At 75.2% G+C, this 54,891-nt stretch carries 53 protein-coding genes (1 of these 53 only partly in view); 24 read left to right on the top strand and 29 right to left on the bottom strand.

Annotated elements, in window-relative coordinates; all coding sequences use genetic code 11:
- A protein-coding gene (gene hpnD, locus ACIOFR_RS20835) for a presqualene diphosphate synthase HpnD (protein WP_400999324.1) crosses the window boundary here: on the bottom strand, positions 1-850 show its 5' portion. Its footprint begins 8 nt before the window's first position; the window shows 850 of its 858 coding nt (coding positions 1-850); the start codon lies at positions 848-850; the stop codon falls past the left edge of the window.
- A gap of 393 nt (positions 851-1,243) precedes the next feature.
- The gene (locus ACIOFR_RS20830; protein ID WP_400999322.1) at positions 1,244-1,447 is read right to left on the bottom strand and encodes a cold-shock protein; all 204 of its coding nucleotides are present in this window, start codon (positions 1,445-1,447) and stop codon (positions 1,244-1,246) included.
- 267 nt (positions 1,448-1,714) lie between these two features.
- Here ACIOFR_RS20830 and ACIOFR_RS20825 point away from each other — a divergent pair, with 267 nt between their 5' ends.
- A complete protein-coding gene (locus ACIOFR_RS20825; RefSeq protein ID WP_400999320.1) occupies positions 1,715-2,410 on the top strand; it encodes an SDR family NAD(P)-dependent oxidoreductase in 696 nt (231 codons plus the stop codon).
- Positions 2,411-2,524: 114 nt separating this feature from the next.
- On the opposite strand, the gene ACIOFR_RS20820 is transcribed toward ACIOFR_RS20825, so the two are convergent.
- The 3 genes from ACIOFR_RS20820 to ACIOFR_RS20810 form a co-directional block, all read right to left on the bottom strand.
- Positions 2,525-3,022 carry a peptidylprolyl isomerase gene (locus ACIOFR_RS20820; protein WP_400999318.1) on the bottom strand — a complete coding sequence of 166 codons (498 nt, stop codon included), beginning with the start codon at positions 3,020-3,022 and terminating at the stop codon, positions 2,525-2,527.
- Between the two features lie 78 nt (positions 3,023-3,100).
- Positions 3,101-3,688: a LuxR C-terminal-related transcriptional regulator gene (locus ACIOFR_RS20815; protein WP_400999520.1), complete on the bottom strand. Its 588-nt coding sequence runs from the start codon at positions 3,686-3,688 to the stop codon at positions 3,101-3,103.
- Between the two features lie 56 nt (positions 3,689-3,744).
- Positions 3,745-4,986 (bottom strand): sensor histidine kinase, encoded by a 1,242-nt coding sequence (locus ACIOFR_RS20810; protein WP_400999316.1) that lies wholly within the window; start codon positions 4,984-4,986, stop codon positions 3,745-3,747.
- Between the two features lie 110 nt (positions 4,987-5,096).
- Between ACIOFR_RS20810 and ACIOFR_RS20805 the strand changes: the two genes are divergently transcribed.
- The 3 genes from ACIOFR_RS20805 (at position 5,097) to ACIOFR_RS20795 (ending at position 8,909) form a co-directional block, all read left to right on the top strand.
- Positions 5,097-5,858 (top strand): ABC transporter ATP-binding protein, encoded by a 762-nt coding sequence (locus ACIOFR_RS20805; RefSeq protein ID WP_400999314.1) that lies wholly within the window; start codon positions 5,097-5,099, stop codon positions 5,856-5,858.
- A complete protein-coding gene (locus ACIOFR_RS20800) occupies positions 5,858-8,347 on the top strand; it encodes an FtsX-like permease family protein (protein WP_400999312.1) in 2,490 nt (829 codons plus the stop codon). Before ACIOFR_RS20805 ends, ACIOFR_RS20800 begins: the two co-directional genes overlap by 1 nt.
- Before the next feature lie 109 nt (positions 8,348-8,456).
- Positions 8,457-8,909 carry a hypothetical protein gene (locus ACIOFR_RS20795; protein ID WP_400999310.1) on the top strand — a complete coding sequence of 151 codons (453 nt, stop codon included), beginning with the start codon at positions 8,457-8,459 and terminating at the stop codon, positions 8,907-8,909.
- Positions 8,910-9,039: 130 nt separating this feature from the next.
- Here the strand turns inward: ACIOFR_RS20795 and ACIOFR_RS20790 are convergent, their stop codons facing one another.
- Positions 9,040-10,458: an amidohydrolase family protein gene (locus ACIOFR_RS20790; RefSeq protein WP_400999308.1), complete on the bottom strand. Its 1,419-nt coding sequence runs from the start codon at positions 10,456-10,458 to the stop codon at positions 9,040-9,042.
- 171 nt (positions 10,459-10,629) lie between these two features.
- Between ACIOFR_RS20790 and ACIOFR_RS20785 the strand changes: the two genes are divergently transcribed.
- Positions 10,630-11,502, top strand: coding sequence for a helix-turn-helix domain-containing protein (locus ACIOFR_RS20785; protein WP_400999306.1), 873 nt, complete (start codon positions 10,630-10,632; stop codon positions 11,500-11,502).
- A 187-nt stretch (positions 11,503-11,689) separates the two neighbouring features.
- Here ACIOFR_RS20785 and ACIOFR_RS20780 read toward each other — a convergent pair whose 3' ends face one another.
- From ACIOFR_RS20780 to ACIOFR_RS20770, 3 genes are all read right to left on the bottom strand, one after another.
- Positions 11,690-12,997, bottom strand: a complete 1,308-nt coding sequence (locus ACIOFR_RS20780; RefSeq protein ID WP_400999304.1) for a nucleotidyl transferase AbiEii/AbiGii toxin family protein — start codon at positions 12,995-12,997, stop codon at positions 11,690-11,692.
- On the bottom strand, positions 12,994-13,824 hold the full coding sequence (locus tag ACIOFR_RS20775) for a hypothetical protein (RefSeq protein ID WP_400999302.1): 831 nt from the start codon (positions 13,822-13,824) through the stop codon (positions 12,994-12,996). The genes ACIOFR_RS20780 and ACIOFR_RS20775 overlap by 4 nt, the downstream gene beginning before the upstream one ends.
- Before the next feature lie 61 nt (positions 13,825-13,885).
- Positions 13,886-15,115 carry an aromatic acid exporter family protein gene (locus tag ACIOFR_RS20770; protein ID WP_400999300.1) on the bottom strand — a complete coding sequence of 410 codons (1,230 nt, stop codon included), beginning with the start codon at positions 15,113-15,115 and terminating at the stop codon, positions 13,886-13,888.
- A 323-nt stretch (positions 15,116-15,438) separates the two neighbouring features.
- Here ACIOFR_RS20770 and ACIOFR_RS20765 point away from each other — a divergent pair, with 323 nt between their 5' ends.
- From ACIOFR_RS20765 to ACIOFR_RS20755, 3 genes are all read left to right on the top strand, one after another.
- Complete coding sequence (locus ACIOFR_RS20765; protein WP_400999298.1) at positions 15,439-15,693, top strand: hypothetical protein; 255 nt, start codon at positions 15,439-15,441, stop codon at positions 15,691-15,693.
- A 96-nt stretch (positions 15,694-15,789) separates the two neighbouring features.
- Positions 15,790-16,278 carry a GNAT family N-acetyltransferase gene (locus ACIOFR_RS20760; RefSeq protein ID WP_400999518.1) on the top strand — a complete coding sequence of 163 codons (489 nt, stop codon included), beginning with the start codon at positions 15,790-15,792 and terminating at the stop codon, positions 16,276-16,278.
- Positions 16,279-16,287: 9 nt separating this feature from the next.
- Positions 16,288-17,136, top strand: a complete 849-nt coding sequence (locus ACIOFR_RS20755) for a helix-turn-helix domain-containing protein (protein WP_400999296.1) — start codon at positions 16,288-16,290, stop codon at positions 17,134-17,136.
- A 10-nt stretch (positions 17,137-17,146) separates the two neighbouring features.
- Here ACIOFR_RS20755 and ACIOFR_RS20750 read toward each other — a convergent pair whose 3' ends face one another.
- On the bottom strand, positions 17,147-17,515 hold the full coding sequence (locus tag ACIOFR_RS20750; protein WP_400999294.1) for a nuclear transport factor 2 family protein: 369 nt from the start codon (positions 17,513-17,515) through the stop codon (positions 17,147-17,149).
- A gap of 140 nt (positions 17,516-17,655) precedes the next feature.
- Complete coding sequence (locus ACIOFR_RS20745; RefSeq protein WP_400999292.1) at positions 17,656-19,212, bottom strand: N,N-dimethylformamidase beta subunit family domain-containing protein; 1,557 nt, start codon at positions 19,210-19,212, stop codon at positions 17,656-17,658.
- A gap of 301 nt (positions 19,213-19,513) precedes the next feature.
- Here ACIOFR_RS20745 and ACIOFR_RS20740 point away from each other — a divergent pair, with 301 nt between their 5' ends.
- The 3 genes from ACIOFR_RS20740 to ACIOFR_RS20730 all read left to right on the top strand — a co-directional run bounded on the left by ACIOFR_RS20740 (position 19,514) and on the right by ACIOFR_RS20730 (position 21,919).
- Positions 19,514-19,915: a YciI family protein gene (locus ACIOFR_RS20740; protein ID WP_400999290.1), complete on the top strand. Its 402-nt coding sequence runs from the start codon at positions 19,514-19,516 to the stop codon at positions 19,913-19,915.
- Positions 19,916-19,939: 24 nt separating this feature from the next.
- Positions 19,940-21,184: an RNA polymerase sigma factor gene (locus ACIOFR_RS20735; RefSeq protein ID WP_400999288.1), complete on the top strand. Its 1,245-nt coding sequence runs from the start codon at positions 19,940-19,942 to the stop codon at positions 21,182-21,184.
- Positions 21,185-21,379: 195 nt separating this feature from the next.
- The gene (locus ACIOFR_RS20730; protein WP_400999286.1) at positions 21,380-21,919 is read left to right on the top strand and encodes a tyrosine protein phosphatase; all 540 of its coding nucleotides are present in this window, start codon (positions 21,380-21,382) and stop codon (positions 21,917-21,919) included.
- On the opposite strand, the gene ACIOFR_RS20725 is transcribed toward ACIOFR_RS20730, so the two are convergent.
- Positions 21,901-22,545, bottom strand: coding sequence for a GAP family protein (locus ACIOFR_RS20725; RefSeq protein WP_400999284.1), 645 nt, complete (start codon positions 22,543-22,545; stop codon positions 21,901-21,903). The two genes, ACIOFR_RS20730 and ACIOFR_RS20725, sit on opposite strands and share 19 nt — an antisense overlap.
- 290 nt (positions 22,546-22,835) lie before the next feature.
- Here ACIOFR_RS20725 and ACIOFR_RS20720 point away from each other — a divergent pair, with 290 nt between their 5' ends.
- On the top strand, positions 22,836-23,915 hold the full coding sequence (locus ACIOFR_RS20720; RefSeq protein WP_400999282.1) for a monodechloroaminopyrrolnitrin synthase PrnB family protein: 1,080 nt from the start codon (positions 22,836-22,838) through the stop codon (positions 23,913-23,915).
- Here ACIOFR_RS20720 and ACIOFR_RS20715 read toward each other — a convergent pair.
- A complete protein-coding gene (locus tag ACIOFR_RS20715) occupies positions 23,851-24,660 on the bottom strand; it encodes a class I SAM-dependent methyltransferase (protein ID WP_400999280.1) in 810 nt (269 codons plus the stop codon). The genes ACIOFR_RS20720 and ACIOFR_RS20715 overlap by 65 nt on opposite strands.
- Before the next feature lie 134 nt (positions 24,661-24,794).
- Here ACIOFR_RS20715 and ACIOFR_RS20710 point away from each other — a divergent pair, with 134 nt between their 5' ends.
- The gene (locus ACIOFR_RS20710; RefSeq protein WP_400999278.1) at positions 24,795-25,166 is read left to right on the top strand and encodes a VOC family protein; all 372 of its coding nucleotides are present in this window, start codon (positions 24,795-24,797) and stop codon (positions 25,164-25,166) included.
- A 93-nt stretch (positions 25,167-25,259) separates the two neighbouring features.
- On the opposite strand, the gene ACIOFR_RS20705 is transcribed toward ACIOFR_RS20710, so the two are convergent.
- Positions 25,260-26,351, bottom strand: coding sequence for a glycoside hydrolase family 19 protein (locus ACIOFR_RS20705; protein ID WP_400999276.1), 1,092 nt, complete (start codon positions 26,349-26,351; stop codon positions 25,260-25,262).
- A 304-nt stretch (positions 26,352-26,655) separates the two neighbouring features.
- Between ACIOFR_RS20705 and ACIOFR_RS20700 the strand changes: the two genes are divergently transcribed.
- Entirely contained in the window at positions 26,656-27,144 is a 489-nt protein-coding gene (locus ACIOFR_RS20700) for a GNAT family N-acetyltransferase (protein WP_400999274.1), read from the top strand.
- On the opposite strand, the gene ACIOFR_RS20695 is transcribed toward ACIOFR_RS20700, so the two are convergent.
- Positions 27,125-28,318, bottom strand: coding sequence for a low temperature requirement protein A (locus ACIOFR_RS20695; protein ID WP_400999272.1), 1,194 nt, complete (start codon positions 28,316-28,318; stop codon positions 27,125-27,127). The genes ACIOFR_RS20700 and ACIOFR_RS20695 overlap by 20 nt on opposite strands.
- 163 nt (positions 28,319-28,481) lie before the next feature.
- Between ACIOFR_RS20695 and ACIOFR_RS20690 the strand changes: the two genes are divergently transcribed.
- Both ACIOFR_RS20690 and ACIOFR_RS20685 read left to right on the top strand, forming a co-directional pair.
- Positions 28,482-28,859 (top strand): S26 family signal peptidase, encoded by a 378-nt coding sequence (locus ACIOFR_RS20690; protein WP_400999270.1) that lies wholly within the window; start codon positions 28,482-28,484, stop codon positions 28,857-28,859.
- A 269-nt stretch (positions 28,860-29,128) separates the two neighbouring features.
- Positions 29,129-30,643 carry a SulP family inorganic anion transporter gene (locus ACIOFR_RS20685; protein WP_400999268.1) on the top strand — a complete coding sequence of 505 codons (1,515 nt, stop codon included), beginning with the start codon at positions 29,129-29,131 and terminating at the stop codon, positions 30,641-30,643.
- A gap of 69 nt (positions 30,644-30,712) precedes the next feature.
- Here ACIOFR_RS20685 and ACIOFR_RS20680 read toward each other — a convergent pair whose 3' ends face one another.
- Both ACIOFR_RS20680 and ACIOFR_RS20675 read right to left on the bottom strand, forming a co-directional pair.
- A complete protein-coding gene (locus ACIOFR_RS20680) occupies positions 30,713-32,104 on the bottom strand; it encodes an NAD(P)/FAD-dependent oxidoreductase (RefSeq protein ID WP_400999266.1) in 1,392 nt (463 codons plus the stop codon).
- 152 nt (positions 32,105-32,256) lie between these two features.
- Entirely contained in the window at positions 32,257-32,598 is a 342-nt protein-coding gene (locus ACIOFR_RS20675; protein WP_400999265.1) for a hypothetical protein, read from the bottom strand.
- A 218-nt stretch (positions 32,599-32,816) separates the two neighbouring features.
- Here ACIOFR_RS20675 and ACIOFR_RS20670 point away from each other — a divergent pair, with 218 nt between their 5' ends.
- Positions 32,817-34,010 carry an ROK family transcriptional regulator gene (locus tag ACIOFR_RS20670; protein WP_400999263.1) on the top strand — a complete coding sequence of 398 codons (1,194 nt, stop codon included), beginning with the start codon at positions 32,817-32,819 and terminating at the stop codon, positions 34,008-34,010.
- Positions 34,011-34,025: 15 nt separating this feature from the next.
- On the opposite strand, the gene ACIOFR_RS20665 is transcribed toward ACIOFR_RS20670, so the two are convergent.
- From ACIOFR_RS20665 to ACIOFR_RS20640, 6 genes are all read right to left on the bottom strand, one after another.
- A complete protein-coding gene (locus ACIOFR_RS20665) occupies positions 34,026-34,850 on the bottom strand; it encodes a helical backbone metal receptor (protein ID WP_400999261.1) in 825 nt (274 codons plus the stop codon).
- Between the two features lie 135 nt (positions 34,851-34,985).
- Positions 34,986-35,921, bottom strand: a complete 936-nt coding sequence (locus tag ACIOFR_RS20660) for a carbohydrate ABC transporter permease (RefSeq protein ID WP_400999259.1) — start codon at positions 35,919-35,921, stop codon at positions 34,986-34,988.
- A complete protein-coding gene (locus tag ACIOFR_RS20655; RefSeq protein WP_400999257.1) occupies positions 35,918-37,261 on the bottom strand; it encodes a carbohydrate ABC transporter permease in 1,344 nt (447 codons plus the stop codon). The genes ACIOFR_RS20660 and ACIOFR_RS20655 overlap by 4 nt, the downstream gene beginning before the upstream one ends.
- A gap of 8 nt (positions 37,262-37,269) precedes the next feature.
- Positions 37,270-38,598: an ABC transporter substrate-binding protein gene (locus ACIOFR_RS20650; RefSeq protein WP_400999255.1), complete on the bottom strand. Its 1,329-nt coding sequence runs from the start codon at positions 38,596-38,598 to the stop codon at positions 37,270-37,272.
- Between the two features lie 103 nt (positions 38,599-38,701).
- On the bottom strand, positions 38,702-40,426 hold the full coding sequence (locus ACIOFR_RS20645) for a glycoside hydrolase family 13 protein (RefSeq protein WP_400999253.1): 1,725 nt from the start codon (positions 40,424-40,426) through the stop codon (positions 38,702-38,704).
- A gap of 300 nt (positions 40,427-40,726) precedes the next feature.
- Positions 40,727-42,034 (bottom strand): ABC transporter substrate-binding protein, encoded by a 1,308-nt coding sequence (locus ACIOFR_RS20640; RefSeq protein ID WP_400999251.1) that lies wholly within the window; start codon positions 42,032-42,034, stop codon positions 40,727-40,729.
- A 137-nt stretch (positions 42,035-42,171) separates the two neighbouring features.
- Here ACIOFR_RS20640 and ACIOFR_RS20635 point away from each other — a divergent pair, with 137 nt between their 5' ends.
- The 5 genes from ACIOFR_RS20635 to ACIOFR_RS20615 all read left to right on the top strand — a co-directional run bounded on the left by ACIOFR_RS20635 (position 42,172) and on the right by ACIOFR_RS20615 (position 47,366).
- Positions 42,172-42,675, top strand: a complete 504-nt coding sequence (locus tag ACIOFR_RS20635) for a PadR family transcriptional regulator (RefSeq protein ID WP_400999250.1) — start codon at positions 42,172-42,174, stop codon at positions 42,673-42,675.
- A 47-nt stretch (positions 42,676-42,722) separates the two neighbouring features.
- On the top strand, positions 42,723-43,493 hold the full coding sequence (locus ACIOFR_RS20630; protein WP_400999516.1) for an ABC transporter ATP-binding protein: 771 nt from the start codon (positions 42,723-42,725) through the stop codon (positions 43,491-43,493).
- 4 nt (positions 43,494-43,497) lie between these two features.
- The gene (locus tag ACIOFR_RS20625; protein ID WP_400999248.1) at positions 43,498-45,930 is read left to right on the top strand and encodes an FtsX-like permease family protein; all 2,433 of its coding nucleotides are present in this window, start codon (positions 43,498-43,500) and stop codon (positions 45,928-45,930) included.
- Between the two features lie 321 nt (positions 45,931-46,251).
- Complete coding sequence (locus ACIOFR_RS20620; RefSeq protein ID WP_400999246.1) at positions 46,252-46,428, top strand: hypothetical protein; 177 nt, start codon at positions 46,252-46,254, stop codon at positions 46,426-46,428.
- 149 nt (positions 46,429-46,577) lie between these two features.
- Positions 46,578-47,366 (top strand): putative protein N(5)-glutamine methyltransferase, encoded by a 789-nt coding sequence (locus tag ACIOFR_RS20615; RefSeq protein WP_400999244.1) that lies wholly within the window; start codon positions 46,578-46,580, stop codon positions 47,364-47,366.
- A gap of 63 nt (positions 47,367-47,429) precedes the next feature.
- On the opposite strand, the gene ACIOFR_RS20610 is transcribed toward ACIOFR_RS20615, so the two are convergent.
- Both ACIOFR_RS20610 and ACIOFR_RS20605 read right to left on the bottom strand, forming a co-directional pair.
- Positions 47,430-48,668: an SLC13 family permease gene (locus tag ACIOFR_RS20610; RefSeq protein ID WP_400999242.1), complete on the bottom strand. Its 1,239-nt coding sequence runs from the start codon at positions 48,666-48,668 to the stop codon at positions 47,430-47,432.
- Entirely contained in the window at positions 48,653-49,882 is a 1,230-nt protein-coding gene (locus tag ACIOFR_RS20605) for a CaiB/BaiF CoA transferase family protein (RefSeq protein WP_400999240.1), read from the bottom strand. The genes ACIOFR_RS20610 and ACIOFR_RS20605 overlap by 16 nt, the downstream gene beginning before the upstream one ends.
- A gap of 199 nt (positions 49,883-50,081) precedes the next feature.
- On the opposite strand from ACIOFR_RS20605, the gene ACIOFR_RS20600 reads away from it, so the two are divergent.
- Positions 50,082-50,657: a MaoC family dehydratase gene (locus tag ACIOFR_RS20600; protein WP_400999238.1), complete on the top strand. Its 576-nt coding sequence runs from the start codon at positions 50,082-50,084 to the stop codon at positions 50,655-50,657.
- Between the two features lie 83 nt (positions 50,658-50,740).
- Here the strand turns inward: ACIOFR_RS20600 and ACIOFR_RS20595 are convergent, their stop codons facing one another.
- The 4 genes from ACIOFR_RS20595 to ACIOFR_RS20580 form a co-directional block, all read right to left on the bottom strand.
- Complete coding sequence (locus ACIOFR_RS20595) at positions 50,741-51,577, bottom strand: HpcH/HpaI aldolase/citrate lyase family protein (RefSeq protein WP_400999236.1); 837 nt, start codon at positions 51,575-51,577, stop codon at positions 50,741-50,743.
- The gene (locus ACIOFR_RS20590) at positions 51,577-52,032 is read right to left on the bottom strand and encodes an ATP-binding protein (protein WP_400999234.1); all 456 of its coding nucleotides are present in this window, start codon (positions 52,030-52,032) and stop codon (positions 51,577-51,579) included. The genes ACIOFR_RS20595 and ACIOFR_RS20590 overlap by 1 nt, the downstream gene beginning before the upstream one ends.
- Before the next feature lie 105 nt (positions 52,033-52,137).
- A complete protein-coding gene (locus tag ACIOFR_RS20585; RefSeq protein ID WP_400999232.1) occupies positions 52,138-53,031 on the bottom strand; it encodes a LysR family transcriptional regulator in 894 nt (297 codons plus the stop codon).
- 65 nt (positions 53,032-53,096) lie between these two features.
- Complete coding sequence (locus tag ACIOFR_RS20580; RefSeq protein WP_400999230.1) at positions 53,097-54,050, bottom strand: helix-turn-helix transcriptional regulator; 954 nt, start codon at positions 54,048-54,050, stop codon at positions 53,097-53,099.
- A gap of 134 nt (positions 54,051-54,184) precedes the next feature.
- Between ACIOFR_RS20580 and ACIOFR_RS20575 the strand changes: the two genes are divergently transcribed.
- Complete coding sequence (locus ACIOFR_RS20575; RefSeq protein ID WP_400999228.1) at positions 54,185-54,781, top strand: YbhB/YbcL family Raf kinase inhibitor-like protein; 597 nt, start codon at positions 54,185-54,187, stop codon at positions 54,779-54,781.
- Positions 54,782-54,891 lie beyond the last annotated feature (110 nt).

Here is a 54,891-nt window from a genome sequence, read left to right as displayed (position 1 = left end):
GTCCGCCGGCCAGGCCGGAGAGCGCGACGTACGCCTTCTCCCAGCCCGGCAGCGCGAGCCGGCCGTGCAGCACCTCCTCCGGTCGGGCGGCGATCCGTCCGAGCAGGCGGTGGTAAATGCCCGCCATCGCGGCCGTGCAGGCCCGGCTGCGGCGGTCGAGCATCGGCAGCAGGCGCAGGCCCTCCTCGAACGCCTCCCGGGCGCGCTCGACCTGGTGCGCCATCAGGCCCGCGAAGTCCGCGCCCGGCGGCAGGTCGGGTGTGGCGAAGCCCTGTTGGCAGCCGAACCGGGCCAGGTCCTCGGTGGGCAGGTAGGTCCGCCCGTTCAGGGCGTCCTCGCGCAGGTCGCGCAGGATGTTGGTGAGCTGCAGCGCCCGCCCGAGCGTGTCGGCGTACGCCGCGCCGAGCTCGTCGTCCGCGCAGCCGTACACGCCGAGCGAGAGCCGGCCGATCGAACCGGCCACGCACCGGCAGTAGACCTTGAGCTCCTCGTACGTGCGGTACTCGACGCCCCGGACGTCCATCTCCACCCCGTCGATCAGCTCGTCGAAGCCGCCGAGCGGGACGGGGAAGCGTCGGGCCGTGTCGGCGAGTGCGACCTTGACCGGGTCGGTGTCGTCCTCGGACACCTCCCCGGACCTGATCTCGTCCACGAGCCGCCGGGTCCGCAGCAGTTGCTCGGCCTTGCGGTCGGCCGGGAGGTCACCGTCCCCGATGTCGTCGATCCGGCGGGCCAGTGCGTAGAGCGCGGACATCGCCAGCCGCTTGGGTTCCGGCAGCAGCCGGATCCCGTAGCTGAAGTTGCGGGCCTGCAGGGCGGTGACCGCCTCGCAGTACCGGTAGGCCGCCATGGCCTGCGCCGTCGGCGGTACCGCCGCCGGGGCCGACGCCGAAACCGCTTCCACTGCCGATGTCGCCACTGGGGCGTTCACCTTCCCTCCGCGAGGCTGTCCGCCGCCCGGCCGTGGGCGGCGGGGGTCCGGCCGGCGTCCGGGTGAGCCCGCGCCGTGACGCCGTGAGCGACCGCCGCAGGGCGGCCCCTCCCCACCCTCTCCCGGGCCGCCTCCCCCGCCCGGCGGTACCGGCCGGTCGTGCGCTCGCGCCCGCCCCCGGGTGCCCGTCCGCACACGCGGGCCGCCCCGCGGCGCGTCCTGCCCGAACGCCGCGAGCCCGGCACGGGCGAACGCCGGTGTGCGTTCGGCCGCGCCGGGCTCGGGCCCGGGTACCGCGGTGTCAGGCCGGTGTCAGGCCGGGACGATGTTCTCCGCCTGCAGGCCCTTCTGGCCCTGGGTGACGTCGAAGGACACCTTCTGGCCCTCGATGAGCTCCCGGAAGCCCGAGGAGGCGATGTTCGAGTAGTGGGCGAAGACGTCCGGGCCGCCACCGTCCTGCTCGATGAAGCCGAAGCCCTTCTCCGCGTTGAACCACTTCACAGTTCCAGTAGCCACAGGTCTCTCTTCTCCGAAGTCGTGCCAGGCCCCACACCGTGCGAGCCCTCCGCAGGTGATCGCCCGGCCCGGGTCGACACCTCGTCGGGCGCGGCCCGGAGCCTTCGCTGCGTGGTCACCACATTACCGACAGCTTCCGGGGAGGCCGACCACCGCCGGACCCTCGGCGCGGCTGCGCGGCGGCGCGGCGCGCACCGGGGCTGCGGTGGGGCGCCGTCGCGCCCGGCGGTAGCGTTCGGGACATCCCCTGCTGCGAGGAGCCCGGCCATGGACACCGACGCCCCCGTCTCCCTGGTGACGGGAGCCAACCGCGGCATCGGACGGGAGACGGCGCGGCAGCTGGCCGCGCTCGGTCACACCGTGCTGCTCTGCGCCCGCCGGCCCGAGGACGCCGAACGGGTGGCCGCGGAGCTGGGCGGGACGGTCCGTCCGCACCGCCTCGACGTCACCTCGCAGGCGGAGGCCGACGCGCTGGCGAGGCACGTGGAGGCCCGCTACGGCCGGCTGGACGTTCTGGTCAACAACGCGGCGACCAACTACGACCCCGGGGAGCGGGCCGTGGACGTGGACCTGGACGACGTCCGCCGCACGCTGGAGACCAACCTGATCGGCGCCTGGCGGGTCGCCGGGGCCTTCGTACCGCTGCTGCGGCGCTCGGCGCACGGCCGGATCGTCAACGTGTCCAGCGAGTCGGGGTCGCTGACCCGGATGGGGGCGGGTGAGCCCGCGTACGGGGTCTCCAAGGCGGCCCTCAACGCCCTCACCCGCAAGCTCGCCGCCGAGCTGCGCGCGGACGGGGTGCTGGTGAACGCGGTCTGCCCGGGCTGGGTGGCCACCGACATGGGAGGCCCGGGCGGCGGTCCCGTCGAGGAGGGGGCGGCCGGAGTGCTCTGGGCGGCGACCCTGCCGGACGGCGGCCCGACCGGCGGTTTCTTCCGCCACGGGCGCCCGCTCGCCTGGTGACCGGCCGCTGGACGACGGGGCTTCCGGCCGCCGGCCGAGGCGCGCCGGCCGTGCCCGAGCAGGAGCTCGGCACGGCGGCGCCGCAACGGCCGGCGGCTGCCGTTCGTGCGGGGATCAGGCCTCGACGACGCCGGACTTCGCGATGGTGATCTTCGCCTTGGTGCGGCCGCTGGAGGAGCCCAGGCCCTCGATCTGCTTCACCAGCTCCATGCCCTCGACGACCTCGCCGAAGACGACGTGCTTGCCGTCGAGCCAGCTGGTGACGATCGTGGTGATGAAGAACTGCGAACCGTTGGTGTTGCGGCCCGCGTTCGCCATCGAGAGCTGGCCCGGCTTGGTGTGCTTGAGCTGGAAGTTCTCGTCGGCGAACTTCTCGCCGTAGATGCTCTTGCCGCCGGTGCCGTCACCGCGGGTGAAGTCACCGCCCTGCAGCATGAAGTCCGGGATCACCCGGTGGAAGCTGGAGCCCTCGTAGCCGAAGCCGTGCTGGCCGGTCGCGAGCTCGCGGAAGTTCTGGGCGGTCTTGGGCACTACGTCGTCGAACAGGGTGAAGACGATCCGACCGGCCGGAGCGCCGTCGATGGTGATGTCGAAGAACACGTCATTACTCATGCCACCCATCCTTCCACGCCGCGGATACCTCCCCGTGCACCGGCCACCCGGAGGCCCGGATCCGGCGCCCGGGCCCGCTCAGCCCCGCAGGTACGCCAGCACCGCCAGCACCCGGCGGTGGTCCTGGTCGGCCGGCGGCAGGTCGAGCTTGGCGAGGATGTTGCCGATGTGCTTGGCGACGGCGGCCTCGCCGACCACCAGGGTGCGGGCGACGGCCGCGTTGGAGCGGCCCTCGGCCATCAGCGCCAGCACCTCGCGCTCGCGGGCGGTCAGCCGCTGGAGCGGGTCCCGGCGGTGGCTGATCAACTGTCGGACCACCTCGGGGTCGATCACCGTGCCGCCGGCGGCCACCCGCTCGACCGCGCCGACGAACTCGGCCACCTCCCCGACCCGGTCCTTGAGCAGGTAGCCCACCCCCGCGCCGTGCCCGGAGTCGAGCAGTTCGGCGGCGTAGGCCCGTCCGACGAACTGGCTCAGCACCAGCACCGCGAGCGACGGCCGCTCGGCCCGCAGGGCGACCGCAGCACGCAGCCCCTCGTCGCTGAAGCCGGGCGGCATCCGGACGTCGGTGACCACGATGTCGGGTTCGTGCTCGGCGACGGCGGCGGCCATCGCGTCCGCGTCGCCGACCGCGGCGACCACCGTGTGGCCGAACCGTTCGAGCATGCCGACCAGTCCGCCGCGCAGCAGGGCCGCGTCCTCGGCGACCACGACTCGTACGCCTACCCGATCGGGCACGGGATCTCCACGGTGATCACGGTCGGCCCGCCGGCCGGGCTCGACACGGCCAGTGTGCCGTCCGCCGCGGCGGCCCGGTCGGCCAGCCCCGCCAACCCGCTGCCGTCGCGGGCCGCGGCGCCGCCGACACCGTCGTCGCGGACCTCCACCACCAGCCGGTCCGCCAGCAGCCGGCCGCGGACCTCCGCCCGGCTCGCCCGGCTGTGCTTGGCGACGTTGGCGAGCGCCTCGGCCAGCACGAAGTACGCGGTGGCCTCCACCGGCGCGGGCAGCCGGGCGGGCAGCGCCACGTCGACGGTCACCGGCACCGGCGACCGGTCGGCCACGTCGGCGGCCGCCGCGGCCAGGCCACGGTCGGTGAGCACCTGCGGGTGGACGCCGCGGATCAGTTCGCGCAGCTCGGCGAGGGCCAGCCGGGCCTGCTCGCGGGCCCCGTCCACGCCGGCCGCCGCGGGCGAGCCGTCCGGCAGGTCCAGCCGGGCCATGCCGAGCGCGATGGTGAGGGCCACCAGCCGCTGCTGGGCGCCGTCGTGCAGGTCCCGTTCGATCCGGCGGCGCTCCACCTCGAAGGCGTCCACCAGCCGCGCCCGCGAGCGCGACACCTCCCCCAACCGGGCGCCGAGCTCGGCGTCGCGGGGGGCCAGCAGCGTCCGGGTGAGGACGGCCCGGGCGCCGGCCCAGACCGTCACCGGGTAGGCCGCGACCAGCAGCAGCACGGGCGCCGCCGCCGTCAGGAACACGATGCCGAACCACGGGATCGAGCGGTCGACGACGATCGACGTCACCGAGACGACCGGCAGGAACAGCGACAGGACCAGCACCCCGAAGTCGATCCACCACAGGGCCAGCACCGACACCGCGACGTAGCCGAGCTCCCGCCAGGTCTGCTGCTCGCGCAGCCGGGTCGCCAGCCACTCGCGCCGGCCCAGCCGCTCCGGCGGACGGTGCGGGTCGGGCGCCGGGTCCAGGTCGACCAGGCGCAGCCGCAGCCGTTCGAACCGGGCGACCACCACCCCCGACAGCGCGAGGGCCAGCAGCAGGACGAAACCGACGAGGGCCGGGGCGAGCAGCGTCCCGCCGACCGACAGGACGAGGACGACGGCGCCGGTGGCGGCGCCCAGCAGGACGCCGGAGACCAGGTACCCGAGGGAGCGCCACGGCCAGGAGGTGGTCAGGAAGCCGACCGGGTGGTGGGTGATGGCCTGCCAGGCGGTCCGTGGTGTCACGGGCCCGACTGTACCGACGCCGCACGGCCGGGTCGGTAGTGCTGGGTCTACCCCCGGAACTCCACCGCGGGCCACTGCCCCGGGGCAGGGCGGGCGGCTTGGCTGGAGACATGACGATCAATGAGACCCGGGCCGCCGGGACGGGGACGGCCGACGCCGTCCGGCTGCGGTCGGTGCGCAGGGTGTACGGGGCGGGCGAGGGCGCGGTGACGGCGCTGGACGGGGTGACGCTCGGCTTCCCGGCCGGCGTCTTCTCCGCGGTGATGGGACCGTCCGGCTCGGGGAAGTCCACGCTGCTGCACTGCGCCGCGGGTCTGGAGCGGCCGACCGCCGGGACGGTCACGGTGGCGGACACCGAGCTGGGGGCGCTCGACGAGCGCGCGCTGACGCTGCTGCGCCGCGACCGGATCGGGTTCGTCTTCCAGTCGTTCAACCTGGTGCCGGCGCTGACCGCCGAACAGAACGTGGCGCTCCCGCTGCGGCTGGCCGGTCTGCGCCCGGACCGGGACCGGGTGCGGCAGGGCCTGGCGGAGGTCGGGCTCGCGGACCGGGCGGGGCACCGGCCGAGCGAGCTGTCGGGCGGTCAGCAGCAGCGGGTGGCGATCGCCCGGGCCCTGGTGACCGGGCCCGCCGTGCTCTTCGCGGACGAGCCGACCGGCGCGCTGGACAGCGCCGCCTCCCGCGAGGTGCTGGCCCTGCTCCGCCGCGCCGTGGACCGGCACGGCCGGACCGTGGTCATGGTGACCCACGATCCGGTGGCGGCCGGGTACGCGGACCGGGTCGTGTTCCTGCGCGACGGCCGGGTGGCCGAGGTCGCCGAGTACCTCGACGCCCGCGGCGTCGCGGAGCGCCTCGCCCGGCTGGAGGGCTGATGATGCTGCCCCTGGCCGCGGTCCGGCACCGCTGGACCGCCTTCGCCGGCACGTTCGTCACGCTCGCCCTCGGTGTCGCGCTGATCACCGGCACGCTGCTGGTGTACCTGTCCGCGGTGCCGGCGGTCCCGGAGCGCTACGCCGGGGCCGCCGTGTACGTCCGGAACGAGGGGGTGCCCTGGTCGCCGGAGGCCGTCCGGGACCTGACCGAGCGGCTCGGCGCGGTGCCGGGCGTGGCCGGGGTCGTCCCCGAGCGGTCGTTCTACGCCCAGCTGGTGCCGGACGGGCGGCCGGTCGGCCGGCCCGACGTCCGGGACCCGCAGGGGCACGGCTGGTCGGCCGCGGCGCTGGCGCCGTACCCGGTGCGCACCGGACGGGCGCCGGCCACGGACGGGGAGGTGGTCGTCCCGCACGCGCTGGGGACGGCGGCCGGCACCCCCGTGGTGCTGCTGACCGCGGCCGGGCCGGCCCGCTACACGGTGACCGGCACGGTCGACGGGCCCGGCCTGTTCGTCGCCGACGCCGTCGCCGAACGGCTGGCCGGTGGTGTCCGGCTGATCGGTGTGCGTACGGCACCGGGCGCCGACCCGGACGCGGTCGGCGCGGCGGTTCGCGAGGCAGTCCGCGCGGCGGTCGGCGGGTCGGGGCGGGTGCTCGCCGGGGCGGTGCGCGGTCTGCTGGAGGAGCGGAGCGCGGGCAGCACCCGGCAGATCGGCGCCCAGGTGCTGGCCACCATGGTCGCGGTGGCGGTCTTCTCGTCGGTGTTCGTGGTCGCCTCGACGTGCGCGTTCGCGGCCAACCAGCGGCGCCGGGAGTTCGGCCTGCTGCGCGCGGTCGGCGCGACGCCGGGTCAGATCCGCCGGTCGGTGCTCCGCGAGGCGCTGGCCGTCGGGGTCGCGGGCGGCGTCGTGGGTGTGCTGGTGGGCTGCGCGGCGGCGCCGGTGCTCGGTGGTGTCCTGGTCGACGCGGGCTTCGAACCGCCGGGGTTCACCGTGCGGTCGACGCCCTGGCCGCCGGCCGCGGCGTTCCTGGTCGGGCTGCTGGTCGCGGTGGCGGGCGCCGCGTCCGCGTCCCGGCGGGCGGGCGCGGTCGGCCCGATGGAGGCGCTGCGGGAGGCGTCCGTCGACCGCCGGCCGATGACCCCCGCCCGCTGGGCCTTCGGCGGCCTGTCCGGGGCGCTCGGGGTGCTGCTGACGGTGGCGACGGCCGCCGCCGACGGCGAGGACCTGATCACCACCTCGATGCTCGCCGCGATGGCGCTGATCGTCGCACTGGCACTGCTCGCACCGGTGGTGGTGCCGGCGGTCCTCCGGGCCGTGACCCGACCGCTGGAGCGGCTGTCCGGCGCGACCGGTGTGCTGGCCCGGGAGAGCGCCCTGAACGCCGCCCGCCGTACGGCGTCGGTCGCGGCCCCGGTGATCGCCACCGTCGGCTTCGGCACCCTGATCCTCGGCCAGGTGGCGACCGTGACCGACGCCTACGGCAGCCGGGGCACGGACGCCGTGCGGCACGAGGTGGTGGTGCGCCCGGACGGCACGCCCGGGCTCTGCGACGCCGCCCTCGACGCGCTGCCCGCCGGGCACACCCTCGCCTGGACCCCGACCACGGTCTTCGTCGGCGGCACCGAGCAGCTCGCCGCCGGCGTGACGCCGTCGGGCTTCCGGACGGCGGTGCCGGCCGGGGCGGCGGTCGAGTTCGGAGCCCCCGGCACGGTGGTCGTCGGCCGTCCGCCGGCCGGGTCGGGTGTCCCCGGGTCCGCGCCCGGCGGCGACGGGTCGGCCGGCGGCCCGGCGGACGGCGGGCCCGGAGGGACCGGCGGGGCGCCGCGGGTGGGCGACACGGTGCAGGTCACCTTCGCCGACGGGCGGACGGCGGGCCAGCGCGTCGTCGCGGTGGTGGACACGGCCGACCTGCCCGCGCTGATCCTGCCCCGGGCGACCGTCCGCGAGCACGACCCGGCCGCGCTGACCGAACTGGCGTACGTCGACGGCGTGCCGCCCGCCGACCTGCGCGCCGCCCTGGCCGGGCTCGGGGCCACGGCGGTGGCCGGCACGGAGTACCGCTCCGACGCCGCGGCCCGGGACGACGCCCTGGTCCGGACGTTCGTGCTGATCCTGGTCGGGATGTCCGTCGGGTACACCGGCCTGGCGATCGCCAACACCCTGGTGATGGCGACCGCCGGGCGGCGCCGCGACTTCGCCGTGCTGCGGCTGTCCGGCGGCACGACCGGGCAGGTGCTGCGGGTGGTCGGCGTCGAGGCGGCGCTGGTGGTCGGCGTCGGCGCGGCACTCGGCCTGTTGGTCGCGCTCGGCGCGCTGGCGGGGGTGAGCGCCGGGGTGAGCGCCTCCCTCGGGCGGGCCGTCCCGCTGCTGCTCCCCTGGGGGACCGTCCTCGGGCTGGTCGCCGCCTGCCTCGGACTGGCCGTGGCGGCAGCCCTGCTGACGGCCCGTCCGGGGCTGCGCGAGGCCGCCTCGGGGGCTCGCGGCTGAGCCTGTCCGGCCGATCGTCGCGTCAGGCGGGGGCGCTGCCCGACCGTCGCACCGACTAGCAGCCCATCCGGTTGCACCGGGCCGGTGATCGACGGCGATACTCCGGGGCATGAGCAGAATCGCCGAGGTCATCGTGCTGGCCCGGGACGCGGACGATGTGATGGAGCCGCTGACGCGGCCCGACCCCACTCGTACCTGGGTGGGCTGCTTCGCCGAGATGCGCCCGGGCGGTGACTGGGGTTTCGGCTGGGGCGCGGAGTTCGAACACATGAGCTGGAGATCCGGGCTGTTGAAGCACCTGGAGTCCTTGCCGTGGCCCCGTCCGGAGACGGTACAGGTGCTGATCCACGACGAGGAGGACGACTGCTTCGGCCTCTGGATGATCCACGACGGCAGGCTGGTGGAAGTACCCCTCGCCCGCACCCGACGGGCTTGGTGGTCCGGACCTCCGGACGAGGGGTACGCGCCCGACCCCGGCATCCTGAGCCGGACGGACCACGGGCCCGTCGACTGGCCGGAGGAGATCGAGGGCGGCGACCGGTCCCGGCCCCCGGCCTGGTGACGTGGTCGGGTGCGGAGCCGGCCGACCGGGGCGGTAGGAGTCCTGGCTCCGCGTCCGACAGAGCGCCGCGTTCCTCCCGCCCCGTGCCCGAGGTGACGAGCAGCTCAAGCGGCAGTCGTACGGACAGGGCTCAGGCGGCCCGGAGCGGCCGGGCGGCGCGGGCGGCCTCCAGGACGTGGTCGCGGGAGGCCGCGGCCCGGGCGCGGAGGGCGGGCAGGTCCACGTCGAGGACCTGGCCCGCCCACTTGCGGACCTGGCCGGCGACCAGCACGGTGTCGATGTTGCGGGCGTCCGAGCCCAGCACGACGGTGCCCACCGCGTCGTTGAGCGGCAGGTTGTTGATCTCCTCGGCGGTGATCATCAGCAGGTCCGCCTGCTTGCCCGGCGTCAGCGAACCGGTCACCCCCGCCAGGCCGTTGGTGCGGGCGCCCTGGAGCGTGGCGAAGTCGAGCACGTCGGCCGTACCGATCCGGACCGGCTCCCGGCCGGTGCCGTACCCGGCGTTGACGGCGCGCATCCGCTGGACGGTGAGCAGCGCCCGCATCTGGGTGAACATGTCGCAGGACAGCGCCACCTCGACGTCGATGCTCAGCCCCGGCCGGACCCCGACCGAGAGCGCCTCGTCCACGGCGGGGACGGCGGTCTCCAGGCCGATCTGGGCGTCCGAGGTGGGCGCCAGGGCCACCGTGGTCCCGCTGTCACCGATCGCCCGCCAGGCGTCCGGGGTCAGCCCGGTGGCGTGGATCAGGGTGAGGTCCGGGCCCAGCAGACCCTGCCGCTCCCAGTCCAGCACCGCCGCCGACGAGGACGCGCCGAACACCGCGTCCACGCTGACCCCGACGCCCAGTTCGGCCGCGGTGCGGGCGGCCGCCGGACCGAAGGCCAGCCCCGGCCCGGCGATCTCGCCGGTGGCGAGGGTGGCCAGCCGGAAGGTGATCAGCTCGCTGCCGTACTGCTCCACCAGCCGGCCCAGGTCCGCCGGCCACTGGTGGTCCCAGTCCCCGAAGTGCGGGCCCATCGCGGCGTGCACCCCGCGGATGCCGGTGTCCACCAGGGCCCGGACGGCGGCGTCGGAGTGGGCGGCCGTCCGGGAGTTGTGCGAGAAGTCCAGCATCGTGGTGATACCGGCGTCGACGGCCCCGAGCGCGGCCAGCCGGGTGCCGACGTACATGTCCTCGGGCCGGTAGACGGGGGCGTAGCCGGCCAGCGTGGCGGCCACGTAGCCGCCCAGGTCGTCCACGTCGGGCATGATCCGGCGCAACTGGCCCTGCCAGGCGTGGCGGTGGGTGTCGACGAAGCCCGGGGTGAGGATCGTCCCGGTGGCGTCGACGACGACGGCGTCCGTCGCCGCGCCCTGGGCCCGCAGGTCCGGGCCGACGGCGACAACGGTGCTGCCCCGCACCAGCAGGTCGCCGGTGGGGAGGGTGCCGAGCCCGGGATCCATGGTGACGACGGTGGCGCCGGTGAACAGGATCCGGCGGTCGGGGTCGGCGGCGGAGCGGCGCAGCCGGTCGAGGAGGGCGGCACGCGGGGTGTCGGTCGGGTTCACGGGGTGTCCTCGCTGGAAGGGGGGTGGGTCGGGGTGCGCGGCCTCGGTGCGCCGCCCCGCCGGCCAGCCTGGTGCGGCGCCCGGAACCGGACCAGGCCGCGCCGTGCCCTGGTGCGGCGCACCCATGCTGAGCGATACGTTCTCCGGCCGGACGGCCGTAGCCTCGTGGCCATGGACACCGACCAGGCGCCGCGCCGCGCCAACCCGATCGGGGAGTACCTGCGCGCCCGCCGCGAGCTGATCACTCCCGAGCAGGCCGGCCTCCTGCCCGGTGCGCGCCGCCGGGTGCCGGGGCTCCGGCGCGAGGAGGTCGCGCTGCTCGCCGGGGTGAGCGCCGACTACTACATGCGGCTGGAGCAGGGCCGGGAACGCAACCCCTCGCAGCAGATCGTCGACGCCCTGGCCCGCGCCCTGCAGTTGGACGAGGACGGCGTGCGGCACCTGTCCCGGATCGCCCGGCCCACCGCGGGTCGCAGCCACCGGCACCGCCCCGAACGGCTGCCGCCCGCACTGCACCGGCTGCTCGACACCTGGGCGGACACGCCCGCCCTCGTGCTGGGCCGGACCCTGGACGTGCTGGCCCTCAACCCGCTCGCGGGCGCCCTGTACGGCGGCTTCACGCGGGTGGACAACCTGGTGCGGATGACCTTCCTCGACCCGGCCGCCCACTCCTTCCACCGGGACTGGCCGCGCGCGGCACGGGCCTCGGTCGCGGCGCTGCGGCACGCGGCCGGCCGCGACCAGGACCACCCCGGCCTCGCCGCACTGGTCGGCGAACTCTCGCTCGCCTCACCCGAGTTCGCCACGCTCTGGGCGGACCACGACGTCCGGCGCAAGACCGCCGAGTCCAAGCTCTTCCACCACCCGCAGGTCGGCGACCTCGACCTGGACTACGAGACCTTCCGGGTCAACAGCGCCCCCGGCCTGCAACTCGTCGTCTACCAGGCCGAACCCGGCAGCCCCTCGGCGGACGGCCTCGCCCTCCTCTCCTCCCTCGCGGCCCACCCCGTGTCGGAGCCGAGTGGCACCGCGCACCCGCGCTGATTCCCGGACACGCCCGGCGCACCGGTCCGCCCCGCGCTGGTCCGCCCCGCGGCGGTCGGAGCCCGGCGCGCTCGGCCCGGCCGGAGTTCGAGCACCAGCACGTCGTGCGGCATCGCCCCGTCCCAGGGCGCGGCGGCCCCCACCCGGCGGTAGCCCGGGCCGGCTGTTTCCGGGCGGGGCGGCCGGCTCAGGCCCGTGTGCGGGCCTCGGCGAGGTCGGTGGCCGCCTGGCGGAGGCGCTGGAGGCGGTACTCCGAGTCGGCGAACCGGTCGGCGAGCAGGTGGTGGGCCCGGTCGAGGTCGCCGTCCAGGAGCTCGGCCAGGGCCACCAGCCAGGCGGCGTCCTCGGGGTAGCGGGCGGCCAGGTGCTGCTGGACCTGCGCCATTCCGGACTCGGCGAGCACCGGGCGCAGTTCGTCGGTCAGCGGGGCGAGCCAGTGCGCGCGCAGGGTGTAGCCGTCGCGGTCGGCGAAGGTCGGGGCGAGTGCGGCGGCCAGCCGGCCCGGGAGCTCCGGGCAGGCGGGCTCCAGCGCGGGGTGGTCCTTGCGGAACTCGTCCCGGTCGACCTCGATCCCGGCGAGGGCCTGCGGCAGGACGGGACGGGCGTCCCAGCCCTCTCCCGCCAGCCGGAAGACCTCCCGCAGCAGGTCGTAGGAGAGTCCGGTGGACTCCGCCAGCAGGACGGCGTCGTAGAGGTCCTTGCCCTGCGGATGGTTGTCCGACACCAGCCAGAGGATCTTCCAGGCGAGCGAGAGTTCGCGGCTCGCGACGGACAACGGGCCGTCGACGCCGGGGAGTTCGGCGGTCTCGGGAGGGGCCGGGAGGTGCTCGGTGAAGACGAAGTCGAGCTGGACGGTGCCGCCGGGCAGGCCGGGGGCGCTCCAGGGCAGCACCAGGCGGCGGCCGGGCACCCGGCTGTACGTCCAGATCTCGTCGGAGGCGGCCTGGTCCGCGTGCAGCCGGACGCGGCCGGAGAGCCGCTCCGCCCCCGCCGCGACGGCGTCGATCATCAGCTGGGTGCGGTCGTCCTCCAGCTCCCAGTCCTCGGGGCGGACCACGAAGTCGAGGTCGCCCGGCTCCCGGGCGGCCTCGCCGTACCAGGCCTTCAGCAGGACGCTGCCGCGCAGCACCAGGTGCGCCGCCCAGGGGGACCCGGCGACGGCGGAGAGCACGGTGTCGAGTGCCTCGCGGCGGGCCAGCAGCCAGCGTTCGGCGACCTGCGGGTCGGCGAAGGCGGGCTCGCTGGGCCGCAGCGCCCGGGAGTAGCCGGCCAGGGCCGGGTCGAAGACGGGCTGCTGGGTGACCGCGTCGTCGTCGATCGGGCGGATGGCGCGCGGCAGGTCGAGCAGTTCGCGGACCTCCTCGGTGGGGGGCCGGCGGGGCAGGACGACCTCCTCCCAGGGCCCGTAGTCGAGTCCGTCCCAGTCGGCGGCCGCGCTCCCGGCGGCTCCTGGGGTTCCGGTGCGGTCGGACGGGTCGGTCCGGTCGTCGGTCATCGGTGGGTTCCCTCCCGGTGGTGGTGAACGGTGCCGGGTGCGGCGGCCGGTGCGGCCTCCTCGATCCACCCGGCGTCGAGCGTCTCGTCGCTGTCCAGTGCCACGAACTCCCGCTCGGCCGAGGCGATCCGGCGGCCGTCGGCGGTCAGGTCCGCGAGCAGGGCGTCCAGCCGGTGGCCGGCCGTGGCGAGGCCGACCAGGCGGCAGCGCTGCGTGACGAACCGTTCGCGCAGGCCGTCGGGCCGCACCCGGCGGGCGTTGCGGGACAGGTGGGCGCCGTGCCGGACGGCCAGCTCCGCCAGGCCCGCGGTCCGCTCCGAGGGGCCCAGCAGCAGCTTGACGTGGTGTTCGAAGTACCGCTCCGGGCCGAGCCGCACGGCGTCGGCGTCCGTCTGCGGGACGCCTTCGGCCCAGGGGACCGCCTCGATCTTCACCCGCAGGACGGTGAACCCGGCGCCCGCCATCCGCCGCGCGGTGCCGCGGGTGGCGGCGGCCACCTCGCCGTAGGTGCCGGAGCGGCGGAGGGTGAGCATCGGCTGGGAGACGGCCGCGGTGCCGCGGTCCAGCAGGATGTGCGTGTACTTGACGCCCTGCTCGGCGGCCCAGCCGGCGAGCGCGTCGGCGTCGTCGGCCCCGACGGTCAGGTGGACCTCGAAGTCGCCGCGGAGCGCCGGGCCGCGGTCACCGTCGAGGCCGTGGCCGTGGTCCACGCCCCGGTCGACGCCCCGGTCGACGCCCCGGTCGACGGACGGGTCGGCGGACGGCCCGGCGTCGGCGGAGCCGTGGTCGGCGGAGCGGCGGAGCAGGTCAGGACGGGTGGCGAGCATGCGTGCATGATGCCGGTCGCCACCGACAACCGGTCCCCCACCCCCTCCTCGGCCCCCGGGTTCAGGCCTCCCGGCGACGGCGCAGGCCCTCGCCGCGCAGCGCCCCGCGCAGCTGGCCCAGCTTGGTGAAGCGTTCGCGGTTGGCCGCCGAGGCCCGGTCGAGCTCCTCCATCAGCCGCCTGGTCCGGTGCTCCAGGTCGAGTTCGTCGAGGATCCGGTCGACCTCGGCGAGCAGGGACCCGTGCAGCTGCCAGGCCTTCGGGTGCTCCTGCACGCCGCGCAGCAGCATCTGGGCGACGTTCTCCCGGCTGGCCCACGCGGCGGAGAGTTCGGCGGCCAGCCGGGCCTCGGCCTCCTCGGCGTTGCGGCTGACCTGACTCGCCACCAGGACGGAGAAGCTGACCAGGGCGCCGCCGATGTGGGCCAGGAGTTCTTCCAGTGCCAGTGCGACGTCGGGCGGGAACAGGGCCTCCTCGCCGTCCCGGCGTTTGGCCAGGTCGGTCAGCGAGCGGGCCAGCACCCGGACGACCACGACGCAGATCTCCAGGGTGTCCAGTCCGGTCCGCAGGACGATTCTGGAGAGCAGCCCCTCGCTGATCCTGGGGTTCAGCCGCAGGCTGTCCTCGGCCTGCCGCAGGGCCGCGTCGACCTCGGCGATGGCCTGGTCGAGGGCGCGTGCCTCGTGCAGCCGGGCGGCGGCGCGCTCGACCCGGGTGGGGCCGCTCAGCTCCTCGGCGATCCGCAGCAGCAGGTGGCGGGCGCGGCGGGCGAGGTCCTCGATGGATTCCCCGGCGGTGTCCACCCAGACCGGCGGGGCGAAGACCAGGTTGAACAGCAGGCCCACGCCGGCACCGATCAGGGTCTCCAACACGCGGTCCCAGGCCTGGGTGGCGAGCCGGGTGACGCCGAGGACCAGCATCGCGCTGATCGCCACCTCGTTGACGAACTCGTCGACCCGGACGAACTGGCCGACGGTCAGCGAGGCCAGGATGATCAGGCCGAGGCTCCACCAGGACAGGCCCATCACGGAGCTGAAGCCGATCGCGATCACCACGCCCACCACGACCGAGTTCACCCGGCGGATGCTGGTCGTCAGGGTCGAGTACAGGGTGACCTGGACGACCAGCAGCGCGGTCAGCGGCGCCGTCAGCGGGGCCGGTTCGGCGCTCAGTTGCAGGGCCACGGCGTAGGCGATGGTGGACGCCAGGGTCGCCCGGACGGTCAGGACGACGACCGGGTCCTTCAGGCGCCGCCGTAGCTTCTCGGTCACCGATTCGACTGCTTCGCTCATGCCGGACATCCCTGACGTCTTCCCCCGTCCCGGCCGGCGCACCGGCGGAATCCGATCTGGCACCCGGATGCGCCCCGGCACCGCCGCCGGGCGGCGGCCGCGGCGGGCGGCGTCAGCGGGGCACGGTCCACCGGCCCGGGGGGCGGGGGGTGCTGCTCACGGGTCGTCATGGGACGGGCATACCGGGACAGCGGCCCGCCCGCCCGCGAGGTGGCTATCGTGGGGGGCATGTCCACCCTTGTGGAGCTGCCCGAGCAGCTGGAGGAAGCGTTCCGCACCCCACCGCCGCGGCGCGCCGCGCGCGGCGCACGGAAGGCCGCCCGGTGACGGGTCCGCGGTACGAGGCGCGGTTCTCGGGTGAGGTCGCGCGCGCCGTACGGGCCCTGGGGGACGAGGACCGCGCGGCGCTGCGGGACGCGGTGGCCCGGGCGGAGGCCGACCCGTGGGCGTGGCCACAGGCGGACCGCTACGACCTCGACGACACGGTGCGGGTGGTGACCACCGGGCGGGCGATGCTGCACTACGCGGTCCTGCCGGAGCCGCCGCACCTGTGGGTGTTCGCCCTCACCGCGCTGTAGGCGCGCCGGCGTCCCGGTCGGGCCGGTCCGCGGCGCGGGCGGGCCGGCTGGAAGACTGACGGCATGGACACCCGGGCGACGGAGAGCGGCACAGGGATGCACTCGGCGGCGGGCGGGCCGCCGGCGCCGGCCGCCGGCTGGGTGCTGCGGGCCGCGGTGGTGGCGGACGTCGAGGAGATCGCGGAGCTGCGGGCCGAGGTGATGCGGGCCGACCTGGAACGTCTCGGGCGCTACGACGAGCAGCGGGTGCGGCAGCGGCTGCGGGACTCCTTCTCGCCGCGGTACACGTCGGTCGTCGAGGTCGACGGCGAGCTCGCCGGGTGCGTCACCGTCCGGCCGGTCGAGGGCCGGTACTGGCTGGAGCACTTCTACCTGGCGACGCACCGTCAGGGGAACGGGCTCGGGTCCGCCGTGCTGCACGCGGTGCTGGCGCGGACGGACGCGCGGGGCACGGCGGTGGCCCTGCACGTCCTTCAGGGCAGCGCCGCCCGCCGGCTCTACGAGCGGCACGGGTTCACCGTCCAGGCCCAGGACCCGGTCGACGTCCTGCTGGTGCGCCCTCCGGGCGGGGCCGCGGTCGGCTAGGTTCGGGGCATGACGACTGCCCTCACCGGAACGGTCACCGACGTCCGCGTGGGCGTGCTGCTCAGGGGCTGGCGCGAGCGCCGGCGGATCAGCCAGCTGGAGCTGGCCCTGCGGGCGGACAGCTCCGCCCGGCACATCAGCTTCGTCGAGACCGGCCGGGCGCGGCCCAGCCGGGCCATGGTGCTGAAGCTGGCCGAACACCTGGACGTCCCGGTCCGGGACCGCAACACCCTGCTGGTCGCGGCCGGTTACGCGCCCGCGTTCGCCGAGACCCCGCTGCGGGACCCGGCCATGGGGGCGCTGCGCACCGGGCTGGAGCGGCTGCTGACGGCGCACGAGCCGCACCCCGCCCTGGTCATGGACGGCACCTACGACATCCTCGCCGCCAACCGCGGCGTCGGCCTGCTGCTCGGCGGCGTCGCCGAGCACCTGCTGCACACCCCGCCGAACGCCGTCCGGCTCACCCTGCACCCGCAGGGGCTGGCCCCGCGCATCCACAACCTGCCCGAATGGCGCGCCCACCTGCTGGAGCGCGTACGGGGACAGATCGCGATGCGCTCCAGCGACGCCCTGCGGCGGCTGTACCAGGAGGTCAGCGCGTACCCGGAGCCCGACCGGCCGGCGACCACCGGCCCGCAGGCCGCCGCGGGGGCCGCCCCGTTCCCGGCCGAGCTGTACCCCTACGCGCTGCCGCTGCGGATCGAGGTGGACGGGCGGCTGCTGTCGTTCGTCTCCACCGTCACCACCTTCAACAGCCCCATGGACGTGACCGTCTCGGAGCTGGCGATGGAGACCTTCCTGCCCGCCGACCCGGCGACGGCCGAGGCGCTGCGCGCGCTCGCCCCGGCCTCACCGTAGGCAGTTGCGGTCAGGCTCCGGGGAGACGGTCCAGGAAGCCGCCAACGGTACGGACCCGGCCGTCCGGGGCGAGGGTGACGACGTCGGATCCGGCCACCGGCGCCGAGCCGTCGGCCCGGGAGACCAGTTCCCAGCCGAAGCGCACCAGGTCGTGGTGGGCGTCGGTGCCGCCGGTCTGCCGGAACTCGAAGCCGGGGAACTGCCGGTGCGTGCCGGCGATCAGGGCGGTCAGCGCCTCGTGCCCGCGGACCTGGGCCAGCGGGTCGGTGTAGGCGGCGTCCTCGGTGAAGGCCTCGGCCACCGCCCCGGCCAGGTCGTCGGCGTGCTCGGCGTTCCAGGCGGCGAAGTAGCGCCGGACGGCCTCGTCGTGTGCGGACACGGTGGTCCCTCTCGTCGGTGGGGCGGTCGGTCGGGCACGGACGCGGGCCGGGTGGCCCGCCCTGTAGTGCTCCGCCGACCCCTACGATCCCGGAGCGCCGCCGGCGGGTCGATGACCTCCGAGGTCATCGACCTCGGGGATCAGGTGCGGTAGACGGACCCGACGTTGTCGACGGCCGGACGGGCGGTGCCGACCGGACCGGTGGCGAAGGCCAGCAGCACGTTCTCGGTGACCCGGCGGGTGAACGCCCCGGCGGCGGCGTCCAGTCCGTGGTTGCCGCCGCCGCCCGGTCCCTGCGCGTCCAGCGCCTCCACCCACCGCATGGTGCCGCTGGCGAACACCGCGGCGCCGCCCGGCAGCGTGCAGTACGCGCTGTCCGCGAAGTCGGGCCGTCCCGCACAGAGCACCGGGGAGTGCGCCAGCACCTCGACCGGCCGCGGGGTGGGGAAGGCCGGGTCCACCCGGTCGTACTCGACCCCGACCAGATGGGCGAAACCGTCGCCCGCCCGGACGCCGGTGCCCTCGTACACCCAGTGGCCGGGGTCGGTCACCACGAAGGGGGCGTCCACCGGGTAGCCGCCGTAGAGCACGCCCAGCAGGGAGCTCTCCGGGTCGCTGCCGGGCTCCAGCCGGAAGTCCGTGGTCGCGGGCAGGCCCGCGGCGAAGCCCGGATCCAGCCGGTAGTCGTCCTTGTAGCAGACCATCACCCGGTCCGGCCCGAGCGGTGAGGGCTCGTACCGCACCCGCCGGTAGCAGCAGTTGGCGCCCAGCACCGCCAGGTTGGTCCCGGCGTCGCGGGCCGCCGTCACCCGCCGGCGCTGCTCCACCGACCAGTACTCGTCGTGGCCCGGCGACAGCACGCACCGCGCGCCTTCCAGCAGGCCCGGGTCGCGGGCGAGGTCCGCGCCGGTGGCGTAGGCCAGCGGCAGGCCGAGCCGCTCGGCCAGGGCGATCAGCGGTGCCTCGTAGACCAGGAACAGGCCGGCGCCGTGGGCGTACGCGTACGGCCGGTCGAAGGTCACCTCCAGCGAGCGCGTCGCCCGGCCGCCGGTCGGCCCGTTGTACAGGCTGTGGCCGCCCCAGAGGTTGTAGGCCTGCCAGGTGGCGACGGCGTTCACCAGGACGGTGCGCCCGGCGGCGGTGCGGGAGCGGACCGTCACCGGTACGTAGCGCTGCCCGCCGCCCTCGGCGTCCAGGCGCAGCAGGTAACTGCCCTCGGGCCAGCCCGCGGTGTCGACCGTGGTGGTGCGACGCCAGTCGGTGCGGACGGCCCGGGTGTCGGGGTCGACGGTGGGGGCGGGCTGTCCGGCTCCGGGCAGCCGGTCGGAGCGCCAGAGCAGCCGCGCGCGGTCTCCGCCGTACCAGCCCATCCGGTACGCGGAGACGGTGAACGCCGGTGCGGTGGTGGAGACGTACAGGCCGAAGGGCTCGCCGGGCAGGACGGCGGCCCGGTCCGCGAAGCCCTCGACGGCGTCCGCCGGGCCCGGGTCGGTGATCCGCCAGTCGGCGTTGCCGGGCCTGGCGTTCTCGACCCTGGTGTCCAGCGGCCCGGCACCGTCCGTCCGGGGGCGGTCGGTCACCGCGGCAGCCTGGCCCGTGTCGGCCTCGGCCGCGGCGGCGGCCAGCGCGGTCACCGCCAGTCCGATGAAGGCCCGCCGTCCCGGCTCCGCCGCACCCGTGGTGTCCCGCTGTGCCAAGGCCGCCCCCTCGTCTCCGCCGTCCGTCACCGGCCCCCATGGTCGCGGCCGGCCCCGCGGGCGGCGGGCAGGCGCACCCGCGGGGGCCCCGGTTTCACGCGCCTGCCCCGCCCGAGGCGGGCCGCCCGGCGGCGGCCGCGCGGGACCGTGTGCCACCGCCCGGGGGCGGCCGCGGCGGCCTATGCTGCTGCCGGAAAACTTCTGCGAGAAATCTCCCGGCGGGTGTCGAAATCGCGCGCCGTGCTTCTACCTGTCAGTGAGAGCGCCCGAGCGGAGGGCGCCGGAGGACGAGGAGCAGGACATGAAGTACATGCTGCTGATGCAGTTCAGCGCCGCGGCGGCGGACTTCCCGGCGATCGACACCTGGACGCCGGAGGAGATCCGGGCACACGTCGGGTTCATGCAGGACACCAACGCCAAGCTCTCCGCCGCCGGGGAACTGGTCGACGCGCAGGGCCTGGCGATGCCGGACTCCGCGAGGATCGTCCGCTCGCACGGCGGCGGCGCACCCGTGGTCACCGAGGGCCCGTTCCCGGAGACCAAGGAGTGGCTGGCCGGCTGGTGGATCGTCGACTGCGACACCGCCGAGCGGGCGCTGGAGATCGCCGCCGCGGTCTCGGCCGCGCCCGGCCCCGGCGGCGCGCCGCTCGGCATGCCGATCGAGGTGCGCCGGGTGATGTCGGCGCCGACCGAGGAGCTGTGAGCGCTGACTGACCGGGCCGCACCCGTGGAGGACCTGCTGCGCGTTCTCGCGCCGCAGGTCCTCGGCGTGCTCACCCGGCGGTTCGGGGACTTCGCCGCCGCCGAGGACGCCGTCCAGGAGGCCCTGCTCGCGGCCGCCGTGCAGTGGCCCGAGGAGGGCCGGCCGGACAACCCGCGCGGGTGGCTGATCCAGGTCGCCCAGCGCCGGATGACCGAGGAGGTGCGCAGCGAGCAGGCCCGGCGCCGCCGCGAGGACCGGGTGGCGCGGGAGGAGCCGGCCGACCGCCGGTCGGCGCCGGCGGCGGACACCGCGGACGCGACCGGCCGGGACGACACGCTGACCCTGCTCTTCCTGTGCTGCCATCCCGCGCTCTCCCCGCCCTCGTCGCTCGCCCTGACCCTGCGGTCGGTGGGCGGACTGACCACGGCGGAGATCGCCCGGGCGTTCATGGTCCCCGAGGCGACCATGGGGCAGCGGATCAGCCGGGCCAAGCAGCGCGTGAAGGCCTCCGGGGTGCCGTTCCGGTTGCCGGAGGGCGACGGCTGGGCGCAGCGGCTGGACGCGGTGCTGCACGTCCTCTACCTGATCTTCAACGAGGGCTACGCCACCGGCGCGGGCGACGACCTCCAGCGGGTCGAGCTGTCGCGGGAGGCGATCCGGCTGGCCCGCGCCGTCCATGCGGAACTGCCGGACGACAGCGAGGTGACCGGCCTGCTCGCCCTGATGCTGCTGACCCACGCGCGCAGCGCCGCCCGCACCGGACCGGCCGGCGAGCTGGTCCCGCTCGCCGAGCAGGACCGTCGCCGGTGGGACGCCGCGGCCATCGCCGAGGGCGTCGCGCTGATCACCGCGGCGCTGCCCGCGGGGCCGGTGGGGCCGTACCAGGTGCAGGCCGCGATCGCCGCCGTCCACGACGAGGCCGCCACCGCGGCGGAGACCGACTGGCCGCAGATCCTCGCGCTGTACGGGGTGCTGGAACGGCTCTCCGAGAGCCCGGTGGTCGCGCTCAACCGGGTCGTCGCCACCGCGATGGTGCACGGCCCCGAGGCCGGGCTGGCCGCGCTGGACGCCGTCGGCCGGGACCCGCGGCTGACGGGCCACCACCGGGTGACCGTGGTCCGCGCCCACCTGCTGGAGATGGCGGGCGACCGCCGGGCCGCCGCGGAGCTGTTCCGCGCGGCGTCCCGGGCCACCGCCAGCCTCCCCGAGCGGCACCATCTCGCCATCCGCGCCGCCCGGTTGACGGAGCCCGGGGCACCGCCGGACTGACCGCCGCCCGCCCTCGCCCGCACCGGTGCGCCCGATCCCGGTGGCGTCCGCCCGATCCCGGTGGCGCACCCGGCCCCGCCCGGCGTACGCTCGGGTCACCGGCCTGCGTGTCAACTCCGCGGCCCAGCACCTTCCCTCACCGCGCCACGGCCGTTCCCGCCGTGCCCGCGCTCCGCCGAACGAAAGCACCCCGCGATGCGACCTTCGCTGTTCACCGTCGACCTGCCCGGCCCCGGGCGGCTGAGCACCATGGCCAAGCCGCGCGGCGCGGACTGGCTGGAGGACGAGATGGCCGCGCTGCGCGCCCACGGCGTCGACGTCCTGGTGTGCGCGCTCACCCGGCCCGAACGCGAGGAACTCGGTCTCACCACCGAGCCGTTGACCGCGGTGGCCGCCGGCCTGCGGTACGTCGCGCTCCCGATCCCCGACCGCTCGGTGCCCGACCCTGCCGCCGTCCTGCCCACCCTGCACGACCTCGCCGGGGAGCTGCGGTCCGGCGCCCACGTCGTCACCCACTGCCGGTACGGCATCGGCCGGGCGTCCCTGCTCGCCGCCGCACTGCTCGTCATCAACGGCATCGACCCCGACGCCGCGTGGAACCGGCTCGAACGGGCCCGCGGACTGGCCGTCCCGGACACCGCGGAGCAACGGGCGTGGACCACCCGGGCCCTGCTGCGCGCCGACGCGGTCCGTGCGACGCCGCGGGGGGCCGCGGCTCAGACGACCAGCTCGTAGATGCTCTTGGCGGTCAGCCACAGGCCGAGGGACAGGCAGAGCATGACGATCAGCTGGTCCTGGTGGCCGTCCAGCCAGGAACGCAGGCCGTCGAGCCTGGCCCGGGCGGCCTCGGGAGCACGGACCGTGTAGACCTCCATGACCACCAGGCTGAGCGTGGCGAGCAGGCAGTAGCCGATCAGGGCCAGCCGGCTCGCCAGCGTGGAGAGGTCGGCGTCGAGGGCCGTGGCGGCGCCGGCGCCGACCATCGCCCACGGCTGGAGCAGGAAGGCGAGCCCGCCGGCCGCCCAGAGCGAGGCGCGGTCGATCCTGGCCATCCACTTCGGCGGCCGGTGCGGGCGCGCGGGCCGGTGTCGGCGGCGCGCGCCGAAGAGGAACAGCAGGACGCCGAGGGCGAGTTTGACGGCCACCGCGGCCGTCGAGGGGGCGGAGTGGCGGGCCGGCGGCACACCGCCGGTCAGCAGCTCCACGCAGATGACCACCAGGACGAGGTTGGCGAACCAGGCCAGCAGGAAGGCGATTCCCTTGCGCGCTCCGTTGTCGGAGGAGAGCAGCAGGATGAAGGCGCTGTTGTGGAGCGGCCCGAGGGTGATCGCGGTGCCGATCAGAAGGAGGTCGAGGACCATCGCCGGTGCGGCTCCCCCGGGTCGGCGGCCGGCGCCGCCTCGGCGGGCGGCCGGCGGGGCGGACGGTGTGCCGCGGCGCCCGGTGCGCCGCGCCCCGACTCTGGTCGGCCCGCCCCGGGGAGTCAAGGAAGCCACGGTGCGCGTCCCCCGATCGGCGGCCCCGCCCGCCCCCGCGCGGGGCCGGCTGCGGCTGCCCGAGGAGCTCGGGCCACGGCCGGGGCGGGCCCGGGGGCCGCGCGGCCGGTGTCGTTCGCGGGCGTGCGACGATGCCTGTCGGGGAGGTGGGGACGATGGAGCTCGGTTCGGAGTTCTGCCGGGAGGTGGCCGGTCGCGATCCGCTGGGGGCGGACGCCGTGCTCGCCCGGCTGCCGGAGCTGAACGCCGGCGGGGACGTGGCGGCGCTGGCCCGGGAGCTCGACGCGCTGGTGGCCGGCGGCCGGCCGGGCCGGCAGGTGGACGTCCGGGACCGGCTGGCGGTGCTGCGCGACCTCGGCATGTTCCTCGGGTCGCTGCGGCGGCACGGTGTCGAGCCGCTGGACGCGGTGCCCGGGGCCGGACCGGTGCTGCTGGAACTCGGGGCTGCGGTGGGCATGGTGCCGCGGGACACGGTGCTGCACTACGGGGTGTGGAACCCGGCCGGTCCGCGCCGCCGGATGTTCACGGGCGCGGCGGAGGAGGGCGTGCTGATCGACGCCGTCCGGGTGAGTGCGCCCGCCGTCGAGCGGGCGGCCCTGGCGCTGGCCGGGCTGGAGGGCCTGAAGCCGGACGAGCCCGCGTTCGCCGACGGCTGCGAGGAGGCCGCGGCGCGGCTGGCGGTCCTGCCGGAGGTGGCCGCCCGGGTGGCCGGGTCGGTGGACCCGGCCACCTTCTTCATGAGCCGCCTGCGCCCGTACATGGAGGACGTGCGGGTGGGCGACCGGCGGTACTTCGGGCCCGCCGCCGCCCACGTCCCGCTGTACCTGGTCGACCACCTGCTCTGGTCCGGGGACCGCCCCGATCCCGGACACCTGCTGCTCCAGGAGGAGTTGACCGGCTACGGGCTGCCCGCCTGGGCGGCGCTGCACCGGGAGCGGGCCGGCCGGCCGACCGTGGCGACGGTGCTGGCCCGGGCCCAGGCCGAGGCCGGCCCCCGGCCGGGGGCGGACCTGCGGCGGACGGCGGACGCGGTGGCCGGGCTGCTGCGCTCGCTGCTGGCGTTCCGCGGCCGGCACCTGGGCCTGGTCCGGCGGGCGTACACCGCGGACGCGGGGTACGGGACCGGCAGTGCGGGCGCGGCACCGGAGACCGTCCGGCTGGTGCTGGAGCTCACCCGGCAGCGGGCGCGGCAGCTCCGGGCGCCGGGTGGTGGGGCCGGCGAGCCCACGCGGTGACCATGAAGTTCGGGACGTGAGGGTGGTGCCGGGTCAGTTCGACGGCGGCGGTGACCTCGGCGTCGGTGATCAGGCCGGTGGCGACCAGCCGCGGCCGCATCCGGCCGAGCGTCATGTCGAGGAAGGGTGCGCCGGCCGGCAGCAGCGGCGCGTGGATCCGGGCGCCGACGCCGGTCAGTCCGAGCGAGGCGAGGTCGGCCGGCAGGCGGTGGCCGTAGCCGGCGTCCACGCCGGCCGCGGCGAACGCACCGCGCAGGGCCGCGAGCAGGCGGCCGGCGAGCTCACCGCGGTCGGCCGGCCAGTACCGGGCGACGGCGTCCGCCATCGGGCCCTCGATGTCGAAGTCCTCGACCACCAGCCAGCCGCCCGGGCGCAGCGCCCCGGCCATCCGGCGCAGCACCTCGTCGCGCTGCGGCAGGTGCTCCAGGACGGCCCGGGCGTGCACCAGGTCGAAGTCCCCGCCGGGCAGCGGACCCGCCGTCACGTCGTGGCGCAGCACCCGCAGGCCGGGTTCGGCGGCGTCCGGGAGGAAGCGCGGGTCCAGGTCGATCGCGAGCACCTCCCCGGTGCCGCCGACCTGCCGGGCGAGCCAGCGGGCGACGCTGCCCGCGCCGCAGCCCACCTCCAGGCAGCGCCAGCCGTCGGTGACGCCGAGCGCGGTGATCCGTTCGCGGGTCACCTCGTCGTAGACCTGTTCCAGTGCGGCCAGGCGTTCCCGCTCGCCGTCCCCCACCTGTTCGAACACGTATGCACCCTGCATCGCCGTACCCCCTCCGGAGAGCCGTTCGGGCCGTCCCGCGGCCCCGACGACCCTAACCGGCGGGGGCGGGCCGCCGCGCCTGACCGGGTGGCGGGCGGCGGATGCGGGAGGATGGTCGGATGCTCGATCACCTCTCGATCCAGTGCGCCGACCTGGCCGCCTCGACCGCGTTCTACGACGCCGTCCTGGAGCCGCTCGGCGCCCGCCGACTGATGGACCACGACGGCGCCGTCGGCTACGGCGTCCCGCCGGTGCCGACCCTGTGGCTCGGCCCGCAGACCTCCGGCGAGGGCTTCCGCGAGGCCCACATCGCCCTGCGGGCGCCGGACCGCGCCGCCGTGGTCGCCTTCTTCACCATCGCGACGGCGGCCGGGGCGACGGCCCTGCACCCGCCGCAGGAGTGGCCCGACTACCATCCCGGCTACTTCGCCGCCTTCGTCCGCGACCCGGACGGCAACAACGTCGAGGCGGTCTGCCACCTGACGCCCTGACACCTCCCCGGCGCCCGTGTCCGGGCCCGGACACGGCGCCGCCGGACCGCTCCCGGTGCGGGGGCGGTCCGGCGGCCGTCGGTCGGCTGCGGGTCAGCAGCTCAGGTTGGAGCCCGGGACGGTGCCCAGGATCTGGGTGAAGCTCTGGTAGGAGTTGATCCGGCTCTGCACCTGGGCGGGGTTGCCGCCGTTGCACTCCAGGCTGCCGTTGATGCTCCGGATGGTCTCACCGAAGCCGTAGCCGTTGACCATCGCGTTGTGCGGGGTCATGGTGCCGGGGCCGCTCTGGGTGTTCCAGTACCAGAGGGCGGTCTTCCAGGCCACGGCGGCGTCGGTCTGCACCAGGTTGGGGTTGGCCAGCAGGTTGATGCCGAGTGCGTCGCCGGCGGCCTTGTAGTTGAAGTTCCAGCTCAGCTGGATCGGCCCGCGCCCGTAGTACGCGGCCTGGCCGGCCGGGCAGCCGTAGGGCTGGGTGGTGTCGCAGTAGTGCGGGTAGTTGGCAGTGTTCTGCTCGACCACGTACACCAGGCCGCCGGTCTCGTGGCTGACGTTGGCGAGGAAGGCCGCGGCCTCCTGCTTGCGGACGGTGTCGCTGCCGGTGGCCGCGAACGCGGGGTACGCGCCGAGCGCGGCGGTCAGGCCGCTGTAGGTGTAGAAGGAGTTGCGGCTCGGGAACATCTGGTTGAACTGCGCCTCGCTGACCGGGAATCCGCCCGGGTTGGGGGTCTGGGTCGGGTTCGGCGTGGTCCCGGAGCAGCTGTACGGCTCCCAGTACCAGGTGCTGATCACCGGGTCGTAGCCCGGGTTGTCGTGCGTGGCGCGGTACAGGCCGCCGTTGGTGTACCGGACCACGGTGCCGGTGGTGTAGGTCTGGCCGGCCACCCAGGCGGGGTAGGTGCAGCTGCCGCCGGTGGGGGTCGGGGTCGGGGTGCTGCCGCCGCCACCGCCGCACGCGCCCTGGTCGGCCCAGACGCCGGAGGCACCGCCGGGGGTCTCGTTCTGGGTCCACCACTTGGCGGACCAGTTGTGGCTGTTGTACGACGCGGTGGCGCCGCCGGTGTACACCGCGGACGGGCTCCAGGCGGCCACGCAGGTCGCGGCCGAGGCCGAGGACGGCAGGACGACCGCCAGCGCTATCGCGGCCGCGACGGCCGACAGGAGCGCCAGGAAACGTTGGACTGACACGGGATCACCCCTTCGTGCGGTGGGGGCCGCACGGGATTCGGAGACAGGTCTGCCCCGCGCGGGGGCCCGGGTGGGGTCCGGGCCGACCGCGGTGCGGGCCGGTGCAGGGAGCTGAGGAGGACTCAACCGCGATGGTATAGACCTGTCAAGATGTGAAGGCAATTTCCCACCCGATGCACACGGAACGGGCGGCCCGGCCCCACAACCCGTACGGTGCCCGGGCGTTGCGGCCCCGGGCGGCTTCGGGCGACCGGGCGGCGGAAAACCGTTGGCGGACGCACGGCCGTGGCGGCATGCTGTCCGGATGCTGATCAGGGAAGCCACCTCCGCCGACTGGCCCGCCATCTGGCCGTTCTTCCACCGGATCGTCGCCGCGGGCGAGACGTTCACCTTCCCCACCGACCTGGGCGAGGAGGACGGCGCCGGCTGGTGGCTGCTCCCGGCGCCGAACCGGACGGTGGTCGCCGTCGACGAGGACGGCACGGTGCTCGGCACCGCCAAGATGAACCGGAACCACCAGGGCAACGGCTCGCACATCGCGAGCGCCAGCTACCTGGTCGACCCCGCGCACGGCGGCCGGGGCGTGGGGCGGGCACTGTGCGCGTACACGGTGGAGTGGGCGCGGGCGGCGGGGTTCCGGGCCATGCAGTTCAACGCCGTGGTGGAGACCAACAGGCACGCGGTGCGGCTCTACGAGTCGCTCGGCTTCACCGTGATCGGGACGCTGCCGGAGGGCTTCCGGCACCCGACCGAGGGCTACGTGGGCCTGCACATCATGCACCTGGCGCTGTGACCCGGGACGGCCGCAGGCCGGACTCGTACACCACCTGCCAGTAGACCGCCGCGATCAGGCCGCCGGTCAGGCCGACCACCCCGAGGTGCGTGCCGAACAGGCCGAGCAGCAGCGGCAGCAGGGTGCTGGGCAGTGCCCGGCCGAGCAGCCAGGACCGCTGCGCACCGGTCGCCAGGCCCGCCACGGCGCCGACCGCGAAGTACCCGGCGGCGCTGCCGCACAGCAGCCAGCGGACACCGGTCGGCAGGTCGTCGTGCACGTGCTCGGCGGCGGCGCCCAGCCCCGCGACCAGGGCCGCGACCGCGCCGGTCGCCAGGCAGTGCAGGGCCATCGCGATCCGCGGCGGCAGGCGGCCGGCCCGCAGGTGCGGGACGCCCGCGAAGCCGTACAGCAGGGAGAGCGACCAGATGCCGACCAGCAGCAGGAAGTCGGCCACCCCGAGTGCGCCGACCGCCCGGTCCCAGTGGAGTTCGGAGATCGCCGAGATGACCAGGATGATCCCCTCGCCGAGCACGATGATGACGTAGAGGCCGAGCCGTTCGGCGAGATGGGCCGGTTCGGAGCGGACGGCGTGCAGGCGGCCGGCCTCGTCCGGGGTGATCCGGCGCCGGCGCAGCAGGCGCTCGACCCGGCGGCGACTGTCGGCCATCAGGCGGCTGCCGGACACCGTGAACATGATCAGCAGGTCGAGTGCGAGCCCGGCGGCCCACAGCCAGTACCGGCCCGGGGAGTGCGCCCACAGGGAGACGATCCAGGGCACGATCCCGACGGTGACCTGCGCGACCGGCCAGTCCACCACCACCTGGCCCCGGCCCCAGACGCGGTCGGCCAGCAGCCTCACCAGCACGTAGGCGAGCGCGAAGGCGCGGGCGTGCTCCTCGCGGACGCCCGCCACGGCGGCCATCATCACGGCGAGACCGAACATCGCCGCGAGCATGCTGGGCGTCCGGGTCCGGTCGCCCGCGACGTTGCCGTAGACGGTGAAGCAGGCCCAGGCCGTCCAGAAGGACAGGTACAGCAGCACGTACAGCCCCACGTCGGCGGCGTCCGGGCCGCCGCGCAGCACGTGCGCCAGCTGGCCCACCCCGGCCACGACGACCAGGTCGAAGAAGAGCTCGATCCACGACGCGTGCCGCACCGCGGCTGCGGGCGCGCGATCCTCGGCGGTTCCCATGCCACCGATCATGGGCCAACGGCCGGCCCGGACGGCCCTCCGCGGGCCTCGGCCTGCCGTTCGGCCCGGCAGGGGCCGGCGGGGGCCGGCGGGGCGGCGTCGGGGCGGCGTCGGGGTGCGACATTCCGGGCCGAGGCGGGGCCGGGTGGGGGAGGATCGGCGGATGGGCATGCTGGACGCGGTGGCGGGACGGGTGGCGGGCGGGGCGACCGTGGAGTTCCGGCCGACCGGATCGTCGATGGTGCCGCTGATCCGCAGCCGGCAGCAGGTCGTGGTGGGCCCGGTGGATCCGGCACTGCTGGAGGTCGGGGACATCGTGCTCGCCCGGGTCGCCGGGACGGTGTACCTGCACCTGGTCTCGGCCGTGGATCCGGCGCGGCGGCGGGTGCAGATCAGCAACAACCGTGGCCGGGTGAACGGTTGGACCGGCCACGACCGGGTCTTCGGCATCTGCCTGAGCGTCGGGGGCGCGCCCAGGACGGGCGCGGAGCGCAAGGCCCGGCGCACCGGTCCCCCGCTCCCCCGGCGACCCGGAGCCTGACGGCCGACCGCCCGGCACCCGACGGCTGCCGCGCCCCCGGGCGGGACCGGCGTACCCCAGGAGAGCGTGCACGCACCGATGCGCCGGAAAGGGGGCTGCCCGGGCGGCATGACCTGGGACCGAGCGGTGGAGTGGAGAATTCCGTTCCGGCCGTTACGCACTCCTCACGGAAACGTCATTTCATCATATGTGAACCAACTCTGGAATCTGCTCTGATGGTCCATCATATGCTGTTGCTTTGCCAAGCCTTGACCTAACGTGAGGTTCCAATGGTCCGTCACCGCCCGCCCCTCCCGACCCACCACCTGTCCGCCTACCTGTCCGGCCGCCACCTCTCCCGGGACGTCACCGCCTCGCTGGTGGTCTTCCTGGTCGCCCTCCCGCTGTGCGTGGGAGTGGCCGTCGCCTCCGGGGTCCCGGCCGAACTCGGGCTGGTGACCGGCATCGTCGGCGGCCTGGTGACCGGCGTCCTGCCCGGCAGCAGCCTCCAGGTGTCCGGCCCCGCGGCCGGGCTGACCGTCCTGGTGTACGAGGCCGTCACCGAGTTCGGGCTGCCGGTGCTCGGCGCGATCGTGTTCGCAGCCGGTGTGCTCCAGCTCGCCATGGGCTCCCTGCGGCTCGGCCGGTGGTTCCGCGCCATCTCCCTCTCCGTGGTCCAGGGCATGCTGGCCGGCATCGGCCTGGTCCTGATCGCCGGGCAGCTCTACGCCCTGGCCGGCGCGAAGGCCCCCGGCAGGGGGCCGGCCAACCTCGCCGGGCTGCCCGGCCTCGCCGCCGACACCGCCGGCGACTCCGCCGCCCTGGCGGCCGCGGCCGTGGGCGCCTGCACCGTGCTGGTCCTGGTGCTGTGGCGCCGGATGCCCGCCCGGGCCCGGTTCGTCCCCGCGCCGCTCGCGGCCGTCGCCCTGGCCACCGCCGTCACCGCGCTGGCCGACCTGCCGGTCGGGCGGATCGAGGTGAACGGCCTGCTCGCCGTCGTCCGGCCGCCGGGCACCGGCCAGTTCGCCGAGCTGGCCGGGCCGGGCGTGCTCGGCACGGTGCTCGCCTTCACCCTGATCGCCTCCGCGGAGAGCCTGTTCAGCGCCGCCGCCGTGGACCGGCTGCACTCCGGCCCGCGCACCGACTTCGACAAGGAGCTGATGGCGCAGGGCGCGGGCAACGCGGTCTGCGGCCTGCTGGGCGCGCTGCCGATGACGGCCGTCATCGTGCGCAGCTCGGCCAACGTGCAGGCCGGGGCCAGGACCAAGGCCTCGCGGGTGCTGCACGGCGGGTGGCTGCTGCTGTTCGCGGCCTTCCTGCCCGAGGTGCTGGGGGCGATCCCGGTGGCCGCGCTGGCCGGCGTGCTGGTGCACGCCGGGGCGAAGCTGATCCCGCTGAAGTCGCTGCTGCCGCTGTGGCGTTCGCACCGCGGCGAGGCGCTGGTGCTGGCCGCGACCGCGCTGGCGATCCTGGCCACCAACATGTTCGAGGGGGTGCTGCTGGGGCTGCTGCTGGCGGTGCTGAAGTCCGCCTGGGACACCTCGCACCTGCACACCGAGGTCACCGAACTGCCCGGCGCCGCGATCCTGGTGCGGCTGTCGGGCAACGCGACGTTCCTGCGGCTGCCGCGGCTGCTGGAGACCCTGGAGTCGCTGCCGGTGGGCCGGTCGATCGAGGTCGACCTGACCGGCGTACGGCACCTGGACCACGCCTGCCGGGCGGCCCTCCAGGAGTGGGTGGCCCGGCACAACGCCGACGGCTCCGGGACGGTGCGGCTCTCGGAGCCGGCACCGACACCTGCGTAGGGCGTAGGGCGGCGCGGCGGCGCGGCGGGGCGGGGCGGCGGGGCGTGGCGCGGCGGGCCCGGCCCGGTCTCAGTGCCGGCCGGAGATCCGGTCCGCGATCCGGGCCACCGGGTCGGTGGCCGCCGACCGGCCGCCGGCCTCGCGCCGGTCGGCACCGCGGTAGGCCGCGTACAGGGTGTGCACCCCGAGCCAGCGCAGCGGTTCGGGCTCCCAGCGGCGGACCCGGTGGCCGACCCAGGGCAGGCCGGTGAGCTCGGTGGCGCCGCCCTGGCCGTCGTCCAGCAGGACCAGGTCGCGCAGCGTGCGGCCGGCCAGGTTGGCGGTGGTCACCCCGCTGCCGACATAGCCGCCCGCCCAGCCGAGCCCGGTGGCCCGGTCCAGCTCGACCCCCGCGCACCAGTCGCGCGGCACGCCGAGCACGCCCGACCAGGCGTGCTCGATCCGGGCGCCGGCCGCCGCGGGGAAGAAGCGGACCAGCAAGTCCCGCAGGGCGAGGACGGTGGCCGCCTGGGTCCGCCCGTCGTTGTCGGTCCGGGAGCCGAAGCGGTACGGGACGCCGCGGCCGCCGAGCGCGATCCGGCCGTCGGCGGTGCGCTGCGCGTACATGTAGGCGTGTGCCATGTCGCCGAGCAGGTCGCGGCCGTCCCAGCCGATGGCGTCCCAGACCTCCGGGGGCAGCGGCTCGGTGGCGATCATCGAGGAGTTCATCGGCAGCCAGATCCGCTTCTGACCGGGAACGGACGCGGTGAAGCCCTCGGTGCAGCGCAGCACGTACCGGGCCCGCACGGTGCCGTACGGGGTGATCGCGCGGCCGGCGGCGAGCGCGGTCACCGGGGTGTCCTCGTGGACGGCGACGCCCATCGACTCGACCACCCGGGCCAGCCCGCGCACCAGCTTGGCCGGGTGGATCCGGGCACCGTGCGGCGTCCAGCTGCCGCCGAGGGTCCCGGCCACCCCGATCCGGGCGGCGGACCGGGCCGCGTCCAGCAGCTCGCGGTCCTTCTCGCCGAAGGCCACCTCACGCCGGTGGAAGGCCCGCAGCCGGGCCAGCTGCGCGGGTGTGCGGGCCACCTCCAGCACGCCGCCGGTGTGCACGTCGGCGTCGATGCCCTCGGCGGCGGCCGTCGAGACCACCTCGGCGACGCTCTCGTTCATGGCCCGCTGGAGGTCGGCGGCGGCCTCGTGCCCGTGCAGGGCGGCGTAGCGGTCCCGGCCGGCGATGCCGTTGTAGAGCCAGCCGCCGTTGCGGCCGGAGGCGCCGTAGCCGCAGAAGTGCTGTTCCAGCAGGGTGATCCGCAGGTTCGGGGCGGCCCGCTTGAGGTAGTAGGCCGTCCACAGGCCGGTGTAGCCGCCGCCCACGATGCAGACGTCCGCCAGGGTGTCCCCCGGCAGCGGGTTGCGCGGGGTGGGCACGCCCGACTGCGCGTACCAGAAGGAGACGCCGCCGTTGACGGTGGTCATGGTGGTCCTGTCTGTTGCGGGTGCAGCTGCTCTGCGCGGGACGCTAGTCGGGGCGTCGCGGGGCGGACAACGCGCAACGTGTCAGGAACGGCGGGCGGCGCCGGACGGGGTGTCGGGGCCGCGGGCGCCGCGCCGGCCCGGGCCGTGCCCGGTCAGGCCACGTGGGAGAGCCGGACCACCGACACGTGGTCGAGGTCGAGCGTGAGGGGGGTGTGCCGGCGGTGCCGGCAGGCGTCCGCGGACTGCGCGCGGGTGAGGGCCTGGGCCAGGGCCTCGTCCGCCTCCCCCGCCTCCACGATGAACAGGTGCACGCCCGGGCCGCACGGGCCGGCGTCGGTCATGCCCGCGCCGTGCGGGATCTCCACCCGCCAGCGGTAGACGTGTCCGGGGCGGCGGGCCATGGCCCTGGCCGGGCGGAAGTCCACGGGCCCGTGGGACATGGGGGCGTGGGAACAGGCGGGCGGCTCGGCGAGGCTGGTCTTCGTGGAGGACATCGGACGTGCTTCCTCTCCCGTACGGACGGGACGGGCGTTGCAGCTCGGCCGTGAGTGGGGGTGTGTGCGGGGTGTTCGTGTGGGGTGTTCTTGTGGGGTGTGTTCGAGTGCGGTCCATGTCACAGTATGGGCGGCCAATATGTGCGTCAAGAAAACACGATGCCATTTAAATATTCTTTTCAACGGCACAAAATCCGCATCGCGGTTACGCTCGTCCTATGAGCGACGCTCCCGAACAGACCGCCGTCTCCGCACGCCGACTCCGCACGCGCACCGCCCTGCGGGCGGCCCTCGACCGCTACGGCGCACTCAGCAGGGCCGAGCTCGGCCGCCGTACCGGTCTGTCCCGCAGCGCCGTCAGCAGCGCCGTCGCCGACCTCCTCGCCGAGGGGTCGGTCGACGAGCAGCCCGTCCCGGCCGCCGGACGCGGCCGGCCCACCTCGGTCGTCACCCTCCGCCGCGACACCGGGCTGCTGCTCGCCCTCGACATCGGCCACACCCACATCACCGCCGCCGTCGGCACCGCCCTGGGCGAGGTGCACGGCGAGGCCACCGCCCACCTCGACATCGACGACCACCCGCAGCAGGCCCTCGACACCGCCGCCGACCTCGCCCGCGAGGCGATCCGGCAGGCCGGCGCCGACAGCGCCCGGGTCACCGCTGCCGCCGCCGGCATCCCCGCCGCGATGGACCTGCGCACCAAGGCCGTCCGGGCACCCACCGTGCTGGCGAAGTGGATCGGGCTCGATCCGGCCGCCGAGCTGGGCCGCCGGCTGGGCCTGCCGGTCGTGGTCGCCAACGACGCCGAGATGGGCGCCCGCGGCGAACGCGCGCACGGCGCCGGCCGCGGCATCAACGACCTGGTCTACGTGAAGGCCTCGCACGGCATCGGCAGCGGCCTGGTGCTGGCCGGCCAGGTCTACCGGGGCGCGAGCGGCCTCTCCGGCGAGATCGGGCACATCCAGCTGCCGGGCGCCCCCAACTGGTGCCGGTGCGGCAACCGCGGCTGCCTGGAGACCGTCGTCTCGATCGCCGAGGTCCGCCGGCAGCTCGCCCACGTCCTGGCCAGCGGTACCCCGAACGCACCCGGCACCAGCCTGCCGCCGCTGGCCGAGCTCGGCACCCGCCCGGCCACCGCCCGGGTCATCACGGACGCCGGCCGCACCCTCGGACGGGTCCTCGCCGACCTGGTCAACTGCCTCAACCCGGGGGCGATCATCATCGGCGGCGAGCTCGGCCAGGGGGGCGCGCCGCTGGTCGCCGGGGTCCGCGAATCCATCGACCGCTACGCCCAGCCGGCGGTCGCCGACGCCGTCGAGGTCCGGGTCAGCGCCCTGGGGGTACGGGCCGAACTGCACGGCGCCCTGGTCGCGGCGGCCGAGAGCCGGGCCACGGCCACCGGCCTCGGCTGAGCCCGCGCCCGCCGCTCACCCCACCGGAGCCGCCAGCCGGGCGGCGAGCAGCGCCGGCGCCTCCACCAACGACGGGCCGTACCAGGTCAGGTGCCGCCCGCTGACCAGCGCGGCCGGCGTCCCCGGGAAGGCCTCCGGACCGTCCGTCGCCGTGAAGCGGTACGGCTCGTCCGGCAGCACCACCAGATCCGGCGCGGCCGCCCGGAGCTCCTCGATCGGGACGGCCGGGTAGCGCTCCGGGTGGTCGGCGTACAGCGATCGCACGCCCAGGCGGCACAGCAGGTCACCGGCGAAGGTGTCGCGGCCCAGCACCATCCACGGCCGGCGCCAGATCGGCACCACCGCGCGGCGGGGCGGGCCGGGCGGTGCGCCGGGCGCGGGCCGGGACACCGTCGCCGCCAGGACGTCCGGGTGCCAGGCCCGGGCTGCCTCGTCCAGCCAGGGCGGCCGCGGCAGGCCGCAGGCGCCCGTGAGCAGGCGGTCCAGCGAGCCGAGGGCCTGGTCGAGGGTGCGGATCCCGGTCACCCAGACCGCCAGGCCGGCCGCCCGCAGAGCCGCCAGGTCGGCCGCGCGGTTCTCCTCCTCGTTGGCGATCACCAGGTCGGGGCGCAGCAGGGCGATCCGGGCGGTGTCGGGGTTCTTGGTACCGCCGATCCTGGTCACCTCCAGCCCGGCCGGGTGGGTGCACCAGTCGGTCGCGCCGACCAGCAGCCCGGGGGCGGTCACCGCCACGGCCTCGGTCAACGAGGGCACCAGGGACACCACCCGGCGCACCTCACCGAGGTGCACGGGGGTGCCCAGGTCGTCGGGGACGGTGCGCGGAAGCGGGGCGGTGGCCATGGGGCCACGGTAGCGCTGCCGCCGCGCCGAGGTGACGCGGCGTCAGGGGAGGGGAACCCTGACCCGGAGCTTCCCCCGCCGGACCGGGTCCGTCCGGGCCGGGCGGACCGGGCCCACCGACCGGCCCCGCGGCCGTCACTTCACCGAACCCGCCATCGCGCCCTGGACGAAGTAGCGCTGGAAGGAGAAGAAGACGATCACCGGGACCAGCAGCGACAGGAAGGCTCCGGGCGCGAGCACGTCCAGGTTGCTGCCGAACTGCCTCATCTGGGACTGCAGCAGCACGGTGAGCGGCTGGTTGTCCGTGCCCGCGAAGATCAGCGCCACCAGCATGTCGTTCCAGACCCACAGGAACTGGAAGATGCACAGGGACGCCACCGCGGGAGCGGCCAGCGGCAGCGCCAGGGAGCGGAAGATCCGCCACTCCCCGCAGCCGTCCACCCGGGACGCTTCCAGGATCTCGTGCGGGATCTCCAGGAAGTGACCGCGCATCAGGAAGACGGCGAAGGGCAGCCCGTAGCCGACGTGGAAGAGGACCACCCCGGGGAGGGTGCCGAACAGCCCGATCGCGCCCATCAGTTTGGCCACCGGGATCAACCCGATCTGCACCGGCACCACCAACAGCCCCACGACCGCCAGGAAGAGGGCGTCGCGGCCCGGGAAGTCCAGCCAGGCGAACGCGTACCCGGCCAGGGCGGCGAGGGCGACCGTAAGCAGGGTGGCCGGGACGGCGATCAGAACGGTGTTCCACAGCGCGCGCAGCACGTCGCCGCCGTGCAGCAGGGCGGTGTAGTTGGCCAGGGTGAGGCTGCTCGGCGAAGTGAGCGCCGTCCACCAACCGCTCGTGCTGCTCTGTTGGTTGGAGCGCAGCGAGGAGACGAGCAGGCCCACCGTCGGGGTGAGCCACACCAGGGCCACGACCACGAGGACGGCCTGCACGATCCCGCTGCGGGTGCCGGCGGCCAGCCGGGCCGCCCGGGAGGGGCGTCGCGCGCTGGGGGCGTGGCCCGGGCCGGCCACCGGCCGCCGGGCAGGGGCCCTGGTCGCTACGGATGCTTCGGCCTCGGTCATGTGCCGCTCCTGCGGAATCGTCGGATGTTGAGCACCATGGCCGGCACCACCAGGAGCAGGAGCAGCACACCGAGCGCGCTGCCCAGGCCCTGGTTGTTGCCGCCCCCGAAGGACACCAGCCAGAGCTGGAGCGCCAGGACGTTGGCGTCCTGCTGCACCGGGCCCGGCGCGATGATGTAGACGAGGTCGAAGATCTTCATCACGTTGATCACCATGGTGACGAACACCACGCCGAGGACGGGCGCCAGCAGCGGAACGGTGATCCGGCGGAAGATCTGCCACTCTCCGGCGCCGTCCATCCGGGCAGCCTCCAGCGTCTCGCGTGGGAGGTTGGCCAGGCCCGCACCGATGATCACCATCGCGAACCCGGCCCAGATCCACAGGTAGGCACCGATGATCGCCGGGGTCACCAGGGCCGGGCCCAGCCAGTCGACGCCGTTGTAGGGCTTGGCGAAGTTGGCCGCGGGCAGGACCACCGACGCCCCGGCGGGCGGCGGACCGGCGAAGTGGAAGGAGCCATCCGCGGCCGTCGTGGTGGTGGCCGTCTTCTTGCCCGCGCCGAAGAGCTGCACCTCCACGCCCGGCATGCCGTTCTTGCCCGGACCGGGCCGGCCGGGCTCCCCGCCACCGCCGGGCACGAAGTCGAGGAAGACGACTCCGTCGAGCCCGCCCGCCGAGCCTGACGGTGCGGCCTGCGGCGCCGGCACGGCCGCGGGGCGGGCGGTGGCGGGCAGGGCGGTCGGGGCGATCCCGACCATGGGGAGGAGCAGGCCCGGCCCCTCGACCGGTCCGCTGGCGGCAAGGCGCACCGACCCGTCGGGCTCGGCGGTCGGCGGCGTGTCGGCGCGCGGCCGGGCCCCGGGATAGGAGGCCTGGTGGTCGAAGGTGTCGTGGACGGTGACCGCGACCGCGTTGAGCACGCCTCGGTGCGGGTCCGCGTCGTAGACCAGGCGGAAGATGATGCCGGCGGCCAGGAAGGAGATGGCCATCGGCATGAAGACGAGCAGCTTGAAGGCCGTGGCCCAGCGGATCTTCTCGGTGAGCACCGCGAAGATCAGGCCGACCGCGGTCACCAGTGCGGGCGCGACGACGACCCAGAGGGCGTTGTTGCGCAGTGCGGTGAGGGTGGACCTGTCGGTGACGGCGGCGGTGTAGTTGGCGGCGCCCACGAAGTGGTCGCCGGAGGAGTCGTAGAGGCTGCGGACCACGGAGTACCCGATGGGGTAGACCACGAGGGCGCCCAGCAGCAGCAGGGCGGGGAGGATGAAGGCCAGGGCCAGCGCCCGGCGCCGCCGTTGGGCGGCGCCGGGAACGACGGGCCGGCGGGAGGTCGTCGGCATGGTGACGATCAGCCCTTGTACGCCTTGGCCGCTTCGGCCTCCAGCTTCGCCGCGGCGCCCTGGGCGTCGCCGGGGTTCGCCAGGAAGTCCTGGAGGGCCTTCCACTCGCCGCTCCCGGCGGTGCCGCCGAAGGCTGCGGGGGTCTGGTCGGACATGTCGAAACGGAAGCCGTCCCCGGCGTCGATCAGGGACTTGGCGAGCCGCCGGGTGGTGTCGTCCGGGTAGAGGGCGGGGTCGACCGCCTTGTTCGGCGAGAGGAATCCGCCGGCCTTGGCCCAGACGGCGGCGGCCTCGGGGCTGGCCAGGAACTCCACCAGCTTCTGGGCCGCGGCCTGGTTCTTTCCGGCCTTGAGCACCACGGCCGCGTCGCCGCCGCCCATCACCGGAGCCTTCCCGCCGTCGACCGCGGGGAACGGGAAGAACGCCGCGTCGGTGCCGATGGTCCTCTTGAGGTCTCCGGAGATGACGCCGGCGACGAAGTCGCCCTCGTAGGTCATGGCCGCCGTGGGCTTCGGGCCGAAGACCTGGGCGACCGAGGCCGGGAAGTCGCTCTGCAGGGCGGCATGCCCGCCGCCGGGGATCATCGTCGGGTCACCGAAGAGGGTGCCGAGCGTGGTGAGGGCCTTGACCACGGACGGATCGGTCCACGGGATCTGATGCTTGGTCAGCTTGTCGTACATCTCGGGGCCGGCCTGCGAGAGGTAGACGTTCTCGAACCAGTCGGTGAGCGGCCAGCCGGCCTGTCCGGCGACGGCGAACGGTGCCGTCCCCGAGTCCGCGACCGCCTTGCCCGCCTTGAGCAGCTCCGCGAAGGTCGCGGGCGGCTGGACGCCCGCGTTCTGCAGCGCCTTCGGGCTGTACCAGATCGTGGACTTGTCGGCGGCCTTGAAGTACAGGCCGTACTGCGTCCCGTCGACGCTGCCCAGGCTGGACCAGACGGGGGCGAAGTTCGCCTTGGCCGCGGCGGTGACGCCCGGCGCCAGCGGGCTGAGCCAGCCCTGCTGGGCGAACTGCTGGATGACGCCCGGCTGCGGGCACATCACCACGTCCATCGCGTCACCGCCGGCGATCTTGCTGCCGACCAGGGTGGAGAGGTTGTCGCCGGTGGAGATGAAGGTCGTGGTGGCGCCGGTCTTGGCGCTGAAGGCGTCCAGCACCTTCTTGAACGCCTCCTGCTCGGTGCCGGTCCACACGGCGGCGACCGAGACGCTCTGGCCCTCGAGTTCACGGCCCGCGGCCTCGCCGCTGCCGGGGGTCGTGCCGCCGGCGCAGGCGGTGGCGGTGGCGGCCAGGAGTGCGGCGGCGGCCAGGGCGGTGGTCGTGCGCTGGAGTTTCATCGTGGGGTCTTCTCTCTGGTGGGAGTGGGCGGCGGGTGGTCCGCCCCGGGGGTCCCGAGGGGGGCGGGACCGGGAGGTGGTGGTGGAGGGTGGTGGTGGGACGTCAGGGGCGGTGGATCCACCAGGCGGCGGTGGCCGGCGGCAGGACGCCGGGCGGGCACGGGCCGCTGGCGAGCAGGGGGGCCGAGGCGACGGGCGCGGGCGACGGGCCGTCGCCGAAGTTGACGGCGCAGACGAAGCCCTCACCCCGCGCGAAGGCCAGCACGCCGGGCGGGGACTCCAGCCAGCGCACCGCCGCCTCGCCGAACTGGGGCAGTGAGCGCCGCAGTTGGAGCGCCTCGCGGTACAGGTGCCAGAACGAGCCGGTGTCGGCGAGCACCCGCTCGACGGTGTGGGCCGCGAAGTGTTCGGGCTGCGGCAGCCAGGGGTGGGCGGTGGCGCCCTCCGGGCTGAACCCGAACGGCGCCCGGCCTCCGGACCAGGGCAGCGGGATCCGGCAGCCGTCGCGGATGCCGACGCGGCTGCGGGTCCGGTGGAAGATCGGGTCCGTGATGAGCTCGTCGGGCAGGTCGGTGACCTCGGGGAGGCCCAGCTCCTCGCCCTGGTAGAGGTAGGCGGCGCCGGGCAGGGCGAGCATCAGCAGGGCGGCCGCGGCGGCCCGGGCCGGCCCTAGGACCTGATCCCCGCCGGCGAAGCGGGTGACGGTGCGGACCTGGTCGTGGTTGTTGAGCACCCAGGTGACGGTGGAGCCGGTGGCCGCGATGTCCTCCAGCGCGCCGGCGATCACCGTCCGGAAGTGGTCGAGGTCCCACGGGGCGTGCAGGAGGTGGAAGAAGAAGGCCTGGTGCAGCTCGTCCGGGCGGACGTACTTGGCCTGCTCGGCGGGGGTGGGCACGGAGGCCTCGCCGACCAGCAGCCGGTCCCGGCCGTCCTTGGCGGTGTACTCCTCGCAGACCGCGCGCCAGGCACGCCACACCGCGTGCACCTCGGGCTGGTTCCAGGCCAGGGGGTTGACGGAGTCGCGGGTGCGCTCGTCGGCGTCCGGGTCCGGGGAGTCGGGCAGCTGCGGGTGCTTGAAGAGGCCGGCGGCCACGTCGATCCGGAAGCCGTCCACGCCGCGGTCCAGCCAGAACCGCAGGACCCGGTCGAACTCCTCGGCGACCGCCGGGTGGCGCCAGTTGAAGTCCGGCTGCTCGGGTGTGAACAGGTGCAGGTACCACTGTCCCGGCCGCCCGTCGGACTCGGTCACCCGGGACCAGGCGGGGCCGCCGAACATCGCCCGCCAGTTGTTGGGCGGCAGCGCGCCGCCCGGTCCCCGGCCGTCGGCGAAGTGGAAGCGGGCCCGCTCGGGGCTGCCCGGCCCGGCCGCCAACGCGGCCAGGAACCACGGGTGCTGGGAGGAACAGTGGTTGGGCACGGTGTCCACCACCAGCTTGAGGCCGAGCAGCCGGCACTCCTGGACCAGCGCGTCGAACTCGGCGAGGTCGCCGTAGACCGGGTCCACCGCGCAGTGGTCGGCGATGTCGTAGCCGTGGTCGCGCTGCGGGGAGACGTAGAAGGGGTTGAGCCAGATGCCGTCGACGCCCAGTCGTCTGAGGTAGCCGAGCCGCTCGCGCACCCCGGCCAGGTCGCCGATGCCGTCGCCGTCGCCGTCCTGGAAGCTGCGGACGTAGACCTGGTAGATCACGGCGTTCCGCCACCAGGCCTGCCCGGCGCCGGGGGCGGAGGCCGGAACGACGACCGGGGCGCTCACCGGGGCGGTCGTCGGGGCGGGGACGGACACCCCGGGTGGACCGGCCGGTCCGGCAGGGAGCGTGGGCGTGATCATCTTTCACCATCTCTCAGGCAGCGCGAGACACCGGGCCGCCTCCGGGGAGACAGCCTTCATACATGCGCGTTATGTATATCGTCAGGCATGCGTGCCCGGGAAGTAGGACAGCGAGCCGAATTTACATAGAGGTTGCCGGCGCGACTCACTCTCGCGCTAGATACACGTTAGGTATGTGTGCCAGATGGGCCCCGGCGGAGCCCAGCAGGGCCCCGGCAGCCTCCCGGTTCGGACACGGGAGGCGCGGCGACGCGGCACGGGTGCCGGCCGGGCCGGACGGGCGGACGGCGCGCCCGGGCCTCAGCGGACGATGTCCCGCAGATCGCCGGCCAGCGCCGCCAGACCGTCGGCGGCCGTGCGCCGGCCCAGCAGCACCTCGTACGACGTCGCGCTCAGCGCGAGGCTGAGCTGCTGGTACTGCGGGATCCCCGGACGGGAGCCCGCCGCGAGGACGGCGTCGCGCAGCACCGGCAGGTAGGGGAAGCGCTCCAGCAGCTCCGGGTCCTCGTACAGGTCGGCCCAGACCGGCGGCAGCCCGCCGCGGACGAGGACCTGCCGCTGCACGTCCCGCCCGGACAGGTACGCGATCAGCGCCCGGGCCGTCCGCTGCCTGCGCGAGAAGCGGCTCACCGCGAGCGCCGAGCCGCCCAGCACGCCGCTGCCCGGCCCGTGCGGCCCCGGCAGCGGGACGACCCCGAACCGCCCGGCCACCGCCGAGCCGCCGGACGCGGCCTGCGGGTACACGTACGGCCAGTTGCGCAGGAACAGCAGGCGGCCGCTCTGGAAGGCCTCCCGGGACTCCTCCTCCTGGTAGCGCAGCGCCTCCTGCGGGATCCAGCCCCCGCGCAGCCCGCCGGCCAGGAACTCCAGCCCGGCCTGCGCCTGCCGGCTGTCCACCACCGGTGTGCCGTCGGCGTCCAGCACGTCACCGCCGGCCGAGCGCACCGCCTCCAGCACGTTGACCGTCAGCCCCTCGTACGGCGAGAGTTGGCCCGCGTACCCGGCCATTCCGTTCGCCGGCGCCACGGCGCCCGACAGCCGGGCCAGCTCCGCCCAGGTGGAGGGCGGACGTTCGCCGGCCGCGTCCAGGATGTCGCTGCGGTAGTACAGCATCGCCGCGTTGGTCACGTACGGCACGGCGTACAGCCGGCCGGCGAAGCGTGCGGAGGACAGCACGGGCGGCAGGAAACCGCCCAGCGGGAACTGCGCCTCCTCCAGCGGGGTGATCCAGCCGCGGGCGGCGAACTCCGCCGTCCACACCACGTCGAGGTTGAGCACGTCGAAGCGGCCGTTCCCGCCGCCGAGCTGGGCGTGCACCTCGTCGGCCGCCGCCGGGAGCTCGACCAGCTCGGCCGGTTCCGCGGGGTGCGCGGCGTTCCATCCGTCCAGTACGCCCCGCAGGTAGCCGGCCGTGTCCTTCCCGGTGGCCAGGGTGACCGGCCCGGTGCCGTCGGGGTCGCCCGGCGTCGCGGCGTCGCCGGCGAGCGCGCGCCGGCCGAGCACACCGCCGGCGGCCAGCACCGCACCGCCCACCAACAGCTGCCCGAACCGCCGCCGGTCCCACGGGTGTCGATCGCGGCGGGAGTCCTCGGCCGGCTGGGTCCCCATCGAACCTCCCGAACTCCGCCCGGCGCGCGAGCGCCGGGAATGTGTCAACCTATACCGTCCGACCTCGGCTTCGTCCCTGTCACCCCCTACTGTGTGATCGAGGTGTGACCGACCGAGCGAGAGGAGGTGGCGTCCCGGTGCGCCATCAGCTGCTGGCCCTGCTGGCCAGACAGCCCGCCTACGGCTATGAGCTCAAGCAGGGGCTTGAGCAGACCTTCGGAGCGGCGTACCCTCAGCCGAACATCGGGCAGATCTACGTCACCCTGAGCCGGCTGGAGAAGAGCGGCCTGATCGACGGCCATGAGGTCGCACAGGACGGCAGACCGGACAAGAAGGTCTACCGGATCACCGAGAAGGGCACCGAGGAACTCGCGGCGTGGTTCGAGGCGCCGACCGACGGTCCGCGGGTCCGGGACGAGTTCTTCATGAAGCTCGTCCTGGCGCCCGGCACCGACCTCGCCGACCAGCTGGCGCTGATCAACAACCAGCGCCGGCACTGCCTGAACATGATCCGGGGGCTGAACCGCCTGGCCGCCGAGGAGCGTGGCAACCGGGTCTCCCAACTGCTCATCGAGGGGGCCGTCCTGCATCTGCAGGCGGATCTCGACTGGCTGGAACGCTGTCAGGAGGAGTTGACGTGACTGCCGCGGAACCGGCCGAGGCGGCCCACCCGACCGAGTCGCCCGGGGTGGCCGGGCCCGCACGGCCGGCCGTACCGGACGACGCGGCGCCGCCGTTGCTCGCCGCGGACGATCTGGTCAAGTCGCATCGCAGCGGCTCGGCGACCATCCCCGCGGTGCGCGGCGTCAGCCTGCGGGTGCACGCCGGCGACTTCGTGGCCGTCACCGGCCCCTCCGGCGCCGGCAAGTCGACCCTGCTCCAACTGCTCGCCGGACTGCTCCGGCCCGACCAGGGAACACTCCGACTGACCGGCCGCAGGGTGGAACGGCTCGGCGAGGCCGACTGGGCGGTGCTCAGGCGCCGCCACTACGGCATCGTCTTCCAGAGCGGGAACCTGCTGTCCACCCTCAGCGTCGCCGACAACGTCGAACTGCCCGCCCTGCTGACCGGGACCCCCACCCGCGTCGCCCGGGCCCGCCGCCGCGACCTGCTGGAGGAACTCGGCCTGTCGGACAAGGCCCGCAGCGGCCCCGGCGCGCTCTCCGGCGGCGAACGCCAGAAGGTCGCGCTGGCCCGGGCCCTGGTCAACGACCCCGACCTGCTCCTCGCGGACGAGCCGACCGGCAACCTGGACAGCCGCAGCGCCCGCGAGGTGCTCGCGCTGTTGACCCGTTACCACGCGCTCGGCCGCACCATCGTGCTGGTCACCCACGACGCCCGGGTGGCCGGCAGCGCGGACCGTGTGGTCAACCTCTTCGACGGCCGGATATCGGACGACGCCCGGCTGGACGAGCCCTCGGGCAGCCGGGTCCGCCGCGTCCTCGGACTGGGAGGCTGAGGCCTTGCACGCCGTCCTGCGCTGGATCCGAGCCGACCTGAGATCCCACCGACTGCCGTCCCTGCTGGTGGTGGCCGCGACCGCCGGCACGGTGGCCGCCCTGCTGCTCGCCGGCACGCTGCTGGACACCGCCACCGACCCCTGGCTGCGGACGTACCGGCAGGCCGGCGCACCACAGGTCAGGATCGACACCGGCCCGCCGCCCGCGCCCGGGCGGGACGCGGGCGAGCCGGCCGGGAACACTCCGGCCCGCGACGATCCGGGCCCGGACGACCCGGCCCTCACCGCGCTGGCCGGACTGCCGGGTGTCCTCGCCGTCACCGTCCAGCAGCGCACCACCGACGCGACCCTGGTGGGCCTCGACCGGGCGGCGCCGGCCGGGGCCGGGGCATCCGCCCCCGACCAGGGCACGGGCCATCGGATCCCCCTGACCGTACGGGCCGACGGCCCCGGCGCGCCGCGGCCGCTCCTCACCACGGGCCGCTGGCTGGACGCCGCCACCGCCGACGGGCTGGTGCTGGAACGCTCCGCCGCCGAAGCGGCCTGGGCCCGCCCGGGCGACCGGCTGACCGTGCTCGGCGCCGACGGGCGGCTGGTCGGTCTGCAGGTGCTCGGCATCGCCGACAGCCCGGACCAGATCGCCTACCCCGAGGCCGGGTTCGGTCTCGGCTGGGTGCTGCCCGCCACCCTCGACCTGATCCAACCCGACCACGCCGCCCAGGGCCGGACCGTCGGCCTGCGGCTCGCCGACCCCACCACCGCCGACTACGCGGCCCAACGCGCGGTGACCGCCGTCGGCGCCGGGCGTGTCACCCGCCTGGCGACCTGGACCCAGGCGCGCGCCTCGCGCGGGCAGGACGACCGCCTCACCGGTCTGCTGCTCGGCCTGTGCGGCCTGGCCGCGCTGCTCGCCGCCGCCCTCGCCGTCGCCGGTGCGGCGGCCGGCCGGATCCGGGCCCGGACCGGCGACATCGCCCTGCTCAAGGCACTCGGATTCACCCGCGGTCAGGTCGTGCGGATGTTCACCGCACAGCACCTGCTGCTCGCCGGGACGGGGGCGCTCATCGGCTGGGCCGGCGCCGTCCTCGCCGTCCACCTGTCGCGCAGCCTGGGCGCCGCCCCGGCGACCCCGCACCGGCTCCTGCCCGTCTCACCGTCCGTGACCGGCGCCGTCGCCGTCGCCACACTGGCGGCGATCGGGCTGGCCGCGGCACTGCCCGCCCACCGCGCCTCCCGGGTGGCCCCGGTGCCGCCCGCAGACGGCACCGTGCCCGGCGACCCGGCCCCCCGCCCGGCCCGGCTCGGCGCCCTGCGCCGGCTGCCACCCGCACTGGTCCTCGGTCTCGGCAGCGCCGTCCGCGACCGCGGTCCGAGCGCCGTGACCGTCCTGCGCCTCGCCGTACCGGTCGCGGTCTGCACCCTGGCCATGAGCACCTGGGCCACCCTCGACGCCGTCGCCCGGCCCTCGGGCGGAGTGACGCCCGCGGCCCTCACCGTGCGCCCCGCGACGGCGGACGGCGCCCGCGACGACCAGGAGCTGCGCCGACTGCTCGCCGCCGACCCGGCGGCCGCCGGCGTCTACCCCGGCGCCGAACTGCAGACCCTGGCACCGGGCCAGGCCGCCACCCTCACCCTGCGGGCGCTGGGCACCACCGTGGCCCCCTACCCCTTCCACGTGGTCGAGGGCCGCGCCGCCCGCGGGCCCGGCGAGGCGGTGGCCGGGCAGGGCGCCCTCGACCTGCTGGACGTCAAGATCGGCCAATGGGCGCGGGTGACCACCGGGGACACCCCGCGCATCCTGCACGTCGTCGGCCGCGTCCTGGAGCCCGACCAGGGCGGCCGCGTCATCTCCACCTCCCTCGACACCCTCGACCGGCCCGGCGACCCGCACGGGCCGGCGTTCTACAGCGTGGTACTGCGCCCGGGCGCCGACCCGGCCACCGTCCAGCGCGAACTCCCCACCCGGACCGGCCTCGGCGCCCGGCTCGACGTCCGCCCCGCCCCGGACCCGGCCGCGCAGCTGACGGCCCTGCGCGGATCGGTGATCGGCCTGGTCGCCCTGCTGGGCCTGATCGTGCTGGCCGAGGTGCTGACCGCCGCGGCCACCGGCCTGCGCGAGCACCACCACGACCTGGCCCTGCTGCGGGCGATCGGACTCACCCCACGCCAGGCCGGCGCCATGATGGCCACCCGCGGCACCGCGCTCGCGCTCGCCGCCACCGCCCTGGGTACGGCCGTCGGGCTGCCGCTGTCGCGCTGGCTGATCGACCGGCAGGGCCGCGCGGGCGGCGTCGGCGCGGGCATCGCCCACGGCGCCTCGCCGGGCGCCATCGTCGCCGTCGCCATCGTGGCCGCCGCCACCGCCGCCGCCGTCGCCACCCTGCCCGCACTGCGTGCCGCCCGCCTCCCCAACGGCGGCATCCTGCGGGAGAGCTGAACAGGGCACCGGCCCGGGGCCGCCGCAGGTGCCGAGGTGTGTGCCGAGGCGCGTGCCGAGGTTCGCCACCGGGCCTGCGGCGCGTGGCCGCCCAGTGGCGAACTCCTCGCCTGCGAGCAGTCGCGAGGAAGCTCTGTGCAGCTCTCGCATCGCTGCGGCAGGATCGCGGGCATGGACGAGCAGACCACCGAGTGGGTGACCCTCTGGAGTTTCGCGAACGTGGCCGGTGCTCCGCGGCCGGGCCGGCTGATCGTCGATTGACTGCGCGCCCGGGGGATCGACTGGTTCCCGTTCGACGGGCGGGACGTCCGCATCGACCTGATGTGCGGGATCGGCGCCGACGGACACTGGCACGGCACCGTCGTGGTGAGCATCGACGCCGCGGTCCTGCGCCGGCTGGGCCTGCATCCCGAGCAGCCCACCGCCGGCCCGGCGGACCCGCCGCCGCCGACGTGGTGGGGCCCGTGGGCGCGCCGGGGTGAGCGGAGGTTCCTGTAGTGTTACCGGCTCGGGCGGCGACCGCGCCGCCCCGCACCGAGGAGGTGGGACCCATTACCGCTGTGGTTGTCCGGGTGCTCCCGTCTCACGGTCCTTCGCTCTGACGCAGGCGACCGCGGAAGTGCCCTTCGGTGTTCCGGAAGGTTCTCATGTCTGCTCCGTCGTCAGCTCCCGCGTTCTCCTCCGTCGTCTCCCGGCTGCGTGCCGCCGGCTGCGTCTTCGCCGAGGACGAGGCGCGGCTGCTCCTCTCCTGTGCGCACTCCCCCGCCGAACTCGCCGCCATGGTGGACCGGCGGGTCGCCGGTCTCCCGCTCGAACACGTGCTGGGCTGGGCCGAGTTCGCGGGCCTGCGGGTCGCCGTGGACCCGGGGGTGTTCGTCCCGCGCCGCCGGACGGAGTTCCTCGTCGAACGGGCCGTCGCCCTGGCCCGGCCCGGTGCGGTGGTGGTCGACCTGTGCTGCGGCTCGGGCGCACTCGGCGCCGCGCTCTCCTGCGCCGTGGCCGGGGTGGACCTGTACGCCGCCGACGTCGACCCGGCCGCGGTGCACTGCGCCCGGCGCAACGTCCCCGCCGAGCGGGTCTTCGAGGGCGACCTGTACGAGCCGTTGCCCGCCGGCCTGGCCGGCCGGGTCGAGGTCCTGCTCGCCAACGTGCCGTACGTCCCGAGCGGGGAGATCGCGCTGCTGCCCGCGGAGGCCCGCGAGTACGAGGCGCGGGTGGCGCTGGACGGCGGCGCCGACGGGCTGGACGTCCTGCGGCGGGTGACGGCCGGGGCGTCGCGGTGGCTGGCGCCCGGTGGGCACCTGCTGTTCGAGACCAGTGAACGGCAGGCCCCGTCGGCGGTGGAGACGGTCGCCCGCAGCGGGCTGGTGCCCTCGGTGGCGGTCTCCCAGGAGCTGTACGCGACCGTGGTGACCGCCACCAGACCGCTCGGATAGCGCCCCCGGCCCCGGCCCTCCCGGGGCCGGGGCCTCCTGCTTCTCCTCCTCCTCCTCCTCCGATCAGAGCGCCACGAACGCCGCCCACACGGCGAACGGGGCGATCACGCACACGCCCGCTCCCCAGCGCAGCAGACCCTGGTACGTCGCGGACCGGACGTGCTCGGGTGCGTTGGCGACCACCAGGGCGCCGTTGGTGGAGAACGGGCTCGCGTCGACCACCACGGCGGCCGAGGCGAGCGCGACGACCGTACCGGTGGTCGCGATCGAGCCCGAGGCGAGGAACGGAGTGGCGAGCGGCATCAGCGCGCCGAGTATGCCGGTGGTGGAGGCGAAGGCCGACACCAGCCCGGCGACGTAGCAGATCAGCAGGGCGGCGAGCAGCGGGGCGCCGACCGCCGCGATCGACGTGCCGAGGGAGTCCACCACGCCCAGGCGCTGCAGCAGGGCGATGTAGGTGACGATCCCGCAGACCAGCAGGACCACCGGCCAGGCGATCTCCCGGGAGGCGTGCTGGGCGGTGCTCCGGAAGGCCAGGCCGAGGGCCGCCGCCAGGGTGAGCGCGGACAGGCCGGTGTCCAGGCCGAGGAGGGTGGTCCCGGCGAGCAGGAGGACCAACGCGACCAGGGTGGCGATCTGTTCGGCCCCCGGCGTCGGCGGGACCGGATCGGCGGGGGCGTCCTCGTCGGCGACCGCGGCGAGCGTGCGCCCGCGCCCGAAGACCAGCCAGGTGACGCCGGCGGCCGCGGCGTTGACGGCGAAGGTGCCCGCGAACAGGGCCGTCGCGTCGACGTGGAGGTGGTTGGCGGTGAGGGAGGAGTTCACGATGCCACCGAGGATGCCGGTGGGGGCGAAGCTGCCGGCGGCCGCGCCGTTGACGGCCATCAGGCCGACGTAGAGCGGGCTGATCCGGTGGCGGACGGCGAAGGTGATGCCGATCGGGGCCAGGATGGCGACCGCTGCCGGGGAGGCAGCGCCGGTCGCACACAGCGCCGTGGCCAGCAGGAACAGGATCCAGGGCACCACCGCGGCGCGGTTGCCGGCGGCTCGCACCGCGGCGTGGACCAGCCAGTCGATCGTGCCGTTGGTGCGGGCGATGCCGAAGAGGAAGGTGACGGCCACCAGGACGACGAACATGTCGGCGGGGAAGCCGGCCAGCATCTCCTTGGCGGGGTGTCCGAGCCACACCGTGCCGAACAGGAACGCCGAGATCAGGGCGAGGATGCCCATGTTGAGGCCGCGCAGGGCGGCCAGCACGAAGACTGCGACCAGGATCAGGACGCCGATCAGATCGGTGGACATGGCGGGGTCCCTTCCGGGGTGTGGTTCGCGGGCTCGTCGAGCCAGGCGAGGACGGCGTGGGTGTGCTCGCCCAGCGCGGGCACGGCCCGCAGGCGGGCCGTGGTGCGCCCGTGCACGGTGACGGGCGGGATCAGGCCGCTCAGTTCGCCGACCGGACTGTCGAAGGCCGCCCAGCGGCTGCGTGAGCGCAGTTGGACGTGGTCGGCGAACTCCCGCACGGTGCGCTGCTTCGCGTGGGCGATCCGGGCGTCGTCCAGTCGGGCGAGGAGTTCGGCCTCGGTCAGGCCGAGCGTGGTCTCCCGTACCAGGGTGTCGAGTTCGGCCCGGTGCCGGACGCGGTCGGCGTTGCCGGTGAAGCGGGCGTCGCCCAGCAGCGCGGGCCGGCGCAGCACCGTCTCGCAGAAGGCCGCCCACTCGTGGGCGTTCTGGAGCCCGAGCATCACGATCCGCCCGTCGCGGGTCGGGAAGGGGCCGTAGGGGGCGATGGTGGCGTGGTCGGCGCCGGTACGGGCGGGCGGCGCGCCGCCGTAGCGGGTGAAGTACTCGGCGTACCCCATCCACTCGCCGAGCGCTTCGAGCATGGCGACCTCCAGCCGGGTGCCCTTCCCGGTGCGGGCGCGTTCCAGCAACGCGGTGAGGATGCCGGAGTACGCGTACATGCCGGCGCAGATGTCCGCGATGGACAGGCCGACCTTCGAAGGCGTGTCGGGCGTGCCGGTGATGGACAGCAGCCCGGCCTCGCTCTGCACCAGCAGGTCGTACGCCTTGCGGTCGCGGTGCTCGCCGGTACTGCCGTAGCCGGAGATGTCGCAGGCGATCAGGCGGGGGTGGCGGGCGGCGAGGGCGGTGTGGCCGATGCCCAGGCGGTCGGCGGCGCCAGGGGCGAGGTTCTGGACGAGGACGTCGGCCCGGTCGACCAGCGCGTGCAGCCGCCGGTTGCCCTCCGGGGAGCGGACGTCCAGTTCGACGCTCTCCTTTCCGCGGTTGAGCCAGACGAAGTGGCTGGACATGCCTCGGACGGTGCGGTCGTAGCCCCGGGCGAGGTCGCCGGTGCCGGGTCGTTCGATTTTGATGACGCGGGCGCCCAGGTCGGCGAGCTGCCGGGTGGCGAACGGTGCCGCCACGGCCTGTTCGAGGGAGAGGACGACGAGGCCGGCGAGTGGGCCGTCCTCGGGCCCGGCTCCCGGACTGTGCGGGGAATGCGGCTCTGGCATGGAAGCGGTCCTCCAGGGTCCTGATCGGATGTGGAGACACTTTCCGCCGCCCGCGGGCCGCTGTGAAATGACGGATTGTCGGTGGGTCCATGCCCGCGCCGCATAGTTCGGAACTGGGCCCGGATCATGCACAACACGCATGGGGGAGCGCTGATTTCGTCATTTCACGCGGGCTGATCCCGCTTCCGAGAATGGCGGTATGACGAACAACGACGACCGAACCGAGACCACCGTCGACCGGGCCCCCGCGGAAGGTTGGCCCGGCCGCTACTTCGAGGACTTCACGGTCGGGGACGTGTACCGGCACCCCCTGGGCCGGACGGTGCTGGAGACCGACAACTCCTGGCTGACCCTGCTGACGCAGAACACGGCGCCGCTGCACTTCGACCGGCACTACTCGGCCGGGACGGTGTGGGGCAGGCCCCTAGTCGACTCCACCTTCACCCTGGCCCTGGTGACCGGGCAGAGCGTCACCGATGTCTCCCAGCACGTGATGGCGAACCTCGGATGGGATCGCGTCCGCCTGCCGAACCCGGTGTTCGAGGGCGACACGGTCTACTCGCAGTCCGAAGTGCTCTCGGTCCGGCCCTCGGCCAGCCGGCCGGACGTCGGCGTGGTCACCGTCCGCACGATCGGGTTCAACCAGGACGGCGTCATCGTCATCACGTTCGAACGCACTCTGCTGGTCTACCGGCGCGGCCACGGGCCGTCGTTCCAGGCGGTGGAACCGGTGTGGGACGAGCGATCCAGGGCCGCGGCCGGCCTGGACGGGTGACGAGCCGACGGCCACCGCCGACGGACCCCGCAGCGACCGCTGCGGGATCCGTCCTGTTTGGCGCGCGCCGGGCGCGCGGGGGCTCACCCCGACGTCGGCTCCTGCGCCGCCGCGGTCGCCAGCAGGTCGCGGGCGTGCTCCAGGCGCGGGCGGTCGATCATCTCGCCGTCCAGCCGGACGGCCGCGCCGTCGCTGTGCGCGACGCTGTCGACCACGCGGCGGGCCCAGGCGAGTTGTTCCGGGTCCGGGCTGAAGGCGGCGTTGACCGGCGCGATCTGTGCAGGGTGCAGGCAGAGCTTGCCGGTGAAGCCGCCGGACCGGCCGCGGAGCGCCTCGTCCCGGACGGCTTCGACGTCGTCGAGCTGCATCGCGGGGCCGTCGATGGGCCCGCGCAGACCTGCCGCCCGGCTGGCAAGGACCAGCCGGGTGCGGGGGTAGGCCCAGGCCTCGGGGGCGTCGCCCAGGCCGGTCTCGCGCCGGAAGTCGGCGACGCCGAAGGCGAGGGCGAAGGTGGCGGGCTCGGCGGCGACCGCGAAGGCGTTCTCGATCCCGAGTGAGGTCTCGACCAGCGCGACGACCGGCGTGTCCGCGGGCAGCAGGGCGGCTGTTGCGGCGACCGCCTCGGGGTGTTCGGCCTTGGGCAGCATCACGCCGGCGAGCACCGGCAGCCGGGCGGCGACGAGCAGGTCCGCGCGCCAGTGGTCATCGGACCGGTCGTTGACGCGGACCCAGACGGGCGGGCCGCCGGCGTCGAGGCGGCCCAGGCACGCCCGGGCGAAGTCCTTGCGGTCGGGGGCGACGGCGTCCTCCAGGTCGAGCACGACCGCGTCCGCGGCCGGCCCGCCCGGCCGGGGGTAGCGTTCGGGCCGGTCGGCCGGGGTGAACAGCCAGGATCGGGCGTGGCGCGGGTCGGGAACCATCAGCTCTCCTCGGAGGTGGACGCGCAGGTGATGTCGAGGCCCGCGCGGACGGTGCAGCGACGGCTCACCGCCTCGGTCTCGACCCACTGCGCGAGGTGGCGCACGATGGCGAGGCCCCGGCCGTGCTCCCCCTCCTCGCGGGGGATCCGGCGGCAGGCGCACGCGGGCGGGGCGGTGCCGAAGTCCGACACCTCGACGCACAGGGCCCGGTCGCACAGGGACAGGCTGACCGACATCCTCGCCCCGCCGTGCTCGGCAGCGTTGGCGCCCAGCTCACCGACGATCAGGACGGCCGCCTCACGGGCGGTCTCGGCGACACCCCACCCGGCCAGCACGGTCGAGACGTAGTGCCGCATGGTGCACACCAGACGGTCCTCGGCGGACAGGACCAGCACGCCGCGGCGGGGCGCTGCGGTGACCGGGGGCCGGCCGGCGGTGGAGGTGTTTCCGCTCATATGGCCATGCTCGGACCGCGCGACCCCCGCTGTGAAATGACCGGTCTGCGGCGACCTCATGCCCCAGACGTATCGCCGCAGCTCACAGCCGTGGATCCGGCGGGCTCACCCGCCGGGGAGCCGCGCGGTGGAGCAGACGTACGCGTAGAACCGCGCCACGACTGCGGCCCGCGGCCCCCCGGCGGGCACGATCACGCCGATCGTGCGGTGCGCCCCCGGGTCCGCGAGCGGCACCCGGACGGCGCGGCCCTCGTGCGTGGCCTCGTCACCCGTGCTCGGCACCACGGCCACCCCGAGTCCGGACGCCACCAGCGTGCGCAGCGTGCTGAGTTCCGTGCACTCCAGGACGATCCGGGGAGTGAAGCCGGCCTCCGCGCACAGCCGGTCGGCCACCTGGCGCAGCCCGTACTCCGGTTGCAGGGCCACGAACTCCTCCTCGGTGAGCTCCGCCGTCCCCACCCGCGGGCGGACGGCGAGCGGGTGCCCGGCGGGGACCAGCAGGCACAGCGGCTCGTCCTGGAGGGCCGTCCAGCGCAGGTCGTCGCCGGCCGGGCGGGGGCTGGTGATGCCGAGGTCCAGCCGGCCACGGCGCACGCCGTCGACCACGACGTCTGCCGCGCTGCCGCGCAGCTCGAAGGTGGTCCCGGGTGCGAGAGTGCGGTACCCGGAGAGGATCCGAGGGACCAGCCAGGTGCCGTACGAGTGCAGGAAGCCGAGCGCGATGGTCCCGGTGTCGGGGTCGACCAGGGTGGCGATGCGCTGCTCCGCGAGGTCGATCTCGCTGATCGCTCGAACGGCGTGGGCGCGGAACACCTCGCCGTACTTGTTGAGGCGCAGCCGGTTCTGGTGCCGGTCGAACAGTGGGACGCCGATCCGCTTCTCCAGCCGCGCGATGGCGCGGGAGAGCGTCGGCTGGGCGATGTTGAGGCGCTCCGCCGCGGAGGTCACGTGCTCGGACTCCGCGAGAGCCACAAACCACTGCAACTCTCTGATCTCCATGTGCCCACCATACGCGCGGCGCATCGTCGCACCTCGGGCCGCGTCGCCGCAGCGCCGGTCCGGGGTCAGGTCCGGGCGGGGCGGCGCTCGGCCGGGTGTCCGCGGTCGGTGTCCGGGGCGGGGTGGGGTGTCCGGGACGCGAGGGCGCGGACGTCCGGTCGGGTGAGGGAGGTGGCCCGGTTCACCAGCAGCTCCCGCAGGGCGAGCTCGGCGGCGGGGTCGGCGGGGGTGACGACGGTCAGACAGTGCTCCCCGCCCTGGAGGGTGGCCAACAGGTCGTAGTGGACGGTCAGCCCGCCGACCGTCGGATGGTGCAGGCGCTTGGTGCCGTGGGCCCGCTGGCGCACCGTGTGGTCGTCCCACCAGGTCCTGAACTCCGCGCTCTCCGAGCGGAGTTCGGCGACCACCTCGCGGAGCCGCGGGTCCTCGCGGTGCCGTGCCAGGTTGGCCCGCAGGTTGCCGACGGTCTCGCGGGCCACCTGGGTCCAGTCCAGTTGCATCGCCCGGGCCCTGGGGGCGAGGAACAGCAGACGGGCCATGTTGTCCGCCTCGCCGGTGCCGAAGTCCTCGCCGAAGAGCGCCGCCGCGGCGGCGTTGTGCGCCTGGACGTCGAGGCGGAAGTCGACCAGGTACGCGGGCAGCAGCGGCAACCCGTCCAGCAGGACCCGCAGCGAGTCCGGGACCGGCAGCGGGAGGTGCCCGTCGACCGGGGACTCGCCGCGGGCGATCACGTGCAGGTGCCGCCGTTCGGCGGGCGACAGCCGCAGGGCCTGCGCCACCGCGTCGAGCACGGCGGCGCCGGGGGTGCCGACCCGGCCCTGTTCGAGCCTGATGTACCAGTCGATGCTGACGGCCGCCAGCTGGGCGACCTCCTGGCGCCGCAGCCCCGGCGTGCGCCGCCGGTCCGTCGTGGGGAGCCCGACGTCCCCGGGTGTGCGGCGGGCCCGCATGGCGCGCAGGAACTGCGCCAGCTCGGTGTGCGGCCGGGCGGGTCGGCGGGGTGTCGTCGGTTGCTCCACACGGTCCATCGTCCGGCATGGCGCCGCGTCGGCCCAGCGCCGGGCCTGGCACTGCGAGTACCAGCATCGGGAGGGCCTTCCCGGCCGCCCGGCGCGCCGTGATCGTGGAGGCAGGCAACGCTCAGGAGGGCACCATGAATTCATCCGTCCAGGTCACCGACTCCGGCACGGTCGCCGGCTCCGGCACGGACACCGCGGCCGGCACCGAGGACGCCGGGGGCTTCGGCTACCGTCCGGTCCGCACCGGCGTTCCGGGCGGCGTCGCGCGCTTCACCGTGACCAGCCCCGACCTCGCCGACGGCGGCGCGTTCCCGGCCGAGGCGTGGGCCGCCGCGTTCGGCTGCTCGGGCGCCAACCGGCAGATCGGGCTGGAGTGGAGCGGGGCGCCGCAGGGCACCCGCAGCTACGCCGTCACCATGTTCGACCCGGACGCGCCCACCGGCGCCGGGTTCTGGCACTGGCTCACCTGGGACCTCCCCGCCGACAGCACCGGGCTGGACAGCGGGCTGCCGGCCGGCGCGGTCGCCGGGACCAGCGACTCCGGCGGCACCGGGTACTTCGGCCCCTGCCCACCGGTCGGCGACCTGCTGCACCACTACGAGATCAACGTGTACGCGCTGGACGTGCCCAGCCTGCACCTGCCCGCCGACACCCCGCCGACCGTCACGGCCTTCACCATGGCGGGCCACATCATCGGCCACGCCCGCCTCACCGCGACGGCCCGGCGCTGACGCCCCGGGGTGTCCCGCCGGGCCGGCGCCCCGCGGGGCCCCCCCGCCCCCCCCCCCCCGGGGCCCGGGGGCCGCCGGGGGAGCGGGGCGGGGGGGCCGGAAGCTAATAA

It is taken from the genome of Kitasatospora sp. NPDC088346, from assembly GCF_044740765.1.
GTDB lineage: Bacteria > Actinomycetota > Actinomycetes > Streptomycetales > Streptomycetaceae > Kitasatospora.
This window is presented reverse-complemented; position numbering and strand designations above follow the sequence as displayed.

Bases quoted from the DNA above. Each gene is read 5' to 3' on its own strand.
- ACIOFR_RS20825 (WP_400999320.1), top strand. From the start codon at position 1,715: ATGGACACCGACGCCCCCGTCTCCCTGGTGACGGGAGCCAACCGCGGC.
- ACIOFR_RS20820 (WP_400999318.1), bottom strand. From the start codon at position 3,022: ATGAGTAATGACGTGTTCTTCGACATCACCATCGACGGCGCTCCGGCC.
- ACIOFR_RS20815 (WP_400999520.1), bottom strand. From the start codon at position 3,688: ATGCTCGAACGGTTCGGCCACACGGTGGTCGCCGCGGTCGGCGACGCG.
- ACIOFR_RS20805 (WP_400999314.1), top strand. From the start codon at position 5,097: ATGACGATCAATGAGACCCGGGCCGCCGGGACGGGGACGGCCGACGCC.
- ACIOFR_RS20800 (WP_400999312.1), top strand. From the start codon at position 5,858: ATGATGCTGCCCCTGGCCGCGGTCCGGCACCGCTGGACCGCCTTCGCC.
- ACIOFR_RS20795 (WP_400999310.1), top strand. From the start codon at position 8,457: ATGAGCAGAATCGCCGAGGTCATCGTGCTGGCCCGGGACGCGGACGAT.
- ACIOFR_RS20785 (WP_400999306.1), top strand. From the start codon at position 10,630: ATGGACACCGACCAGGCGCCGCGCCGCGCCAACCCGATCGGGGAGTAC.
- ACIOFR_RS20780 (WP_400999304.1), bottom strand. From the start codon at position 12,997: ATGACCGACGACCGGACCGACCCGTCCGACCGCACCGGAACCCCAGGA.
- ACIOFR_RS20775 (WP_400999302.1), bottom strand. From the start codon at position 13,824: ATGCTCGCCACCCGTCCTGACCTGCTCCGCCGCTCCGCCGACCACGGC.
- ACIOFR_RS20770 (WP_400999300.1), bottom strand. From the start codon at position 15,115: ATGAGCGAAGCAGTCGAATCGGTGACCGAGAAGCTACGGCGGCGCCTG.
- ACIOFR_RS20760 (WP_400999518.1), top strand. From the start codon at position 15,790: ATGCACTCGGCGGCGGGCGGGCCGCCGGCGCCGGCCGCCGGCTGGGTG.
- ACIOFR_RS20755 (WP_400999296.1), top strand. From the start codon at position 16,288: ATGACGACTGCCCTCACCGGAACGGTCACCGACGTCCGCGTGGGCGTG.
- ACIOFR_RS20740 (WP_400999290.1), top strand. From the start codon at position 19,514: ATGAAGTACATGCTGCTGATGCAGTTCAGCGCCGCGGCGGCGGACTTC.
- ACIOFR_RS20730 (WP_400999286.1), top strand. From the start codon at position 21,380: ATGCGACCTTCGCTGTTCACCGTCGACCTGCCCGGCCCCGGGCGGCTG.
- ACIOFR_RS20725 (WP_400999284.1), bottom strand. From the start codon at position 22,545: ATGGTCCTCGACCTCCTTCTGATCGGCACCGCGATCACCCTCGGGCCG.
- ACIOFR_RS20720 (WP_400999282.1), top strand. From the start codon at position 22,836: ATGGAGCTCGGTTCGGAGTTCTGCCGGGAGGTGGCCGGTCGCGATCCG.
- ACIOFR_RS20710 (WP_400999278.1), top strand. From the start codon at position 24,795: ATGCTCGATCACCTCTCGATCCAGTGCGCCGACCTGGCCGCCTCGACC.
- ACIOFR_RS20700 (WP_400999274.1), top strand. From the start codon at position 26,656: ATGCTGATCAGGGAAGCCACCTCCGCCGACTGGCCCGCCATCTGGCCG.
- ACIOFR_RS20695 (WP_400999272.1), bottom strand. From the start codon at position 28,318: ATGGGAACCGCCGAGGATCGCGCGCCCGCAGCCGCGGTGCGGCACGCG.
- ACIOFR_RS20690 (WP_400999270.1), top strand. From the start codon at position 28,482: ATGGGCATGCTGGACGCGGTGGCGGGACGGGTGGCGGGCGGGGCGACC.
- ACIOFR_RS20685 (WP_400999268.1), top strand. From the start codon at position 29,129: ATGGTCCGTCACCGCCCGCCCCTCCCGACCCACCACCTGTCCGCCTAC.
- ACIOFR_RS20680 (WP_400999266.1), bottom strand. From the start codon at position 32,104: ATGACCACCGTCAACGGCGGCGTCTCCTTCTGGTACGCGCAGTCGGGC.
- ACIOFR_RS20675 (WP_400999265.1), bottom strand. From the start codon at position 32,598: ATGTCCTCCACGAAGACCAGCCTCGCCGAGCCGCCCGCCTGTTCCCAC.
- ACIOFR_RS20670 (WP_400999263.1), top strand. From the start codon at position 32,817: ATGAGCGACGCTCCCGAACAGACCGCCGTCTCCGCACGCCGACTCCGC.
- ACIOFR_RS20665 (WP_400999261.1), bottom strand. From the start codon at position 34,850: ATGGCCACCGCCCCGCTTCCGCGCACCGTCCCCGACGACCTGGGCACC.
- ACIOFR_RS20660 (WP_400999259.1), bottom strand. From the start codon at position 35,921: ATGACCGAGGCCGAAGCATCCGTAGCGACCAGGGCCCCTGCCCGGCGG.
- ACIOFR_RS20655 (WP_400999257.1), bottom strand. From the start codon at position 37,261: ATGCCGACGACCTCCCGCCGGCCCGTCGTTCCCGGCGCCGCCCAACGG.
- ACIOFR_RS20650 (WP_400999255.1), bottom strand. From the start codon at position 38,598: ATGAAACTCCAGCGCACGACCACCGCCCTGGCCGCCGCCGCACTCCTG.
- ACIOFR_RS20645 (WP_400999253.1), bottom strand. From the start codon at position 40,426: ATGATCACGCCCACGCTCCCTGCCGGACCGGCCGGTCCACCCGGGGTG.
- ACIOFR_RS20640 (WP_400999251.1), bottom strand. From the start codon at position 42,034: ATGGGGACCCAGCCGGCCGAGGACTCCCGCCGCGATCGACACCCGTGG.
- ACIOFR_RS20620 (WP_400999246.1), top strand. From the start codon at position 46,252: ATGTGCGGGATCGGCGCCGACGGACACTGGCACGGCACCGTCGTGGTG.
- ACIOFR_RS20615 (WP_400999244.1), top strand. From the start codon at position 46,578: ATGTCTGCTCCGTCGTCAGCTCCCGCGTTCTCCTCCGTCGTCTCCCGG.
- ACIOFR_RS20610 (WP_400999242.1), bottom strand. From the start codon at position 48,668: ATGTCCACCGATCTGATCGGCGTCCTGATCCTGGTCGCAGTCTTCGTG.
- ACIOFR_RS20605 (WP_400999240.1), bottom strand. From the start codon at position 49,882: ATGCCAGAGCCGCATTCCCCGCACAGTCCGGGAGCCGGGCCCGAGGAC.
- ACIOFR_RS20600 (WP_400999238.1), top strand. From the start codon at position 50,082: ATGACGAACAACGACGACCGAACCGAGACCACCGTCGACCGGGCCCCC.
- ACIOFR_RS20595 (WP_400999236.1), bottom strand. From the start codon at position 51,577: ATGGTTCCCGACCCGCGCCACGCCCGATCCTGGCTGTTCACCCCGGCC.
- ACIOFR_RS20590 (WP_400999234.1), bottom strand. From the start codon at position 52,032: ATGAGCGGAAACACCTCCACCGCCGGCCGGCCCCCGGTCACCGCAGCG.
- ACIOFR_RS20585 (WP_400999232.1), bottom strand. From the start codon at position 53,031: ATGGAGATCAGAGAGTTGCAGTGGTTTGTGGCTCTCGCGGAGTCCGAG.
- ACIOFR_RS20575 (WP_400999228.1), top strand. From the start codon at position 54,185: ATGAATTCATCCGTCCAGGTCACCGACTCCGGCACGGTCGCCGGCTCC.